The organism is Inhella gelatinilytica (assembly GCF_016093295.1).
Taxonomy (GTDB): Bacteria; Pseudomonadota; Gammaproteobacteria; order Burkholderiales; family Burkholderiaceae_C; genus Inhella; species Inhella gelatinilytica.
The window spans coordinates 1-55,705 of the sequence record NZ_JAEDAL010000011.1; the positions used below are offsets into that span (position 1 = coordinate 1).

53 protein-coding genes and 2 tRNA genes (1 of these 55 cut by a window edge) are annotated in these 55,705 nt (G+C 64.4%); 35 read left to right on the forward strand and 20 right to left on the reverse strand.

Translation table 11 applies throughout. The features are described from left to right. Window positions 1-231 precede the first annotated feature (231 nt). Together I7X43_RS15465 and I7X43_RS15470 are read left to right on the forward strand one after the other, a co-directional pair. Window positions 232-1,014 (forward strand): substrate-binding periplasmic protein, encoded by a 783-nt coding sequence (locus tag I7X43_RS15465; RefSeq protein ID WP_198101857.1) that lies wholly within the window; start codon window positions 232-234, stop codon window positions 1,012-1,014. 56 nt (window positions 1,015-1,070) lie between these two features. After that, a complete protein-coding gene (locus I7X43_RS15470) occupies window positions 1,071-2,576 on the forward strand; it encodes a hypothetical protein (RefSeq protein ID WP_198101858.1) in 1,506 nt (501 codons plus the stop codon). Window positions 2,577-2,582: 6 nt separating this feature from the next. On the opposite strand, the gene I7X43_RS15475 is transcribed toward I7X43_RS15470, so the two are convergent. The 3 genes from I7X43_RS15475 to I7X43_RS15485 form a co-directional block, all read right to left on the reverse strand. Beyond that, the gene (locus I7X43_RS15475; protein WP_198101859.1) at window positions 2,583-3,356 is read right to left on the reverse strand and encodes a substrate-binding periplasmic protein; all 774 of its coding nucleotides are present in this window, start codon (window positions 3,354-3,356) and stop codon (window positions 2,583-2,585) included. Between the two features lie 21 nt (window positions 3,357-3,377). Next, window positions 3,378-3,465: transfer RNA gene (locus tag I7X43_RS15480), tRNA-Ser, on the reverse strand. A gap of 20 nt (window positions 3,466-3,485) precedes the next feature. Then, a complete protein-coding gene (locus tag I7X43_RS15485; protein WP_198101860.1) occupies window positions 3,486-4,307 on the reverse strand; it encodes a symmetrical bis(5'-nucleosyl)-tetraphosphatase in 822 nt (273 codons plus the stop codon). Window positions 4,308-4,425: 118 nt separating this feature from the next. On the opposite strand from I7X43_RS15485, the gene I7X43_RS15490 reads away from it, so the two are divergent. After that, window positions 4,426-4,797 carry a Z-ring associated ZapG family protein gene (locus I7X43_RS15490; RefSeq protein WP_198101861.1) on the forward strand — a complete coding sequence of 124 codons (372 nt, stop codon included), beginning with the start codon at window positions 4,426-4,428 and terminating at the stop codon, window positions 4,795-4,797. Window positions 4,798-4,853: 56 nt separating this feature from the next. On the opposite strand, the gene I7X43_RS15495 is transcribed toward I7X43_RS15490, so the two are convergent. The 3 genes from I7X43_RS15495 to I7X43_RS15505 all read right to left on the reverse strand — a co-directional run bounded on the left by I7X43_RS15495 (window position 4,854) and on the right by I7X43_RS15505 (window position 6,320). Then, window positions 4,854-4,944 (reverse strand) — tRNA-Ser (locus tag I7X43_RS15495). Window positions 4,945-4,979: 35 nt separating this feature from the next. Next, window positions 4,980-5,888, reverse strand: coding sequence for an SPFH domain-containing protein (locus tag I7X43_RS15500; protein ID WP_198101862.1), 909 nt, complete (start codon window positions 5,886-5,888; stop codon window positions 4,980-4,982). Window positions 5,889-5,894: 6 nt separating this feature from the next. Beyond that, window positions 5,895-6,320, reverse strand: a complete 426-nt coding sequence (locus I7X43_RS15505; RefSeq protein WP_198101863.1) for an NfeD family protein — start codon at window positions 6,318-6,320, stop codon at window positions 5,895-5,897. Window positions 6,321-6,445: 125 nt separating this feature from the next. On the opposite strand from I7X43_RS15505, the gene I7X43_RS15510 reads away from it, so the two are divergent. Next, window positions 6,446-8,710 carry an arginine/lysine/ornithine decarboxylase gene (locus I7X43_RS15510; RefSeq protein WP_198101864.1) on the forward strand — a complete coding sequence of 755 codons (2,265 nt, stop codon included), beginning with the start codon at window positions 6,446-6,448 and terminating at the stop codon, window positions 8,708-8,710. A 68-nt stretch (window positions 8,711-8,778) separates the two neighbouring features. On the opposite strand, the gene fabI is transcribed toward I7X43_RS15510, so the two are convergent. Next, on the reverse strand, window positions 8,779-9,561 hold the full coding sequence (gene fabI / locus I7X43_RS15515) for an enoyl-ACP reductase FabI (protein WP_198101865.1): 783 nt from the start codon (window positions 9,559-9,561) through the stop codon (window positions 8,779-8,781). A 200-nt stretch (window positions 9,562-9,761) separates the two neighbouring features. Here fabI and rimP point away from each other — a divergent pair, with 200 nt between their 5' ends. The 21 genes from rimP to dut all read left to right on the forward strand — a co-directional run bounded on the left by rimP (window position 9,762) and on the right by dut (window position 32,213). Next, window positions 9,762-10,343 carry a ribosome maturation factor RimP gene (gene rimP, locus I7X43_RS15520; RefSeq protein ID WP_198101866.1) on the forward strand — a complete coding sequence of 194 codons (582 nt, stop codon included), beginning with the start codon at window positions 9,762-9,764 and terminating at the stop codon, window positions 10,341-10,343. Beyond that, window positions 10,340-11,815, forward strand: coding sequence for a transcription termination factor NusA (nusA, locus tag I7X43_RS15525; protein ID WP_198101867.1), 1,476 nt, complete (start codon window positions 10,340-10,342; stop codon window positions 11,813-11,815). Before rimP ends, nusA begins: the two co-directional genes overlap by 4 nt. A 55-nt stretch (window positions 11,816-11,870) precedes the next feature. After that, window positions 11,871-14,768 carry a translation initiation factor IF-2 gene (gene infB, locus I7X43_RS15530; protein WP_198101868.1) on the forward strand — a complete coding sequence of 966 codons (2,898 nt, stop codon included), beginning with the start codon at window positions 11,871-11,873 and terminating at the stop codon, window positions 14,766-14,768. Between the two features lie 72 nt (window positions 14,769-14,840). Beyond that, window positions 14,841-15,242: a 30S ribosome-binding factor RbfA gene (gene rbfA, locus I7X43_RS15535; protein WP_198101869.1), complete on the forward strand. Its 402-nt coding sequence runs from the start codon at window positions 14,841-14,843 to the stop codon at window positions 15,240-15,242. 4 nt (window positions 15,243-15,246) lie between these two features. Next, a complete protein-coding gene (truB, locus tag I7X43_RS15540) occupies window positions 15,247-16,203 on the forward strand; it encodes a tRNA pseudouridine(55) synthase TruB (RefSeq protein WP_198101870.1) in 957 nt (318 codons plus the stop codon). Between the two features lie 8 nt (window positions 16,204-16,211). Then, window positions 16,212-18,050 carry a translational GTPase TypA gene (gene typA / locus I7X43_RS15545; protein ID WP_198101871.1) on the forward strand — a complete coding sequence of 613 codons (1,839 nt, stop codon included), beginning with the start codon at window positions 16,212-16,214 and terminating at the stop codon, window positions 18,048-18,050. Between the two features lie 7 nt (window positions 18,051-18,057). Then, window positions 18,058-18,927, forward strand: a complete 870-nt coding sequence (locus tag I7X43_RS15550; RefSeq protein WP_198101872.1) for a DMT family transporter — start codon at window positions 18,058-18,060, stop codon at window positions 18,925-18,927. Then, complete coding sequence (locus I7X43_RS15555; protein WP_198101873.1) at window positions 18,924-20,051, forward strand: enoyl-CoA hydratase/isomerase family protein; 1,128 nt, start codon at window positions 18,924-18,926, stop codon at window positions 20,049-20,051. The genes I7X43_RS15550 and I7X43_RS15555 overlap by 4 nt, the downstream gene beginning before the upstream one ends. A gap of 15 nt (window positions 20,052-20,066) precedes the next feature. Continuing rightward, entirely contained in the window at window positions 20,067-21,398 is a 1,332-nt protein-coding gene (locus I7X43_RS15560; protein ID WP_198101874.1) for a UDP-glucose dehydrogenase family protein, read from the forward strand. Between the two features lie 49 nt (window positions 21,399-21,447). Beyond that, a complete protein-coding gene (locus I7X43_RS15565) occupies window positions 21,448-22,422 on the forward strand; it encodes a BMP family lipoprotein (RefSeq protein ID WP_198101875.1) in 975 nt (324 codons plus the stop codon). Window positions 22,423-22,431: 9 nt separating this feature from the next. Then, entirely contained in the window at window positions 22,432-23,961 is a 1,530-nt protein-coding gene (locus tag I7X43_RS15570) for an ABC transporter ATP-binding protein (protein ID WP_198101876.1), read from the forward strand. Beyond that, entirely contained in the window at window positions 23,961-25,076 is a 1,116-nt protein-coding gene (locus tag I7X43_RS15575; RefSeq protein WP_198101877.1) for an ABC transporter permease, read from the forward strand. Before I7X43_RS15570 ends, I7X43_RS15575 begins: the two co-directional genes overlap by 1 nt. Continuing rightward, on the forward strand, window positions 25,069-26,052 hold the full coding sequence (locus tag I7X43_RS15580; protein WP_198101878.1) for an ABC transporter permease: 984 nt from the start codon (window positions 25,069-25,071) through the stop codon (window positions 26,050-26,052). Before I7X43_RS15575 ends, I7X43_RS15580 begins: the two co-directional genes overlap by 8 nt. Beyond that, window positions 26,052-26,462: a cytidine deaminase gene (gene cdd / locus I7X43_RS15585; protein ID WP_198101879.1), complete on the forward strand. Its 411-nt coding sequence runs from the start codon at window positions 26,052-26,054 to the stop codon at window positions 26,460-26,462. Before I7X43_RS15580 ends, cdd begins: the two co-directional genes overlap by 1 nt. An 11-nt stretch (window positions 26,463-26,473) precedes the next feature. After that, window positions 26,474-27,337, forward strand: a complete 864-nt coding sequence (locus I7X43_RS15590) for a purine-nucleoside phosphorylase (RefSeq protein ID WP_198101880.1) — start codon at window positions 26,474-26,476, stop codon at window positions 27,335-27,337. A gap of 4 nt (window positions 27,338-27,341) precedes the next feature. After that, window positions 27,342-28,106, forward strand: coding sequence for a deoxyribose-phosphate aldolase (gene deoC / locus I7X43_RS15595; RefSeq protein ID WP_198101881.1), 765 nt, complete (start codon window positions 27,342-27,344; stop codon window positions 28,104-28,106). Between the two features lies 1 nt (window position 28,107). Next, complete coding sequence (gene deoA / locus I7X43_RS15600) at window positions 28,108-29,418, forward strand: thymidine phosphorylase (protein WP_198101882.1); 1,311 nt, start codon at window positions 28,108-28,110, stop codon at window positions 29,416-29,418. A 32-nt stretch (window positions 29,419-29,450) separates the two neighbouring features. After that, entirely contained in the window at window positions 29,451-30,155 is a 705-nt protein-coding gene (gene trmB / locus I7X43_RS15605) for a tRNA (guanosine(46)-N7)-methyltransferase TrmB (protein ID WP_198101915.1), read from the forward strand. Next, complete coding sequence (locus tag I7X43_RS15610) at window positions 30,155-30,544, forward strand: hypothetical protein (protein ID WP_198101883.1); 390 nt, start codon at window positions 30,155-30,157, stop codon at window positions 30,542-30,544. The genes trmB and I7X43_RS15610 overlap by 1 nt, the downstream gene beginning before the upstream one ends. Further along, complete coding sequence (coaBC, locus tag I7X43_RS15615) at window positions 30,541-31,749, forward strand: bifunctional phosphopantothenoylcysteine decarboxylase/phosphopantothenate--cysteine ligase CoaBC (RefSeq protein WP_198101884.1); 1,209 nt, start codon at window positions 30,541-30,543, stop codon at window positions 31,747-31,749. The genes I7X43_RS15610 and coaBC overlap by 4 nt, the downstream gene beginning before the upstream one ends. A 14-nt stretch (window positions 31,750-31,763) precedes the next feature. Then, window positions 31,764-32,213 (forward strand): dUTP diphosphatase, encoded by a 450-nt coding sequence (gene dut / locus I7X43_RS15620; RefSeq protein WP_198101885.1) that lies wholly within the window; start codon window positions 31,764-31,766, stop codon window positions 32,211-32,213. A 15-nt stretch (window positions 32,214-32,228) separates the two neighbouring features. Here dut and I7X43_RS15625 read toward each other — a convergent pair whose 3' ends face one another. Further along, the gene (locus tag I7X43_RS15625) at window positions 32,229-32,753 is read right to left on the reverse strand and encodes an FKBP-type peptidyl-prolyl cis-trans isomerase (RefSeq protein ID WP_198101886.1); all 525 of its coding nucleotides are present in this window, start codon (window positions 32,751-32,753) and stop codon (window positions 32,229-32,231) included. 92 nt (window positions 32,754-32,845) lie between these two features. Here I7X43_RS15625 and I7X43_RS15630 point away from each other — a divergent pair, with 92 nt between their 5' ends. Beyond that, a complete protein-coding gene (locus tag I7X43_RS15630) occupies window positions 32,846-34,003 on the forward strand; it encodes a JmjC domain-containing protein (protein ID WP_198101887.1) in 1,158 nt (385 codons plus the stop codon). Next, window positions 33,979-34,506, forward strand: coding sequence for a hypothetical protein (locus tag I7X43_RS15635; RefSeq protein WP_198101888.1), 528 nt, complete (start codon window positions 33,979-33,981; stop codon window positions 34,504-34,506). The genes I7X43_RS15630 and I7X43_RS15635 overlap by 25 nt, the downstream gene beginning before the upstream one ends. Before the next feature lie 537 nt (window positions 34,507-35,043). Here I7X43_RS15635 and bamC read toward each other — a convergent pair. The 4 genes from bamC to I7X43_RS15655 form a co-directional block, all read right to left on the reverse strand. Further along, a complete protein-coding gene (bamC, locus tag I7X43_RS15640) occupies window positions 35,044-36,183 on the reverse strand; it encodes an NlpB/DapX family lipoprotein (RefSeq protein ID WP_310737587.1) in 1,140 nt (379 codons plus the stop codon). Window positions 36,184-36,215: 32 nt separating this feature from the next. Then, on the reverse strand, window positions 36,216-37,097 hold the full coding sequence (dapA, locus tag I7X43_RS15645) for a 4-hydroxy-tetrahydrodipicolinate synthase (RefSeq protein ID WP_198101890.1): 882 nt from the start codon (window positions 37,095-37,097) through the stop codon (window positions 36,216-36,218). Beyond that, window positions 37,094-37,657, reverse strand: coding sequence for a class I SAM-dependent methyltransferase (locus tag I7X43_RS15650; protein ID WP_198101891.1), 564 nt, complete (start codon window positions 37,655-37,657; stop codon window positions 37,094-37,096). Before I7X43_RS15650 ends, dapA begins: the two co-directional genes overlap by 4 nt. Window positions 37,658-37,747: 90 nt before the next feature. Next, entirely contained in the window at window positions 37,748-38,959 is a 1,212-nt protein-coding gene (locus I7X43_RS15655; protein WP_198101892.1) for an MFS transporter, read from the reverse strand. 51 nt (window positions 38,960-39,010) lie between these two features. Here I7X43_RS15655 and I7X43_RS15660 point away from each other — a divergent pair, with 51 nt between their 5' ends. Further along, a complete protein-coding gene (locus I7X43_RS15660) occupies window positions 39,011-40,966 on the forward strand; it encodes a DNA topoisomerase IV subunit B (protein WP_198101893.1) in 1,956 nt (651 codons plus the stop codon). Then, the gene (locus I7X43_RS15665) at window positions 40,966-41,499 is read left to right on the forward strand and encodes a GNAT family N-acetyltransferase (RefSeq protein WP_198101894.1); all 534 of its coding nucleotides are present in this window, start codon (window positions 40,966-40,968) and stop codon (window positions 41,497-41,499) included. Before I7X43_RS15660 ends, I7X43_RS15665 begins: the two co-directional genes overlap by 1 nt. Window positions 41,500-41,530: 31 nt before the next feature. On the opposite strand, the gene I7X43_RS15670 is transcribed toward I7X43_RS15665, so the two are convergent. Next, window positions 41,531-42,127, reverse strand: coding sequence for a chalcone isomerase family protein (locus tag I7X43_RS15670; RefSeq protein ID WP_198101895.1), 597 nt, complete (start codon window positions 42,125-42,127; stop codon window positions 41,531-41,533). A 61-nt stretch (window positions 42,128-42,188) separates the two neighbouring features. Then, window positions 42,189-43,742: a methyl-accepting chemotaxis protein gene (locus I7X43_RS15675; RefSeq protein ID WP_198101896.1), complete on the reverse strand. Its 1,554-nt coding sequence runs from the start codon at window positions 43,740-43,742 to the stop codon at window positions 42,189-42,191. A 302-nt stretch (window positions 43,743-44,044) separates the two neighbouring features. On the opposite strand from I7X43_RS15675, the gene parC reads away from it, so the two are divergent. After that, on the forward strand, window positions 44,045-46,390 hold the full coding sequence (gene parC, locus I7X43_RS15680) for a DNA topoisomerase IV subunit A (RefSeq protein WP_198101916.1): 2,346 nt from the start codon (window positions 44,045-44,047) through the stop codon (window positions 46,388-46,390). Continuing rightward, window positions 46,387-46,659 (forward strand): DUF427 domain-containing protein, encoded by a 273-nt coding sequence (locus tag I7X43_RS15685; protein WP_198101897.1) that lies wholly within the window; start codon window positions 46,387-46,389, stop codon window positions 46,657-46,659. The genes parC and I7X43_RS15685 overlap by 4 nt, the downstream gene beginning before the upstream one ends. Before the next feature lie 18 nt (window positions 46,660-46,677). On the opposite strand, the gene I7X43_RS15690 is transcribed toward I7X43_RS15685, so the two are convergent. Further along, window positions 46,678-47,346: a substrate-binding periplasmic protein gene (locus I7X43_RS15690; RefSeq protein ID WP_198101898.1), complete on the reverse strand. Its 669-nt coding sequence runs from the start codon at window positions 47,344-47,346 to the stop codon at window positions 46,678-46,680. Between the two features lie 208 nt (window positions 47,347-47,554). Between I7X43_RS15690 and I7X43_RS15695 the strand changes: the two genes are divergently transcribed. Then, entirely contained in the window at window positions 47,555-49,600 is a 2,046-nt protein-coding gene (locus I7X43_RS15695) for a M13 family metallopeptidase (protein ID WP_246480470.1), read from the forward strand. Between the two features lie 87 nt (window positions 49,601-49,687). Here I7X43_RS15695 and I7X43_RS15700 read toward each other — a convergent pair whose 3' ends face one another. The 3 genes from I7X43_RS15700 to I7X43_RS15710 are packed head-to-tail and all read right to left on the reverse strand — an operon-like array spanning window position 49,688 to window position 52,260. Continuing rightward, entirely contained in the window at window positions 49,688-50,212 is a 525-nt protein-coding gene (locus I7X43_RS15700) for a GrpB family protein (protein ID WP_198101899.1), read from the reverse strand. A gap of 10 nt (window positions 50,213-50,222) precedes the next feature. Then, complete coding sequence (locus I7X43_RS15705; RefSeq protein ID WP_198101900.1) at window positions 50,223-51,206, reverse strand: quinone oxidoreductase family protein; 984 nt, start codon at window positions 51,204-51,206, stop codon at window positions 50,223-50,225. A 16-nt stretch (window positions 51,207-51,222) separates the two neighbouring features. Further along, window positions 51,223-52,260, reverse strand: coding sequence for a quinone-dependent dihydroorotate dehydrogenase (locus tag I7X43_RS15710; RefSeq protein WP_198101901.1), 1,038 nt, complete (start codon window positions 52,258-52,260; stop codon window positions 51,223-51,225). Between the two features lie 76 nt (window positions 52,261-52,336). Here I7X43_RS15710 and I7X43_RS15715 point away from each other — a divergent pair, with 76 nt between their 5' ends. The 3 genes from I7X43_RS15715 to I7X43_RS15725 are packed head-to-tail and all read left to right on the forward strand — an operon-like array spanning window position 52,337 to window position 54,182. Beyond that, the gene (locus I7X43_RS15715; protein WP_198101902.1) at window positions 52,337-53,470 is read left to right on the forward strand and encodes a 3-deoxy-7-phosphoheptulonate synthase; all 1,134 of its coding nucleotides are present in this window, start codon (window positions 52,337-52,339) and stop codon (window positions 53,468-53,470) included. Beyond that, a complete protein-coding gene (locus I7X43_RS15720; protein ID WP_198101903.1) occupies window positions 53,467-53,877 on the forward strand; it encodes an HI0074 family nucleotidyltransferase substrate-binding subunit in 411 nt (136 codons plus the stop codon). The genes I7X43_RS15715 and I7X43_RS15720 overlap by 4 nt, the downstream gene beginning before the upstream one ends. After that, on the forward strand, window positions 53,874-54,182 hold the full coding sequence (locus tag I7X43_RS15725) for a nucleotidyltransferase family protein (RefSeq protein ID WP_198101904.1): 309 nt from the start codon (window positions 53,874-53,876) through the stop codon (window positions 54,180-54,182). Before I7X43_RS15720 ends, I7X43_RS15725 begins: the two co-directional genes overlap by 4 nt. A 20-nt stretch (window positions 54,183-54,202) precedes the next feature. Here the strand turns inward: I7X43_RS15725 and I7X43_RS15730 are convergent, their stop codons facing one another. Further along, window positions 54,203-55,546: a type II toxin-antitoxin system HipA family toxin gene (locus I7X43_RS15730; RefSeq protein ID WP_198101905.1), complete on the reverse strand. Its 1,344-nt coding sequence runs from the start codon at window positions 55,544-55,546 to the stop codon at window positions 54,203-54,205. Between the two features lies 1 nt (window position 55,547). After that, window positions 55,548-55,705 carry the 3' portion of a helix-turn-helix domain-containing protein gene (locus tag I7X43_RS15735; protein ID WP_198101906.1) on the reverse strand. Its footprint extends 91 nt past the window's final position, so only the last 158 of its 249 coding nucleotides appear in the window; its start codon lies off the right edge, out of view; it ends in the stop codon at window positions 55,548-55,550.

Genomic DNA, 55,705 nt, shown 5'->3' on the forward strand with positions numbered 1-55,705 from the left:
TGGCCATCGAGATGGGCGCTGACGCGGTGGACATCGGCAAGACCATCCACCCGCACCCGACGCTGGGCGAGAGCATCGGCATGGCCGCCGAGGTGGCGCATGGCTCTTGTACGGATGTGCCGCCGGCAAGGCGCTAAGTTGCCTGCCGTGCGCTGATGGGCTTGACGGGGCGATGAAGTCCGCCGAACCTTGCGCATGGTGAAGAGGCCGGGAACCTTGGAGGGGTCGACCATGCGTGGTTTCGGGTGGTGGCGGGGGTGGGGTCTGGTGGCTCTGGGCTTGGCCCTGAGCTCCTGGACGCACGCGGCCGACTGCCAACTGCGCATTCGGTGGACGCACGACCCCCCGTTCAGCATGGCCTTGCCGGATGGCCGCCCTGGGGGGCTGCAGGTGGAGCTGGCTGAGGCGACGTTTGGTCGCATGGGCTGCAAGCTGCTGTGGCGCCAGTTGCCGTGGGCCCGCGCACTCAAAGACCTGGAGTCGGGGGAGTTGGACGTGCTGATGGGGGCGTTTCGTCGACCTGAGCGCGAGGCCTACGCCTGGTTCTCCGTGCCCAATCGAACCTCAAGGAATCTGTTGTTTGTGCGCTCTGATGAGGCATCGCGCTGGACCATCCACAGCTGGGAGACCTTGCAGCGCTCGGGCATGCGACTGGGTGTTCAGGTGGATGTGAGCTACGCCCAGGAGTTGGATGCCCTGATGCGGGAGCCTGCGTTCCGGGAGCGGGTGGTGAGGGCACCCAATCGATCGGGGCTTTGGAGGATGTTGCAGCGCGGGCGGATCGACGGGGTGGTGGCCGATGAGTGGACGGCCCAAATCGAGTGGGAACACGTGGGAGGTGGTACGACCATTCAGTCGTTGCCGCTGGTCATTTCCAATCAACCGGTTGGGGATGCCTTTAGCAAACGCACCCAGTCCCTTCAATTTGTCCAGCGCTATGACCAAACGGTTGAAGGTCTTCAGCGCGAAGGTGTCTTTCAGGCCATTTTGCGCAAATACTTGGCGACGCCGTGACTCACGGCGCGTTGGCAGTGGCGATGTGACCGCATTCAGTGCGTAAGCTTGCGCCCGTGAAATCGACCCATGACCTCCAATTGAAGTCCCCCGTGACGGGGATCTTGTTTCCTGCCCGTTTGGATGGGCGTCGCAGCAGCGCGGACGCGGGCCTGCGGGTGATGGCGGCTGTGCTCCGTGCCCAGAATCAAGGCAAATGGGCGCAGCAGTTGGACGTGGAGGACCACTGGCGTCAGCACTACCCGATGTATTGGCGGCAAATGGTGGCCTCCGCCTTGGCGAGCCCCCGGGTCGCGTTGGATGGCGCCACCTCCGGGCTGCAGGCCCTTTGGCTGAGCTTGCTGTGGACCAACGAGCGCGGGCAAGAAATCAGCCTGCGAGCCGCCCTGGAACTGCCGGAAGGGAAGCCCTTTCAAACGCACACGCTGCGAGGTACTGGCGCCCCTTCGGTCCAACCCTGGTCTGTTCCCTACCGGGGCCGGCAGTTGCAGGGGCAAGAGTTGCTGCTGCAACTGATCCGCTGGGTGGAGTCCGGCGTGATGGAGCCCAGTGCGGCCAAGGCGTTGGGGCGTTGCGTGCGCCACCCGGAGTGGTTTGATCTGTCCGATCGCCACATTGCCCTGCTGGGTGCGGGCAGTGAGATGGGGGCACTCAAGTGGCTGATGCGTTGGCGGGCCAATGTGTATGCCGTGGACTTGCCCCGGCCGGAGGTCCACAGCCGCCTTCAAGACGCCTGCACGATGGGCAATGGCACGTTGCACGTTCCCGTGCGGGGGAGCCCCGGACTCGACGGGGCGGGGGCCGATCTGCTTCAGGACGCGCCGCGCATCGCGGAATGGCTGCTGAGTCTGGGGAAAAACCTGGACCTGGCTTGCATGGCTTATGCCGATGGTGAGCGCCACCTTCGACTGAGCGCGGCCATGGACATGGTGACCTCGGCGGTCGTTCAAGCCCAGCCGCAGAGCAGTTTGGCGTATTTGGCGACCCCAACGGATGTGTTTGCCGTGCCGCCCGAGGCCGCGGATGCGTCGGAGTGGGTGTACGCGCGTCGCAGTTGGGGGGGGCGGCTGGCGGGTGCGCTGAGCCGCGGCCTCTGGTTTGCACCCAACAGCCCCCAGCGCTTCGAGGAATCAGGACGCCGACTGGGTTTGGTGGATGCGCTGGTGGTTCAACAAGGGCCCAATTACGCACTGGCCAAGCGCTTGCAGCAATGGCGTGCGCTCTTGGCACGGTCCATGGGCCACCGCGTCAGCTTCAATGTGGCACCGGCCACCCGCACGCGCTCGGTGCTGAGCAATCGATTGCTGGCAGCGGGCTTCGGCGGCGCCGGAGCCTTTGGACTCGAGGTCTTTGAGCCCGAGACCACCCGCGCGCTGATGGCGGGGCTGTGGGTCCATGACTTGCGGACCGACCGAGCCCCTGCGGATCCCGCTGTTGGCCTGGGCCACCCCTTCGAGTTGTTCATGGACCAGGCCATTCACGGTGGCTTGTGGCGCATGGCCTATGCCCCCCGTTCGGTCCTGCCTCTGGCCGTGGCCAGTGGATGGTGGAAAACCCGCTGAAGCCTTTCAGCGGGCCATTTCGGGAGCCACGGCGCGGATGGCGGTATTGATTCGCTCCAGGGTCTGGCTGTCGACCTGTTTTGAGCACATGAGGAAGCGCTGCAGGCCCTCCGGCATGTCGGCAAACTCCAGTCGAACCAATCCCAAGGCGCCCAGCTCCTCATGCGCCAACAGCCACTCCACATCCTCCTGGTCGATCAGCATGTAGTCGGCTCGCCGTGCCGCCACCATTTTGGCCAGTTGCATGGGGGAGATCTGCGCTTGCACTGGCGGCTTGGTGAGTTTGCTGAGGGCTTGATCGAGCGTGGGCCCGTAGGAGACGCCTTCCATGACCCCCAGCACCAAGGAAGTGTCTTCGAACAGTGCGGCAATCCGCTGATGCTGCCGCACGGCCTTGGCGGCCGCTGCATGGGCCAGCACAACATGGGGCCGGTCTTTGTGGATCGGCAGCGTGAAGTTGGCGAACTTCTCTCGTTCTGCCAGTCGGTACCAACCCGGGGAGCAAATGGGGCCGCGGCCAGACTGAATGTCGCTGAGGATGCGCCGAGCCGGGACTTCCTGAAACGATGCCTCGATGCCGGCCAAGCGCAGCACGTCTTGCGTGCGTTTCAACAGAAATCCCGCCGGTCGGCCCGCCTCCGTATGGCTATACGGCGGTTTGTCGCGGTATTCAATTTGAAGGGCTTGTCCCTGGGCTGCGGTGACCCCAATCACCCAGGCCAAACCCGAAGTCAGTTTGGCAGGCCATGTCAGTGGAGCGAAACGATGCTGGAACGGCATGCGGCCGATTATTGCCCTCTGTGGCGGAGGCTGTGAGATTCGAACTCACGGACCGTTACCGGTCGGCAGTTTTCAAGACTGCTGGGTTAAACCACTCCCCCAAGCCTCCGCAGGGGCGCGCATTCTCTCTCAAGTTCCCGGGGTTTGCGCGGCTTCGCAGCGGACTTGCACCACTTCCGGAGTGGCGCCGTCGATCCGGGCGGCAGTGAGGCAGCCCCCCCACACGCAACCGGTGTCGAGCCCCAACAGCTTGGGGCGTTGAATCAGGCCCAACGTTGACCAGTGGCCGAAGGCGATGGATTGACCTTGACTGGCGCGTTGAGGGTGCTCAAACCACGGGATCAGCCCCGGAGGTGCGGCGTCCGCGCTTTCTTTCAAGTCAAAGTCCATGCGTCCCGCGGCATCAACAAACCGCAGTCGGGTACAAGCGTTGATGATGGTTCGCCACCGGTCCGCGCCGGCAAGCGTTGGGTCCCAGCAGCGGGGTTCATTCCCGTACATATGGGGCCAAAAATCGGCCAGCGCCACCGGATCGCTCAACAGGGTCTGCACCTCTGCGGACAGTTGCAGGGCTTGTGCGCAGGTCCATTGCGGCAGCAGGCCCGCGTGCACTAGCACCCAATGGCCGGCTTGGCGGACCAAGGGCGCCCGACGCAACCAGTCCAACAGTTCAGATCGATCGGGTGCAGTCAGGACCGAGTCGAGCCGATCCAGCGGTTTGGCGCGGCGCACCCCGGCAGCGACCGCCAGCAGATGCAGATCGTGATTGCCCAAGACTGGCTCCGCCCCCAACGCGATGGCTCGACGCAGCACCCCCAAGGCGTCAAAGCCGCGTCCCACCAGATCGCCCAGTAGGTAGAGGCGATCCCGTGATGCCGAAAAACCGATGCGATCCAGAAGGCGCTCAAATGCGCCGTCGCAACCCTGCAAATCACCCATTAACCAGTCCATGGGCGACATTGTGGGGTTGCGGGGCGTCAGACCCCCGCACAATTCCCCATGGTCGTGCGCGCCGTTTTCAGCGGCAATCGCGGGGTTGCCTTCAGGGCGGTACAAAAGGAAGAGATCGATGGATGTGTTGTCAGTGATCCTGGCGTTGGTCGTGGGTGTCTTGCTCGGCGCGGGCGGTGCGTATTACCTGCTGCGCGCGAAGCTCCAAGCGATGCAACGCAAGCTCTTGAAGATGGATCAATATCGCAAGCAGTTGGAGCAGTCCCGTGGCCGGCTCAAGAAGCAGAACCAGCAATTGCAGGAGGTACTGATCAATGCGCGGCGTGATGTGATGGCTCGTGCGGCCGCGGCGCCGGACAGCACGATGGAAGACCAGCAGGCTGCCGCTTCAATCTTCCTGGGCATCGAAGAGATGTTCGATGCCGATCCCGCCGTGGATCAGGACGGATTTGCGGCCACGCAAATCAGTCTGACCGGCCATACTCGTTGAGTTGGTGTCGATCTGAAAGTAAAAACGGGCCGTGAGGCCCGTTTTCACTTGCTGTCTGGCGGAGAGAGCGGGATTCGAACCCGCGGTGGGCTATGAACCCACACACGCTTTCCAGGCGTGCGACTTAAACCACTCATCCATCTCTCCGGAACCCGGCATTCTAGCCCGAGTTTTGGCCTCGATCAGGGCTTGCCGCCCTTCATCAAGGCCATAGCGGTGCCGATGAGCCCACCCACTTCGCTCATGTTGCCCGGCACGATCATGGTGTTGTTCTTCTGCGCGAGCTGGGCGTAGGCGTCGACAGCCTTTTCTGCCACCTTGAGTTGCACGGCTTGATCGCCGCCGGGGGCCTGAATGGCGTCGGCGATTTTGCGAATGGCGTCTGCGGTGGCATCGGCCACGGCCGTGATGGCGGCCGCTTCGCCCTGCGCCTTGTTGATGTCCGCTTGCTTTTCGCCCTCAGAGCGCGCGATGGCCGCTTCGCGCTCACCGGTGGCGATGTTGATCTGCTCCTGGCGCCGGCCTTCGGAAGCAGCGATGAGGGCGCGCTTTTCGCGCTCGGCCGTGATCTGGGCTTGCATCGAGCGCAGGATCTCGGCCGGGGGCGTCAGGTCCTTGATCTCGTAGCGCAGCACCTTGACCCCCCAGTTCAGCGCCGCCTCGTCGAGTGCCGAGACCACTGAGGCGTTGATGGCATCGCGCTCTTCAAAGGTCTTGTCCAACTCCATGCGGCCGATGACCGAGCGCAACGTGGTTTGGGCCAACTGGGTGATGGCGACGATGAAGTTGCTGCTGCCATAGCTGGCGCGCATGGCGTCGGTGACCTGGAAGTACAGGATGCCGTCGACCGTCAACTGCGTGTTGTCCTTGGTAATGCAGACCTGGCTGGGGACATCCAGTGGAATTTCTTTCAGCGAATGCTTGTAGGCCACCCGGTCGACGAAGGGCACCAAAACGTGCAGTCCGGGCGGGAGGCTGCGGTCGTATCGACCAAGCCGTTCAATGACCCACGCATGCTGCTGCGGAACGATCTTGAAGGCACGGGCCACAAAGAGGACGGCCACGATGGCCAGAACGAAGGCGATTTCCATGGTGGATCAGGCGGTTTGAAGTTCTAAGACATTGCCCCGCAGTGCAACGATGCGGTGGGGGCCGGGCAGGGGGGCTGTATTGCCCGTGAAGCGGGCCGTCCACAGGGCCCCGCGGTAGTGAATTTGGGTGCAACCTTGGGCATCCCATTGGGCCACCTGGACCGTTTCCCCGACGTCCAGATTCACATCCCGATTGGCTTCAATGACGGGTTCTTGTGCGGAACCGCGCCGGCGAACGTACCAGGCGACCGTGCACAGGCTGCCCACGATGGCACCGACCGCAATTTGCCCCGTGGGGGCGAAGCCGAGGTGGGCGGCCACGGCGCCGGCTGCGGCGCCCAGCGCCAGCATCAGCAAATAAAAGGTGCCGGTGCCCAATTCGGCGGCCACCAAAACCCCGGTCAGCACCCACCAAGCGGTGCTAGCAGTCATCTGTGTCTCCCATAAAGTGGCGGTCAGCCCAGTTTAGAGCGGCACTTTCATGCACAAGCAACACTTCGCGCCCTAAACTTCGCGCCCTTTTTTCCCCTTTTTCTGGCCCGTCCCGGAGCCTTGCCATGCTGCGTTTTCATTTCCCCATCGTCATCATTGACGAGGACTACCGCTCCGAGAACGCCTCGGGTTTGGGCATTAGAGCCTTGGCTGATGCCATCAAGAAAGAGGGCATGGATGTGCTGGGGGTCACGAGTTATGGTGACTTGAGCCAATTCGCTCAACAGCAGAGTCGGGCTTCGGCGTTCATTCTGTCGATTGACGACGAGGAGTTCACGCCGGGCCCTGAGTTGGATCCAGCGGTTTTGAACCTGCGCAAGTTCATCGAAGAAATCCGTTTCCGCAACCCCGATATCCCCATCTACATCTACGGTGAAACGCGCACCAGCCAGCACTTGCCCAACGATGTGCTGCGGGAGTTGCATGGCTTCATCCACATGTTCGAGGACACACCGGAGTTCGTCGCGCGGCACATCATTCGGGAGGCCAAGAGCTACCTGGACGGCCTGGCCCCCCCGTTCTTCAAGGCGTTGATGGATTACGCCCAAGACGGCTCCTACAGCTGGCACTGCCCGGGTCACAGCGGCGGCGTGGCCTTCTTGAAGAGCCCGGTCGGTCAGATGTTCCACCAGTTCTTCGGCGAGAACATGTTGCGCGCCGACGTGTGCAACGCGGTGGAAGAACTCGGCCAGTTGCTGGATCACACCGGCCCCGTGGCAGCCTCGGAAAAGAATGCCGCGCGCATCTTCAACGCCGACCACTGCTTCTTCGTCACCAACGGAACCTCGACCTCGAACAAGATGGTGTGGCACCACACGGTGGCGCCGGGCGACGTGGTGGTGATCGATCGCAACTGCCACAAGAGCAATTTGCACGCCATCATCATGACCGGGGCCATCCCGGTGTTCCTGACGCCCACGCGCAACCATCACGGCATCATTGGCCCGATCCCCGAAAGCGAGTTCTCGCCGGAAACCATTCGCGCCAAGATTGCAGCCAACCCGTTGCTCAAGCATGTGGACCCCACCACAGTGAAGCCGTCGATCTTGACGCTGACGCAAAGCACCTACGACGGGGTCCTCTACAACACCGAGACCATCAAACAAAAGCTGGATGGCTTCGTGCCGACGCTGCACTTCGACGAGGCGTGGCTGCCGCATGCGGCTTTTCATGACTTTTATGGTCAGTTCCACGCCATGGGCAAGAACCGCCCGCGTCCCAAGGAGGCGATGGTGTACGCCACGCAGTCCACGCACAAGCTCTTGGCCGGCATTTCACAGGCCTCACAGGTGCTCGTGCAGGACTCGCAGTCGGTCAAGTTGGACAAGCACTTGTTCAACGAGGCCTACTTGATGCACACCTCGACCTCACCGCAGTACTCCATCATCGCCAGCTGCGATGTGGCCGCGGCCATGATGGAACCCCCGGGTGGCACAGCGCTGGTTGAAGAAAGCATCAAGGAATCGCTGGACTTCCGCCGTGCCATGCGCAAGGTGGACGAGGACTATGGTGACGATTGGTGGTTCAAGGTCTGGGGGCCGGACTTCCTGCGTGAAGAGGGGAGTGAGCCGCTCTCGCAAGATTGGATGCTGCACGCCAATGAGGAATGGCATGGCTTCGGCGCGCTGGCCGAAGGGTTCAACATGCTGGACCCCATCAAGTCCACGGTGATCACCCCGGGCATGGACATGGAGGGGCGCTTTGCGACCACGGGCATCCCGGCTTCTGTTGTCACCAAATTCTTGGTTGAGCACGGCGTGGTGGTCGAAAAGACCGGGCTTTACAGCTTCTTCATCATGTTCACCATCGGCATCACCAAGGGCCGCTGGAACACGCTCCTGACGGCGTTGCAGCAGTTCAAGGACGATTACGACAAGAACGCCCCGCTGTGGCGCATCTTGCCGGAGTTCTGTGCCAAGTACCCCAAGTACGAACGCATGGGCTTGCGCGACCTGTGTCAGTCCATCCACGAAGCGTACGCGCAAGGTGACATTGCGCGTTTGACGACGGAGATGTACCTGTCCAACCTGCAGCCGGCCATGACGCCCACGGATGCTTATGCCCACATTGCGCAGCGCAAGACCGAGCGGGTCGCAATCGATGACCTGGAAGGGCGCATCACCACCAGCCTGTTGACGCCATACCCCCCGGGTATTCCGCTGCTGATTCCGGGCGAGTGCTTCAACAAGAAGATCGTGGATTACTTGAAATTCACCCGCAGCTTCAATGCCAAGTTCCCAGGCTTCGCCACGGACGTGCATGGCCTGGTCCATGAAGTCGATGAAGAGACCGGTCGCATGGTCTATTACGTGGATTGCGTGAAGCAATAAGCCAGCGAGCGCGAGCGATGAAAAAAGGGCGCCGACAAGGCGCCCTTTTTACTTCGCGAGGTGCGTGTTTATTCGGCGTCTGCCAAGGCGACGTGGCTGAAGCCACCGTCCACGTACAGGATCTCGGCGCTCACGCCGGCCGCCAAGTCTGAAAGCAGGAAGGCGGCCGCATTGCCGACGTCGTCGATGGTGATGTTGCGGCGGATGGGCGTGGCTGCAGCGAAAGCCGACAGCAGCTTTCCGAAGTCCTTGATGCCCGATGCCGCCAAGGTCTTGATGGGTCCCGCTGAGATGCCGTTGACCCGAATGCCTTTGTCCCCCATGGCATAGGCTAGGTACCGCACGCTGGCTTCCAGGCTCGCTTTGGCCAAGCCCATAGTGTTGTAGTTGGGCACGTAACGCATCGCCCCCAGATACGACAGCGTCAGCAGCGAAGCGCCTTCGCGCAAGCGCGGCGCGGCGGCTTTGGCCATCGCGGGGAAGCTGAAGGCGCTGATGTCGTGCGCGATTCGGAAGTTCTCGCGGGTGAGGCCATCCAAGAAATTGCCGCCAATGGCCTCGCGCGGTGCAAATCCAATCGAATGCACGAAACCGTCGAACTCCGGCCACACCTCGCCGAGTTGCGCAAACGTGCGATCGATCTGGGCGTCATCGCTGACGTCGCATTCATAAATGAGGTTCGAATCGAATTCAGCGGCGAATTCGGCGATCCGATCCTTGAATCGCTCGCCCACATAGGAAAACGCCAACTCAGCGCCCTCGCGGTGGCAGGCTTTGGCGATGCCGTAGGCGATGGAGCGGTTGGAAATGACGCCGCTGATCAAAAAGCGCTTGCCGGCCAGGAATCCCATGGGTATCTCTCGAACTTTGCAAAGGGGCGGAATTCTGTCACTTCTCTGGCGATTAAACGCGACTTCAGACGGGGTATGGGGTAAGTCCGGCTTTCGGGCTAGAATGCCAGCTTCCCTGTGAATGTGACAGCGTGGGCGGGACTTCCAGCCCATTTTTTTTGGTTTTTCGCTTTTTGAGCGAACAGGAGCAAGGTCGGCGGATGAGTTGGCAGTCGGTGGTGGAGAAAACCGTAACAGGCTTGGACCTGGAGTTGGTGGAGTGTGAACGCTCCGCGGGCGGTTTGCTGCGCGTTTACATCGACAAGCTGCCGCCGCCCCCGGGCCAAGAGCCCGGCTTCATCACGGTGGACGACTGCGAGCGGGTGACCCGCCAGTTGCAGTTTGTGCTGGAGGTGGAGGGCTGCGACTACGCCCGTCTGGAAGTGAGCTCTCCCGGCCTGGATCGGCCCCTGAGAACGCCAGCGCACTACGCTCGCTTCGTGGGAACGGAAGTTGAGATCACGCTGCGAGCGCCTTTCCAAGGTCGAAAAAAATATCGCGGGTTGTTGCAGCAGGGTGAAGCAGAGGGCTGGCGCCTTCTGTTCGGAGAGCCGGGCGAAGAGCAGGTTCTGGACTTCCAGCTGGACGAGGTGCGGGACGCCCGTTTGGTTCCAGTCATCAATTTCAAGGGGCGCGGCCAAGCGCCGGCCCCCAGCAAGAAGCCGGCCAAAAAGCCCGGCGCCGGCAAGAAAACCGCCGCATCCCAAGATCAGAAGAAGCCCGACGGAGATCAGACCCCATGAACCGCGAACTGTTGTTGCTGGTGGACGCCATTTCCCGCGAAAAGAGCGTGGAACGAGAAGTGGTGTTCGGCGCCGTTGAATCGGCTCTGGCGCAAGCCACCAAAAAGTTTGTCGGCGGTGAGGTCGACATCCGCGTGGCCATCGACCGCGAGTCGGGCGAGTACGAATCGTTTCGCCGCTGGTTGGTGGTGCCCGACAGCGCCGGCTTGCAAAACCCGGACGCCGAAGAACTGCTGACCGATGCCCGTGATCGGATCGCAGACATCGAAGAGGGGGATTACATCGAGGAATCGATTGAGTCCGTGCCGATCGGCCGAATTGGTGCGCAAGCTGCCAAGCAGGTCATCCTGCAAAAGATTCGTGATGCCGAGCGAGAGCAGTTGCTCAACGATTTCCTGGCGCGGGGCGAGAAGATTTTCGTCGGCACCATCAAGCGCCTGGACAAGGGCGACATGATTGTGGAGTCGGGACGGGTGGAAGGGCGCCTGAAGCGCAACGAAATGATCCCGAAGGAAAACCTGCGCAGCGGCGACCGTGTGCGCGCGGTTTTGCTGGGTATTGACCCCACCGCCCGTGGCCCGCAAATCATGCTCTCGCGCTCGTCGCCAGAGTTCATGAAGGAACTGTTTGCCCAGGAAGTGCCGGAAATCGAACAAGGCCTCTTGGAGATCAAGAGCTGCGCCCGCGATGCCGGTAGCCGCGCCAAGATCGCTGTGGTTTCGCACGACCGACGGGTGGACCCCATTGGCACCTGTGTCGGGGTGCGGGGTTCGCGCGTCACTGCTGTGACCAATGAGCTCGCTGGCGAGCGCGTGGACATCGTGCTGTGGAGCGAAGACCCGGCGCAGTTCGTCATTGGCGCCTTGGCGCCGGCCAATGTGTCATCGATCGTGGTGGACGAAGAGCGTCACGCCATGGATGTGGTCGTGGACGAAGACAACCTGGCCATTGCCATCGGCAAGGGCGGGCAAAACGTCCGATTGGCCTCCGAGCTGACGGGCTGGCGCATCAACATCATGACGGCTGAAGAGTCTGCGGCTCGCAAGGAGCAGGAAGACCAAGGCGTGCGTCAGCTCTTCATCGACAAGCTCGATGTGGACGAAGAAGTGGCGGACATCCTGATCGCCGAAGGTTTCACCTCTCTGGAAGAAGTGGCCTATGTGCCGCTGGCTGAAATGTTGGAGATTGAAAGCTTCGACGAAGACACGGTGCATGAACTGCGTGCCCGTGCCAAGGATGCGCTGCTGACGATGGAAATTGCCAAGGAAGAGTCGGTAGAGGAGGTGTCGCAAGACCTGCGCGACCTCGAGGGCATTTCGCCCGATCTGCTGGCCAAGCTGGCGGCGGGGGGCGTGCACTCCCGCGATGAACTCGCGGATCTGGCGGTTGACGAGTTGGTCGAGATGACGGGCATGGACGACGAGGCGGCGAAGGCCTTGATCCTCAAAGCCCGCGAACACTGGTTCGCCTGATTCATCGCACGCTGAACCACACCGCTACGACCTCCGACCCCCAAGGATTCCACTGATGGCTGTCACCACCGTCGCCCAATTCGCTGCCGAGCTCAACCGCCCGGCCAGCACGCTGCTGGAGCAGCTCCAGGCCGCCGGCGTGCCCAAAGCATCCGCTGCCGACGCCCTGACTGAAGGCGATAAAGAAAAGTTGCTTGAGCACTTGCGTCAGTCGCATGGCACTGCGGGTGCCGAGCGCAAGAAAATCACCCTGGTTAAGAAGTCCACCACCGAAATCAAACAGGCCGACGCCAGCGGCAAGGCCCGAACGATTACGGTGGAAACGCGCAAGAAACGCGTGTTTGTGAAGCGAGACGATGGCCCGGGTGTTGAGGATGGCGCCGCGCAAGAGGCTGCTGAATTGGCCCGTCGTGAGGAGGAGGCCCGCGCCCAAGCCGAAGCCCTGGCCCGCGAACAGGCGGAGTTGGAGCGCCAAGCCCGCGAGCGCGCCGAGGCCGAGGCCCGAGCCCGCGAGGAGGCAGAGCGCAAAGCTGCCGAAGAACGCGCCGCGGCCGAGGCGGCAGCCAAAGCGGCTGCGGAAGCTGCTGCGGCAGCGGCTGAAGCGGCGAAGGCCGCTCAAGCCAAGCCGGCCGCGGAGGTATCGCCCGTCGCCGTGGCGCCGGCTCCGGCGCCCCAAGCCGCGCCTGCGCCGGCTCCTGCCCCAATCGAGGCGGCCAAACCCGCTGTTCGTGTGGTGAAGGCTGCCGCGGCCAGCGCTGAAACGGCGGCCAAGCAGGCGGAGTTGGAGCGTCGCCGCAAGGCCGCCGAAGCCGAAGCCGCCGCCATCCGCGCCATGATGAATGCACCGAAGAAGGTGCTGGTGGCCAAGAAGCCCGAGGAGCCCAAGCCTGCCGAAGCGCCGGGGATCAAGGGCACGTTGCACAAGAAGCCCGGTGCACCGGCCCCTGCCGGTGCCAATGCCAATGCCGGCGCAGGCACCGCCAAGCCGGGCGACAAGAAGTCCGTCAAGAGCGAAAAGCTCTCTTCGAGCTGGGCTGACGACGCGGCCAAGAAGCGGGGGCTGAAGACGCGTGGTGACACGACGGCGGGTTCGGGCCGCGCCACGCCGGGTTGGAAAGCACCCAAGGGTGGCCGTCGCGGTGATCGGCAGGATGGTGGACAAAGCAACTTCGTTGCGCCCACGGAGCCGGTGATCCAAGAGGTCCATATTCCGGAAACCATTACGGTCGCGGAACTGGCCCACAAGATGTCGGTGAAGGCTGCTGAGGTCATCAAGAAGCTGATGCAGCTGGGCCAGATGGTCACCATCAACCAGGCGCTTGACCAAGAAACGGCCATGATCGTGGTCGAGGAAATGGGCCACAAAGCCTTCGCTGCGAAGTTGGACGACCCGGATGCGTTCTTGGAGGAAGAAGGCCAAGCGGCAGACAAAGCCGTGGAAGCTCTCCCGCGGCCGCCCGTGGTCACCGTCATGGGCCACGTCGATCACGGCAAGACCTCGTTGCTGGACGCCATTCGCCGAGCCCGTGTTGCGGCGGGTGAAGCCGGCGGCATTACCCAGCACATTGGGGCTTACCACGTCGAAACGCCCCGTGGTGTGATTACCTTCTTGGATACCCCCGGTCACGAGGCGTTCACCGCCATGCGGGCCCGCGGTGCCAAAGCCACCGACATCGTCATCCTGGTGGTGGCGGCGGACGACGGTGTGATGCCGCAGACCAAAGAAGCCATTCACCACGCGAAGGCGGCTGGCGTGCCCATCGTGGTGGCGATCAACAAGATCGACAAACCCGGCTCCAACCTGGACCGCGTGCGTCAGGAATTGATTGGCGAGCAGGTGGTGCCGGAAGAGTACGGTGGTGAGTCGCCGTTTGTGCCGGTGTCGGCAAAGACCCAACAAGGCATTGACAGCCTGCTGGAGCAAGTGTTGCTGCAGGCTGAGGTGCTGGAACTGACGGCGCCGGTGGAGGCGCTGGCCAAAGGCTTGGTTATTGAAGCCAAGTTGGACAAGGGCCGCGGCCCGGTGGCCACGGTGCTGGTGCAGAGCGGTACGCTCAAGCGCGGCGATGTGGTTTTGGCGGGTTCGACGTTTGGCCGCGTGCGCGCCATGGTGGACGAAGATGGCAAGCCCTCGACCGAAGCCGGGCCATCGATCCCGGTCGAAATCCAAGGCCTGTCCGACGTGCCGCGCGCGGGCGACGAGTTCATGGTGTTGTCGGACGAGCGCCGCGCCCGTGAAATTGCCACCTTCCGAGCCGGTAAGTACCGCGACGTGAAGCTGGCCAAGCAGCAGGCCGCCAAGCTCGAAAACATGTTCGAGAACATGGGCAAGGGCGATGTTCAGACGCTGCCGTTGATCGTCAAAGCCGATGTGCAGGGTTCGCAAGAGGCCTTGGCGGCTTCGCTGCTCAAACTCAGCACGGACGAGGTTCGCGTTCAGATCGTGCATGCGGCCGTGGGCGGTATCACCGAGACGGACGTCAACTTGGCGATCGCCTCGAAGGCGGTCATCATTGGCTTCAACACCCGCGCCGATGCCAACGCACGCAAGCTGGCCGAAGGCAACGATGTCGACCTGCGCTACTACAACGTCATTTATGACGCGGTGGACGATGTCAAGGCCGCCATGTCGGGCATGTTGGCACCCGAACAGCGTGAAGAGATCCTGGGTACGGCCGAGATTCGCAACGTCATCGTGGCCACCAAGATTGGCACCATCGCGGGTTGTATGGTCACCAATGGCATCGTCAAGCGCGATGCACGCTTCCGCTTGTTGCGTGAAAACGTGGTGATCTACACCGGCGAGCTGGATTCGCTCAAGCGTTTCAAAGACGACGTCAAGGAAGTCAAGGAAGGCTTCGAATGCGGTGTCAAGCTCAAGAACTACACCGACATCAAAGAAGGCGACCAACTCGAATTCTTCGAAATCAAGGAAGTCGCCCGCACCCTGTAAACCGGTAGCAGGATCCGCAACAAGCCCCACCGGTACCTGCCGGTGGGGCTTTGTCCATCCAGGAGTTCTGACATGCGTCACAAGAAATCCACGCCCAATCGCTCGTTTCGCGTTGCTGACCAAATCCAGCGCGACGTGGCGCAGCTCATTCGCGGATTGAAAGATCCCCGTATCGGCATGGTGACGATCTCCGCGGTGGAGGTCACCCCGGATTACGCCCACGCCAAGGTCTTCTTCACCGTGTTGGTGGGCGACCCGGCGGCGACGGCCGAGGCTCTGAACGAGTCGGCAGGTTTTTTGCGCAACAGCCTCTTTAAGTCGTTGCAGATCCACACCGTGCCCACGCTCCATTTCCATTTCGACCACAGCACCGAACGGGCGGCCGAAATGAACCGTCTCATCATCGAAGCCAACCGCCATCGGGCCCAGGACGCAGAGCCCTCCTTGCCGGCGGACGACGGGCGCGAAGACTGAACCCATGGACCCGTGCGCCTTGACCCGCACCAAACGCGTGCGCCGTGCCCTGCACGGCGTGTTGCTGCTGGACAAGCCCCTGGGCTTGTCGAGCAACGACGCGCTGCAAAAGGTCAAGCGGCTGTTGAATGCAGAAAAGGCAGGGCATACGGGTACCTTGGACCCCTTGGCTACCGGTCTATTGCCGCTGTGCTTCGGGGCTGCCACCAAGTTCAGCCAACTCAATCTGGAGGCGGACAAGGCCTATGTCGCCACCCTGCGTCTGGGCCAGACCACGACGACCGGCGACCGCGAGGGTGAGATCGTGAGCGAGCGTGCCATCGCGTTCACGCCCGAGCACCTGCAAGGGGCCTTGCAGCAACTGCGCGGCGAGATTGATCAAGTCCCGCCCATGCACTCGGCGCTGAAGCATGAGGGCAAAGCCTTGTACGAGCTGGCGCGCCAGGGCAAGACAGTCGAGCGCGAGCCGCGCCGCGTCACGATCCACGCGCTGGAGCTGCTGTCGCAAACCGACGAGACACTGCAAATTTCCGTACGTTGCTCCAAAGGCACCTACATCCGGACCTTGGCCGAAGACCTCGGCGAGCTGCTGGGCTGTGGCGCCCATCTGAGTGCGCTGCGCCGCACCCACAGCGGCCCGTTGACGCTCGACCGGGCTATCACCCTGGCCGAGCTGGAGCTGTTGGATGACGCCGCCCGCTTGCGGCACCTGCTGCCGCCGGATCTGCTGCTGGCCGATTGCCCTTTGATCCGGCTCGGTGCCGACGATGCCGGCAAGCTGCTGGCGGGCATCCGCCGCCGCACCACGCTAGCGCCCGCGGCGCGTGTGCGCACCTTTGGCCCTGAGCCGCAAGCCTTCCTCGGCTCCGCCCGCATTGCGGGCGGTGAACTCATCCCTGAGCGTCTGCTCAGCCCCATCGAGCTGCAGACCCTGCTCGCTGGCCCCGCATCACTGACCTGAGAACTGCCATGAGCAACAAGCAAATCCGCAACATCGCCATCATTGCCCACGTCGACCATGGCAAGACCACCCTGGTGGACCAGCTGCTGCGCCAGAGCGGCACCTTTGCCGCCCACGAGCAACTTGAAGAGTGCGTGATGGACAGCAATGCGATCGAAAAAGAGCGCGGCATCACCATCCTGGCCAAGAACTGCGCAGTCAGCTGGGAAGGTACGCACATCAACATCGTGGACACCCCGGGGCACGCGGACTTCGGTGGTGAGGTTGAGCGCGCGCTATCCATGGTCGATGGCGTGGTGCTGCTGATTGATGCCCAGGAAGGTCCGATGCCGCAGACCCGCTTCGTGACCAAGAAGGCCCTGGCTCTGGGCCTGCGTCCGATCGTCGTGGTCAACAAGGTCGACAAGCCCGGCGCCAAACCCGACGCCGTGATCAACGCCGCCTTTGACCTCTTTGACAAGCTCGGCGCCACGGACGAACAGCTCGACTTCCCGGTGGTTTACGCGTCCGGCATCAATGGCTGGTCGTCGCTGGAGGAGGGCACGCCTGGCGAGAAGTGGGGCGAGGACATGGCCCCTCTGTTCCAAACTATCTTGCGCCATGTGCAGCCGCACGAGGGCGAGGAGAGCGCCCCATTGCAGATGCAGATCAGCTCGCTGGACTACAGCAGTTATGTCGGTCGTATCGGCGTGGGCCGCATCAACCAGGGCACCATCAAGCCTGGCATGGACGTGCTGGTGATGGAAGGCCCGGACGGCAAGACCGCCAAGGGCCGCATCAACCAGGTGCTGAAGTTCAAGGGCCTGGACCGTATGATGGTTCAGGAAGCTGGCCCCGGCGACATCGTGCTGATCAACGGCATTGAGGACATCGGCATGGGTGTGACCGTGACCGACCCGCTCAACCCGCAGCCCCTGCCCATGCTCAAGGTCGACGAACCGACCCTGACCATGAACTTTTGCGTGAACACCTCGCCCCTGGCCGGCCGGGAAGGCAAGTACGTCACCAGCCGCCAAATTTGGGATCGCCTGCAAAAAGAGTTGCAAAGCAATGTGGCCTTGCGCGTCAAGGAAACCAGCGAAGACGGGGTGTTTGAAGTTTGTGGCCGCGGCGAACTGCACCTGACCATCCTGCTGGAAAACATGCGCCGTGAAGGCTACGAGCTGGCCGTATCCAAACCGCGGGTAATGTTCAAGGACATCGATGGCGTGAAGTCGGAACCGATGGAGCTCGTGACGGCGGACGTCGAGGAAATCCACCAAGGCGGCGTCATGCAGGCCTTGGGGCTGCGCAAGGGCGATCTGATCAACATGGAGCCGGACGGTCACGGGCGTGTGCGCCTGGAGTACCGCATCCCAGCCCGCGGCTTGATTGGCTTCTCCAACGAGTTCATGAACCTGACGCGCGGCTCGGGCCTGATTTCCTCGATCTTTGACGGCTACGAGGCCCACAAAGGCGAGATCGGCGGTCGCAAGAACGGCGTGCTGATTTCCATGGACGCGGGTGAAATCTTCACCTATGCGCTGGGCAAGCTGGACGACCGCGGTCGCATGTTCGTGAAAGCCAACGACCCGGTCTACGAAGGCATGATCGTTGGCATCCACAACCGCGAAAACGATCTCGTGGTCAATGCCACCCGTACCAAGCAGCTGACCAACTTCCGCGTCAGCGGCAAGGAAGACGCGATCAAGATCACGCCGCCCATCGATCTGACGCTCGAGTACGGTGTGGATTTCATCGATGACGACGAGTTGGTGGAAATCACGCCCAAGAGCGTGCGTCTGCGCAAGCGCTACCTGGTGGAGCACGAACGCAAGCGCATGGCGCGTGAGGCGGCCGGCGCTTGAGACGCGAATGAGTCACCGTCGCGCCCTGCTGCTGATGGTGGTGGTCACGCTGCTGTGGAGCAGTGCGGGCATCGTCAGCCGTCAGCTGGAGAGCGCGCGACCGTTTGAGGTGACCTTCTGGCGCTCGGCGTTCACGGCGCTCACGCTGCTGCTGTGGTGGGGGCTGCGCGAGGGGCGGGCGGGCTTGGCCCCGTTGTTGCACCCCAGCAAGGCACTCTGGGCGTCTGGCTTGTGCTGGTCAGTGATGTTCACCGCGTTCATGGTGGCGGTCTCGATCAGTCCCGTGGCCCAGGTGCTGGTGGTGATGGCCCTGGGGCCCCTGATGACCGCCCTCCTGGCCTGGGGAGTGCTGAAACAACCCCTGCCTTTGCGCACCCTGGTGGCTGTGGGCCTGGCCGGCGCCGGGGTGGCGTGGATGTTCGGTGGCGAGGCCAAGCCAGGGCTAGGCGCGCTGGTGGCCGTGGCGGTGCCAGTGGCGGCGTCGATCAATTGGATCGTGTTGCAGCGAATGGGTCGAAGCGATGCCCCCGTTTCACTGCCCCATGCCGTGGCCCTGGGCGGGCTGATCTCCGCCCTGGCCACCCTGGTCCTGGCCTGGCCTTTCTCTGCCTCGGCGGGCGACCTGCTATGGCTGGCATTTTTGGGGGCCTTTCAACTGGCCTTTCCCTGTACCTTGGTGGTGCACCTGACCAAGGTCCTCAGTGCGACCGAGGTGGCGCTGATGGCCCAACTGGAATTGCTGTTTGGTGTGGCCTGGGTCTGGTGGCTGGCGGGCGAAGCCCCTGGCTCCAACACTTTGGCTGGCGGGGGCTTGGTGCTGCTCGCCCTATTCCTCAATGAATTGCGCCGCCGCTCGGCGCCGGAGAAATCTTCATGACGACGTCCCTCATTCCGCCCCTGTGCAGCGACGGCCATGTGCTGGCCGAGGTGAACGGTGCGCTGGGGATCATCATCCTGAACCGCCCGCAAGCTCTCAACGCCCTGTCGCTCCCCATGATCCGGGACCTGCGCACGCTGCTGGCGGCCTGGCGCGACGATGCGCGCATCGAAGCGGTGGTGGTGCTGGGGCAGGGCCGCGAGGGCAAGCCGCCCGCGTTCTGTGCTGGCGGTGACATCCGTTTCTTCCACACGGCAGCGCACGCCAAAGACAGCGCGCTGGGCGACTTCTTCACCGAGGAATACGCCCTCAACCACGAGATTCACGTCTATCCCAAGCCCTACATCGCTTTGATGGACGGCATCGTCATGGGCGGCGGGATGGGCATCACCCAGGGGGCCAAGCTGCGGGTGGTGAACGAGCGCAGCAAGCTGGCGATGCCCGAGGCGCACATTGGCCTCTTCCCTGACGTGGGCGGCGGCTGGTTTTTGGCGCAATGCCCGGGCCATGTGGGCGAGTGGCTGGCGCTGTCCGGGCAAGTGTTGGGCGCAGGCGATGCCATTGCCTGGGGCTTGGGGGACGTCTACGTGCCTGCGGCGGAGTGGGATGCCCTGGTTGAGGCGCTGCGTCATGGCGAACAGCCCAGTGCGGAGCGCGTGGTGGCCACGGTGATGGACCGCGCGGCGGTGGCGCCTGCAGCGGTTCACGGTGCTCATCGCGCGGAGATTGACCGGCACTTTGGCGTTGGCGACATGAATCAGGTGCTGGCGTCCCTCCAGGCCGATGGCAGCGAGTGGGCCCACAAGACCCTCAAGCAGCTGAGCCACAACTCGCCCTTGGGCATGGCCATCAGTCTGGAGTTGGTGCGTCGGGGGCGCTCGTTGAGCTTGGCGGACGACCTGCGCTTGGAGCGCACGCTCGTGCACTGGTGTTTTGAGCCGGCCTGGCGGGGCGTGCACTGCGAAACGGTGGAGGGCATCCGCGCGCTGGCCGTGGACAAAGACCACCACCCCCGTTGGCAGCCGGCCACGCAGACTGAAGTGACGGCCGCCCAGGTGGCCGCCATGTTCGAAAGCCCCTGGCCGGCCGACCAGCACCCGCTGGCCCACCTGCAAGACGCCTGATCGGAGCGGGCACGCATGAAGGTCACCGTCATCGGTTCGGGCTATGTGGGCCTGGTCACCGGCGCTTGCTTGGCCCAGACGGGCAACCACGTGGTGTGCCTGGATGTGGACGCCGCGAAGGTGGCCCAGCTTCAGGCCGGCCACGTCCCCATCCATGAGCCGGGCCTGGAGGCGATGGTGCGTGCCAATGCGGCGGCTGGGCGCTTGCGCTTCACCCTGGATGCGGCGGACGCCATCGGCCACGGGCGCATCCTATTTATCGGGGTTGGCACGCCCCCGGGCGAAGACGGATCGGCCGACCTGCAGCATGTGCTGGCAGCGGCAAGAACCATCGCGCAGTACCTGATCGGCCCCGCGGTGGTGGTGAACAAGAGCACGGTGCCCGTCGGTACGGCCGATCGGGTCAAAGCCGTGATCGAAGCGGGCTTGGCCGAGCGTCAAATCGATTACCCGGTGGCGGTGGTCAGCAACCCGGAGTTCCTCAAAGAGGGCGCCGCGGTGGACGACTTCCTGCGACCCGACCGCATCGTGCTGGGAAGTGAGGACGAGTCAGCGCTGCAGCTCATGCGCACGCTGTACGCGCCCTTCAACCGCAATCGCGAGCGCATTCAAGTGATGGATGCCCGCAGCGCGGAGCTCACCAAATACGCGGCCAACGCCATGCTGGCCACGCGCATCAGCTTCATGAACGAGTTGGCCGCACTGGCGGAGCAGGTGGGGGCCGACATCGAGCAGGTGCGGCGTGGCATGGGCAGCGACGAACGCATCGGTACGCACTTTCTCTATGCCGGGGCCGGTTACGGCGGCTCTTGCTTCCCCAAAGACGTGCGCGCCCTGCTGCACACGGGGCGAGAACATGGCCTGCAGCTCGGGGTGTTGGAGGCGGTGCAGGCCGCCAATGCGCGGCAAAAACGCGTGCTGGTTCAGAAGCTGGAGCGCCGCCTGGGGCCCTTGGCTGGGCGAACCATCGCGCTGTGGGGGCTGGCGTTCAAACCCAACACCGATGACCTGCGGGAGGCCCCCAGTTTGGTGGTCATCGAGGAGCTGCTGGAGCGCGGGGCCTCCGTGGTGGCTTACGACCCCGTGGCGGCGACCGCTGCCCGCGCACAGCTACACGACAAGGCGGGCATCACCATCGTGGACGATGCTTACGCGGCCCTGGATGGGGCTGACGCGCTGGTGATCATCACCGAGTGGCGTGAGTTCCGCACCCCCGACTTCGAGCAAATTCGAAGCCGCTTGCGCCAGCCGCTGATCATCGACGGCCGCAACCTGTACGAAGCGGACGAAATGGCCGCGCAGGGTCTGGTTTACGAGGGGGTCGGCCGCCCGTCGACGCGCTCTTGACGCAGCCCGCCGCCCTAGAATGCCCCTCCTTTTGTATACAGTTTTTGCCATGAGCCTTTTGCCGCGTTTTGCTGTCGCCGCTGTGGCCCTCTCGATCGGTACCGCCTTTGCGGCCCCGGCGGTCATCTTTGACATGGGGGGCAAGTTCGACAAGAGCTTCAACGAAGCGGCCTACCGCGGCGTGGAGAAGTGGAAGGCCGAGACCGGCCAGGCCTATCAGGAGTTCGAAATCTCGAACGACACGCAGCGCGTACAAGCCCTGCGCCGCATGGCCGAGAAGGGCTACAGCCCGGTGATTTCGATTGGTTTTGCCCAGGCCAGCGCGCTGGAGCAAGTCGCCAAGCAATTCCCCAAGACGCAATTCGCCATCATTGACGGCGTGGTCAATCTGCCCAACGTCTCCTCCATCGTGTTCAAAGAGCATGAAGGCAGCTACCTGGTTGGCGTGTTGGCGGCCTTGAAGAGCAAGAGTGGCAAGCTGGGCTTCGTGGGCGGCATGGACATTCCGCTGATCCGCAAGTTCCAGTGCGGCTACGAGCAGGGGGTCAAAGCCGCCAATCCGAAGGCCGAAGTGCTGGCCAACATGACGGGCACGACCTCGACGGCTTGGAACGACCCGACCCGGGGTGCCGAGCTCACCAAGGCGCAATTCGCCAAGGGCGTGGACGTGGTGTTTGCGGCGGCTGGCGGCACGGGCACGGGCGTCTACCAAGCGGCCAAAGACGCGGGCAAGCTGGCCATCGGGGTGGACAGCAACCAGAACCACCTCCAACCCGGCACCATGCTGACCTCCATGGTCAAGCGCGTGGACGTGGCGGTTTACAACGTACTCAAGGGCTTCAAGCCCGGTTTGCAGTCCTTGGGGTTGAAGGAAGACGGCGTGATGGCCGCCTTTGACGAGCACAACGCCAAGTTGGTGGACGCAGCCATGAAAGCCAAGCTGGAAGCGGTCAAGGCCGACATCGTCAGCGGCAAGGTCAAGGTGGTGGACGCCATGGCCGAACCGGCAGCCTGCAAAAAGTAAGCCCGCTGCATGACCGCCGTCGCCCTGCGGGGGATCTCCAAGCGCTTTGGCGCGGTCCAGGCCAATGACGGTGTGGATCTGACAGTGGCCGCCGGTTCCGTTCACGCCCTGATCGGCGAAAACGGGGCGGGCAAGTCCACGCTGATGGCCATCCTCTACGGCTACTACCAGGCGGACGAAGGCGAAATTGCTCTGCACGGCCAAGCGGTGCAGGTGCGCAATTCGCACGAGGCCATTGCCCAAGGCGTGGGCATGGTCCACCAGCACTTCATGCTGGTGGACACCTTGAGTGCCTTGGACAACGTGCTGCTGGGCGCCGAGCCGCACGGGTATTTGCCCAAGGCCCAAGCGCAGGTGCGCGCCGGACTGCAGCAACTGATGCAGGACACCGGGCTGCAGGTGCGTTTGGAGGCCCGGGTCGACGAGCTCCCGGTCGGGGAGCTGCAACGGCTGGAAATCCTCAAGGCGCTGTACCGCGGGGCCAAGATCCTGATCTTGGACGAGCCTACAGCGGTGCTGACGCCGCAGGAAACCCAGCAGCTCTTCGAGGTGCTGCGCGGCTTACGCGCCCGGGGCACCACCATCATCCTGATCACCCACAAGCTCAAGGAAGTGATGGCCTTGGCCGATGCCGTGACGGTGATGCGCGCCGGGCGGGTGGTGCACACCTGCGCCATTGCCGACACCAATGAGGCCCAGTTGGCGGAGGCCATGGTGGGGCGCAAGGTTGTGCTGGGCCGCCAAGGCGGCTCCGCGGTCACAGCGGATGCAGCTCCGCGCTTGTCTGCCCGGGCGCTGAGCCTGCGAAATGCCCAGGGTGTGCCGGTGCTACGCGAGGTTTCACTGGACCTGCGGCCGGGCGAAATCGTGGGCGTGGCGGGCGTGTCGGGCAACGGGCAGAGCGAATTGCTCGAGGTGCTGTCGGGCCTGCACGTCCCTGAGGGCGGTCGGCTGCAACTGGGCGACCGGGCGTACGAGCCCGGCAGTTGGCTGAACCCCAAGACGGCACGCGAATTGGGCCTGGCCCATGTGCCCGAGGACCGCCACGCTTGCGGGCTCGTGCTCGGCTTCCCAGCCTGGGAATCGGCCGTGCTGGGCTACCAGGATGCGCCCAAGTACAAGAGCGGGCGGTGGGGGCTGAATCGGCGGGCCTTGAAGGCCGCGACGGCCACCATGATGGAGCGCTTTGACGTGCGCCCCCGCAACGCGGACCTGGGATCCAGCAAGTTCAGTGGCGGCAATCAGCAAAAGTTGATCCTGGCGCGCGAGATCGGCGAAGCCCCCCAGGTGCTGCTCGTGGGGCAGCCCACCCGGGGCGTGGACATCGGGGCCATCGAGTTCATCCACAACCAATTGCGGGCGCTGCGCGATGCGGGCTGTGCAGTCCTGGTGGTTTCCAGCGAGCTGGACGAAATCCTGCTTCTCTCCGACCGGGTGCTGGTCATGAACGGGGGCCGCATCACCGGTGAGCTGGCGATCGACGACTGTGATGAACGCAAGCTGGGCCTCTTGATGGCCGCACAGCCCGAGGCTGCTTGATGAGTAATTCCATTGTTCTTCCGCGCTGGATCGAGCTCGGTGTTCTGCCCCTTTGGAATCTGGCCGTGGCCCTGGCCGTCGCGGCGGGGGTGGTGGCCTTGATTGGGCACAGCCCGGCGCAGGCTTTTGAGGTGCTGATCAAGGGCGCATTGGGTGACGCGCGAGGGCTGGGCTACACCCTGTACTACGCCACCACGTTCACCTTTACCGGGTTGGCCGTCGCGGTTGCCATACACGGCGGGCTCTTCAACATTGGCGGGGAAGGGCAGGCCACGTTTGCCGGCTTGGGCTTGGCGCTGGCCGCGCTGTATTTGGCGCCGGGTTTGCCGGCCTGGGCGCTGCTGCCGCTGGTGATCGGGGCGGCCGCGCTGTTCGGGGCGGGTTGGGGGCTGGTGCCGGGCTATTTGCAGGCCTGGCGCGGCAGCCACATCGTCATCACCACCATCATGTTCAACTTCTTGGCGGCGGCGCTGAACGCTTACCTGCTGGTCAACAGCCTGCGTGTGGGTGGCGGCTCCATGGTGATTGAGTCCGAGCCGTTTCCCGAGGCCGCCAAGCTCCCCGCCTTGCATGACTGGGCGGCGCGCTGGGGCGTGGACTGGCCCACTTCTCCGCTCAACGCCGCCACGCTGCTGGCCCTGGCCGCCTGTTTCTTCGTCGCTTGGTTCTTGTGGCGCACCCGGGCCGGCTACGCGCTGCGCGCCGTGGGGTCCGCGCCGCGTGCGGCTCAGTATGCGGGGATGAACCCCAGGGCGCAGGTTCTGGTGGCGATGGGGCTGTCTGGGGCGCTGGCAGGCATGGTAGCCGTCAATGAGCTGTCGGGCGTGCAGGGCAAGCTGACGCTGGACTTTGTGGCGGGCGCGGGCTTCACGGGCATCGCGGTGAGCCTGATGGGGCGCAACCACCCCGTGGGCATTGTTTTGGCGGCGCTTCTGTTTGGTGTGCTCTATCAAGGCGGGGTCGAGGTTGCGTTTGAGCTGCCCGGCTTCTCGCGGGAGATGGTGGTGACCGTGCAAGGGCTGATCGTGCTGTTTGCCGGTGCCATGGCCATGGTCAGCGCACCGCTGTTTGCGCGGCTCTATGCGTTCGTGAGCCAGGAGGCCCGCCATGGATGAGATGGTGCTGATCGGCTCCGTGCTGGGCTCCACGCTGCGCCTGACCGCGCCGCTGCTGCTCGTGGCCCTTGCGGGCCTGATCAGCGAACGCAGCGGGGTCATTGACCTGGGCTTGGAAGGCAAGATGCTGGCCGCAGCCTTTGCCGCCGCGGCCGCAACGGCCGCCACCCAGTCGGTGCTGCTGGGTTTGATTGCCGCGGTGGGGGTGGCGTCGGCCATGGCCCTGATTCACGGCTTTGCCTGCATCACCCATCGCGGGGATCAGGTGGTGTCCGGCGTCGCGCTGAACATGGTGGCGGCCGGGTTGACGGTGGTGCTGGGCATCGCGTGGTTCCAGACGGGCGGGCAGACGCCGACCTTGGCGCCCGAATTGCGCATCACCGCGCTGGCTCCCGGCTTGTCCGAGCCAGCCGCCGCCGCGCAAGCGCATGGCGGTTTTTTGGGGGCTGTGCTGGGCCATGCGCTGTTCAGTCACAACGCCCTGGTCTACACGGCGTTCGCCGCGGTGGTGGGGGTTTGGTTCCTGCTGGAGCGCACACGCCTGGGGCTGCGGCTGCGTGCCGTGGGGGAGAACCCCGCCATGGTGGACGCCGCGGGCGTCTCTGTGCCGCTGCTGCGCTATGGGGCGCTGCTCATGGGGGCAGTGCTGGTGGGCTTGGCGGGTGCTTACCTCTCGTTGGCCCAGAACGCCAACTTCAGCCCCAACATGACCGCGGGCCGCGGTTACATCGCGCTGGCGGCCATGATCTTCGGCCGCTGGCGGCCACTGCCCACCTTGTTCGCCTGCCTGCTCTTTGGCTTGCTGGATGCGCTGGCGATCCAGCTCCAAGGCGTGAGCCTGCCTGGCATCGGCGAGATCCCCGTCCAGGCCATCCAAGCCTTGCCCTACCTGCTGACGGTGGTGTTGCTCGCGGGCTTCATCGGCCAGGCGATTGCGCCGAAGGCCTTGGGTCGGCCGTACGTCAAGGAACGGTGATGGCGGACGAATCCCTGAAGGCCGAGATGCTGGCGGTCGCCCGTGCTGCCCGTGCGGCGTCCTATGCGCCGTATTCGAACTACCGGGTGGGCGCCGCATTGCTGGGTGAGGATGGCCGCATTTTTGGCGGCTGCAACGTCGAGAACGCCGCCTATCCCCAAGGCGTTTGTGCCGAGGCGGGGGCGCTGTCGGCCATGGTGCTGGCCGGCGTGCGCAAGGCCAAAGGGGTGCTAGTGGTCGGGGATGGCCAGCACCTGATCACCCCTTGTGGCGGGTGCCGCCAGAAGCTGCGCGAGTTTGCGCAGCCGGAAGATTTTTGGGTCCTGGCCGTGAACGAGAGCGGTCAGCAGCAACAGTGGACGCTGGAGCAGTTGTTCCCCCACTCGTTCAGTCCCGACCATCTCGCTTGAAAGATTCGAACATGAGCAGTCCTTATTTGCAGGGTGAAGCCCTGGCCAACGCCGTTCAGGCCGCCAGCGTGAAGCTGGAAGCGACGTTTGGCGCCGCCCCGTCCATCGCCGTGGTGCTGGGTTCGGGCTGGTCGGCGGCGAGCGAGCAGCTGCGCGATGTCCAACGCTTGTCGTACGCGGACCTGCCGGGCTGGCCCCTGCCCAAGGTCGAGGGTCACGTCAACGAAGTGGTGGTGGGCACGACCGCGGGGGGCGCGCGCGTGGCCATGTTGCGGGGCCGGGCCCACACGTATGAGAGCGGGGACTGCACCGGCATGGCCGCGCCCATCCGCAGCCTCAAGGCGTGGGGCGTGCAGGTGCTGCTGTCCACCAACGCCTCGGGTTCGCTGCGCCAGCAGCAGGGGCCGGGCAGCTTGATGCTCATCAGCGATCACATCAACGCCGTGCAGCGCAGCCCCTTGGTGGGCCTCTCGGGCAGCGATCGTTTCGTGGACATGAGCTGCGCCTACGACCTCGAGCTGCGCCAGGCGGCCCGCGCGCTGGCGCAGCAAATCGACACGCGCTTGCACGAAGGGGTCTATTGCTGGGCGCTGGGCCCGCAGTTCGAGACGCCGGCTGAAATTCGCATGTTTGCGGCCTTTGGTGCCGATGCGGTGGGCATGTCCACCGTGCCGGACACCATCCTCGCGCGCCACGCGGGCCTGCGCGTGATGGGTCTGGCCTTGATCACCAACATGGCGGCTGGCCTGTCGGCTGAGGCGCTCACGCACGAGCTGACCTTGCGGGAGGCCAAAGAGAGCGGGGAGCGCGCGGCCGGTTTCTTGAGCGCCTTGCTGGATCGTTTGTGCGCGCTGGATTCGCTGAAAAAGGCCTGACCTCATGAGCTCGCAAGACACGGCACGCACCCTGCTGCGTTGCCTGGACCTGACCAGCCTGAACGATGGCGACACGGCGGACACCATCACCGCGCTGTGCGCCAAGGCGCAGACGCGCCACGGCCCGGTGGCGGCGGTGTGCGTGTGGCCGCAGTTTGTGGCGCAGGCGCGGGCCGCATTGCCGGCCAGCATCCGCGTGGCGGCAGTGGCCAACTTCCCGGATGGCGCGCTGGATGTGGCCCGAGCCGTGGCGGATATCGAGGCCATCGCTCAGGCGGGGGCCCAGGAAATTGATGTGGTGCTGCCCTACAAGGCCTTGCTCGCCGGGCAAAGCCTGGAAGTGGGCGAATTCCTGGCCGAGGTGCGCCATGCCAGCCGCCCCTTGACGCTCAAGGTCATCATCGAATCGGGGGAACTCAAGGACGAGGCGGTCATTCGACGGGCGACCCAGCTCAGCCTGAACGCGGGCGCCGACTTCATCAAGACCAGCACGGGCAAGACCCCAGTCTCGGCCACGCTGGAGGCGGCGCGGGCCATGCTGGACGAAATCGCCCACAGCGGCTTGGCCGCGGCGGGTTTCAAGGCCTCGGGGGGCATTCGCACGGTCGCCCAAGGTGAGCCCTATGTGGCGGCCACCCGCGCGGCCTTGGGCGAGTCGGCGCTGGACCCGAGTCGCCTGCGCTTTGGCGCGTCGGGCTTGCTGGACGACATCCTGGCGGTGCTGGACGGGCAGGGCGCGGCTGCCGTGACCGCCAGCGGAGGCTATTGAGATGCTGGCGCAAGAAATCATCCGCACCAAGCGCGGGGGCGGGGCGCTGTCCAAAGCGCAAATCGACTCCTTTGTTGACGGCATCACCACGGAGCGCTGGAGCGAGGGCCAGGTGGCGGCCCTGGCCATGGCCATCTTTTTGAAGGGAATGGGGCGCGACGAAGCCGTGGCGTTGACCCAGGCGATGCGGGATTCAGGCCGTGTGATGCACTGGCCCAACATGCCCGGCCCGGTGGTAGACAAGCACAGTACGGGCGGGGTGGGCGACAAGATCAGCCTGATGCTGGCGCCCCTCGTCGCCGCCTGTGGCGGCTACGTGCCCATGATCGCGGGGCGCGGCCTCGGCCACACGGGGGGCACGGTCGACAAGCTGGAGGCGGTGCCGGGCTACAACACGCGGCCCGACTTCGCCGAGTTCGACCGCATCGTGCGAGACCTCGGTTGTGCGGTGATTGGCCAAACGGCCGATTTGGCGCCGGCGGACCGCCGGTTCTATGGCATCCGCGACGTGACGGCGACGGTGGAATCCGTGCCCCTGATCACTGCCTCCATTCTGAGCAAGAAGCTGGCCGCCGGGCTGGACGTGCTGGTGATGGACGTGAAGGTGGGCAATGGGGCCTTTGCGGACACGCCGGCCATGGCGCGCGAATTGGCCGACAGCATCGTTGCGGTGGGCAACGGCGCCGGCATGAAGACGCGCGCTCTCATCACCGACATGAACCAGGTGCTGGGCCACACCGCGGGCAATGCCTTGGAGGTGTTGGAAGCGGTTGACTACCTGCGCGGTCGAAACGTGGAGCCGCGTCAGCACGAGGTCACTTTGGCCTTGTGTGCCCAGATGCTGATGCTCGGGGGGCTGGCGGCTGACGAAGCGCAGGCGCGGGCCAAGCTGCAAGCGGCGCTGGACAGCGGTGCGGCAGCGGAGCGTTTTGGCCAGATGGTGGTCGCACTGGGCGGCCCGGCTGACCTCGTGGAACGCCCCGAGCGCCACTTGCCGGTTGCGCCCGTTCAGCGGGCGGTGCCCGCGCCCCGGGCCGGCGTGCTGGTGGGGCAGGACACGCGGGCGATCGGCATGGCTGTGATCGAGCTGGGTGGCGGCCGGCGCGTGGCGGCCGACCCCATCGACCCGCGCGTGGGTTTTTCCGCAGTGTGCCCGCTGGGCCGGACTGTCCAGGCTGGCGAGGCACTTGCGGTGGTGCACGCGGCCGATGAAGCGGCGGCAGAGCGGGCCGTCCAGGCTTACCAAGCAGCTTGCTGTATTGGCGACGTGGGACCGGAAGCGACGCCCTTGGTAGCGGAGGTGGTGGGGTGAGCGACGTTCAAGAATCCGCGGCCGAAGGCGCAATGGATGCAACGGGCGCAACGAGCGCAGAGCGGCCCGAGCGCCGCATCAAGAGTTTCGTCAAGCGCGGCGGGCGCATGGGCACGGGGCAAATCCGAGCCCTGCAGGAGCTGGCGCCGCGCTACGTGCTGCCGTACCGGGCCGATGCGGTGCCGTCATGGTCCGCAGTCTTTGGCCGCGAGGCACCCCGCGTGCTGGAGATCGGCTTTGGCATGGGGGATGCGACGGCCAAGATCGCTGCGGCCTTGCCGCACATCGACTTCATTGGCTGCGAGGTGCATGAAGCCGGAGTGGGAGCGCTGCTGCAGCGCATTGATGAAGCGCAGTTGACCAACCTGCGCATCGTGCAACACGATGCGGTCGAGGTGCTGGCGCACATGATTCCCAAGGCCAGCTTGCACGGCGTGCACTTGTTTTTCCCGGACCCGTGGCACAAGAAGCGCCATCACAAACGGCGCTTGGTGCAAGGGCCCTTCATCGCTGATTTGGTGCAGTACCTCGCTCCCGGCGGCTACTTTCATGCCGCCACGGACTGGGAGCCCTATGCCCAGCAGATGCTGGAGGTCCTGTCGGCCGAGCCCTTGCTGGAGAACACTGCAGAGGGCTTTGCAGAGAAACCGGCCTATCGGCCGCTGACCAAGTTCGAGGCACGGGGCCTGCGCTTGGGCCATGGCGTCTGGGACCTGGTGTTCCGGCGGCGGGCTTGATGGGCTGGCACCTGCTGCTTTGGGGCGTGCTGGCCGTGCTGGCCAGCCTGTGGTCGTTGCTCTACCTGCTCCTGCGTAGCCTGGTCCACTGGACCGGCTGGAAGCAAGGCGTGGAGGGCGTCAAGCAGCTGCCCAGCCTGGACCTGCCGCCGTGGTTGATGGAAATTCTGGGTATTGGCTGGATTGAGCGCTTTCAGGCCGTGTTGGCCGATTGGGCGCCGGAGTTCCAGGCTTGGGTTCAATCTTGGCCCGATGTTTCGGCGTGGCTGAGCGCGGCGCTGGTCTGGGGCTGGGGGTTGGGCCTGGGCTTGCTGGCCTTGGCGGGGCTGCTGGGCAGCGTGCTGATCCGCGCTGGCCAGCGTCTGCAGGCGCGAACGGAGGGGCGATGAACGTCATCAAAGGCCGCCGCGTGCTGCTGGCCCTGTCGGGCGGCATCGCCGGATACAAGATTGCAGAACTGACACGCCTGTTGGTGCAGGCTGGCGCCGAGGTGCAGGTGATGATGAGCGAGGCGGCCACGCAGTTCATCACGCCGGTGACGCTGCAGGCGCTTTCGGGCCGAGCCGTGTTGCGGGATGCCTGGGATGCCAGCGCACCCAACAACATGCCGCACATCAACGCGGGGCGCTGGGCCGAGGTGATGCTGCTGGCCCCCGCCAGCGCCGACATGATGGCCAAGCTGGCCCAAGGGCGGGCGGATGAGATCGTCAGCCTGACGGCGCTGGCCCGTCCGCGCGAGCGCTGTGCCCTCTTGATTGCGCCCGCCATGAACCGCGAGATGTGGTCTCACCCGGCCACGCAGCGCAACATGGCCCAGTTGGCGGCCGATGGTGCGCAGCTGCTGGGCGTCGGTCATGGCGAGCAGGCCTGTGGGGAAGTGGGCGATGGCCGCATGTTGGAAGCCGCCGAGCTGCTGGAGGCCTTGGTGGACCACTTCACCCCCAAACGACTGGCGGGGAAACGGGTGTTGTTGACCGCGGGCCCGACTTACGAAGCCCTGGATCCCGTGCGCGGTATCACCAACCGCTCCAGCGGCAAGATGGGCTTCGCCCTGGCGCAGGCGGCCCATCGCGCAGGGGCGGAGGTCACGCTGATTGCTGGCCCGGTCCACCTGCCGACGCCGGCCGGTGTGCGACGCGTGGACGTTCAATCAGCCTGCCAGATGCTGGAGGTGACCTTGGCGGCCTTGCCCGGGCAGGATGTGTTCATCGCCACCGCGGCGGTGGCCGACTGGCGCCCCGCGAGCGAGGCCGAGCACAAGATCAAGAAAGATGGCAGCGGTCAGACCCCGCAACTGGCCTTCACCGAGAACCCGGACATTCTGGCCACCGTGGCCGCCCGGCCCGATGCGCCGTACTGCGTGGGCTTTGCGGCCGAGAGTGAAAAGCTGCTCGAGCACGCGCAGGCCAAGCGCCTGCGCAAGGCCGTGCCCCTGATCGTGGCGAACCTGGGCCCCGCGACGTTTGGAAAAGACGACAACGCGCTGCTGCTTGTCGACGAGCAGGGCGCGCGCGAGTTGCCGCGGGCGGCCAAGAGCGATTTGGCCGTTCAACTGATTGACGAGATTGCGCAGCGCCTGGCTGCGCGCCCCTAACCCCGTTTTGTCTCATGCACCAAGTTCAACTCAAGGTGCTGGATGCCCGTTTGGCCGACCAGCTCCCCACCTACGCCACGCCGGGCAGTGCTGGTCTGGATTTGCGCGCTGCGCTTTCGGCGCCGCTGACCCTGCAGCCAGGACAGACCGAGTTAATCCCCACGGGGATCGCCATCCACCTCGGCGACCCGGGGCTGGCGGCCCTGATCCTGCCGCGCTCCGGCCTGGGCCACAAACACGGCATCGTGCTGGGCAATTTGGTGGGCCTGATCGACTCGGACTACCAAGGGCCGCTGATGGTGAGTTGCTGGAATCGCGGATCGCAGGCGTTCACCATCCAGCCTTTGGATCGGCTGGCTCAACTGATCGTCGTGCCCGTGGTCCAGGTGGGGTTCGAACGGGTGGAAGAATTCCACGCCACGGAACGCGGTACCGGGGGCTTCGGCTCGACGGGCAAGTCCTGAAGCCCTCCTAAAGGCTCAGTGCAGGGGCTCGTCCGCCGGGGCGCCTTCCAGCACCTGCACGAAGCTGCCGCCGACGGACTTGGCTTCGAGTTCCTCTTCGGTCGCCTCGCGCACGCCGCACACTTTGAGGTGCAGGCGCAGGCCGATGCCTGCCAGCGGGTGGTTGCCATCCAGCACCACGTGTTCAGGGTACACCTCGGTGACCGTGTAGATGGCCTCCATCGGCATGTCCTCCGACTGAGCCCCTGGCGGCAGGCCTTCAAACCGCATGCCCACGTCCACCTCGGCGGGGAAGAGACTGCGGGCTTCAAAGCACACCAAGTCGGCGTCGTACTCGCCGAAAGCATCGGTGGGTTCTAAAGCCACGCCGATTTCCGCGCCGGTCAATTGGCCCAGCAGGGCCTGTTCCACCTTGGGGAGCAGATCTTCGCCTCCGACCAGGAACTCGGTCGGGGTGTCGAGGGTGTCAATGAGCTCGCTTTGAGCGTCTTCCAGTCGCCAAGTCAAGCTGACGACACAAGGGGTTTGAACTTCTTCCATGAATTTGCGCAGGGTCAATAGCCCGGCGCGTCTCTTTCGTTGCAGCAGTTGCGATGTTCTCACGACCCGCCAGCTCCACTCACAATGGGCACATGAAGCAAGCCCCACAAGCCCCTGATTTCGCTGCCCCCTGGCCTTTGCTTGGGGGGATGAGCCCCGAACAGTTCATGCGCCGACACTGGCAGCGCAAGCCTGCGCTGATGCGAGCGGCTGCCTTGCCGTGGGTGGGCCGGATGCCGCGTGGTGAGCTGTTTGGCTTGGCGGAGCGGGAGGATGTCGAGTCTCGACTCGTGACCGGCAACGACCGCGCAGCCTGGACGCTGCGCCACGGGCCGTTCCCCCGTCGCAGCTTGCCTGCGCTCAGTCAACCGGGTTGGACGGTGTTGGTGCAAGGCATGGAAGCCATTCATCCGGCCGCCCGTGAGTTGCTCGACGCCTTTCGCTTCCTGCCCGAAGCACGGCTGGACGATGTGATGGTGTCCTGGGCTTCGGACGGCGGCGGCGTGGGCCCGCACACTGACGCTTATGACGTCTTCTTGGTCCAGGTCAGCGGACGCCGGCGTTGGCGGGTGTCGAACCAAAAACAGCGCGACTTGATCGAGGGCCTACCGGTCAAGATCCTGCAGTGTTTCGAGCCCACGCTGGAGTGGGAGCTGGAACCGGGCGACATCCTCTACCTTCCCCCCAACTGGGCCCACGACGGCGTGGCTCTGGGGGCGGACTGCATCACGGCGTCCGTGGGTCTGCGCGCGCCCCGGCGCGTCGAATTGGCCGATGCGCTCCTGCCGCGCCTCATCGACCCCGAAGACGATGCGCCCGCCGCTTGGGAGTCGGTGTACCGGGACGCTGACATTGGCCCGACCCTGCACCCCGCCGCTATTTCGCCCGAGTTCCAGGCCTTTGCGCAGGACGCCTTGCGTCGCGTGGTCGACGATCCGCAGGGTATGGCGCGTGCGCTGGGCGAGTATTTGAGCGAGCCCAAACCCAAACAGCTCTTTGATGGCGGTCGTGCGCTTCCCGGCGATGTGGCGCTGGCCCCGGGAAGCCGGATGCTCTATGACCGCTGGCATGTTTTCCTCAATGGTGAGTCTTACCGAGCGGCCGGACGCGATGCGCGGCTGATGCAGCGGCTGGCCGATGCGCGCCAACTGTCGGCTGCGCAGCGTCAACAACTCAGCCCGGATGCACAACAATTGCTCAACGAATGGATGGAGTGGGGGTGGGTATGTCCGAGTCCCGGGTCACGCTAGAGGGTGAAGGCGGCCGCCTGGAAGGCTGGCCCGACATCACGGAGGGCCTTCGCCAATTGTTGACTGAGGCTTTCGAGCACAAGGCGCGTCGGGTGGTGGTGCTTGATCCGGACTTTGTCCAGTGGCCTTGGTCGGATCCCGACCTGCTGCACCACCTGGCGCAGTGGGGGCGATTGGGCGGGCGACGCCTGGAAATGCTGGCCCCAAGCTACGGTGCTTGTGCGCGGCGGCATCCGCGTTTTCTTCAATGGCGACAACACTTTGATCACCTTCTGACAATCGGGTCTTTCGAGCCGCGAGAAGTCGGTCCGGAGTGGCCCGCCTGCTTGATGGCCGCGACTGAAGGGCCGGTGCTGAGGCTCTTGGAGTTCGAAGACGGGCGCGCCACTTGGGCTCGGTCCGGGCCCCATGCGGCCGTGGAACGACGCTCCGTGTTTGATTTTTTTGATGCCATTTCGCAGAGATCCACGCCCGCGTGGCCGTATACGCAACTCGGTCTCTGAATGCGGGTGTTTTCCCTGCCTATAATGCGCGGCTAGGCATAAAAAACGCTCGAGGTTTTTCATGCCGCAGGCGGGGCTGGGAACAGTCCCACTGGGTGTCTTAAGGCTCGTGCTTTGCGGCATCCGAAATCACCGGTGTTTTTCCCTTTTCGTCTTCTAGAGGACCCCAATGAAAAAGTCGATCCTGATGGCTTCCCTGCTGGCCGCTGTTGCTCTGGCTGCTTGCAGCAAGAAGGAAGAAGCTCCCGCTGCCGCTCCGGCTCCGGTGGCTGCTCCGGCTCCCGCTGCTTCTGAAGCTGCTTCGGCTCCCGCCGCTGACGCTTCGGCTCCTGCTGCTGCCGCTTCGGCCGCCGCCAGCAACTAAGCTGCAGATCGCCCGACTGGCCCTTGGGCCGGTCGTGCCGAAAGCCGCCTTCGGGCGGCTTTTGTTTTTTCTGGGACCGAGCCGCTGCGCGGTAGGGCGCAAAGAGCAAGAAAAAACGCGCCCCGAGGGCGCGTTCTTGCCAGGGCCTGGCCCTAACCCAATGCGGTGGTTTGTCAGCGAAGGTCCGGCCAGAGCAGTGCCAGGATGCGCTTGGCTTGTTCGTTCGTGGCCAACTTGCCTTGGCTGTCTTGCACCGACACCGTTGTGCGGTTGCCTTCGCTCTTGACTGAGACGCGATAGCGTTCCGTCGACGGGCCTTTGTCAGACGAGAAGAGCTTTTGCAGGAAGTTCGGTTCCTCCTTACCTGCCTGTCGGGGATCGGCATAGCGCAAGAAGAAGAGCCCCGCGCGGCGATCCCGGTCTTCCATGGTGAAGCCATGGCGGTCCAGCGACAGGCCCACGCGCCGCCAAGCGGCTTCAAAGCCCTCGTTCATCACGATTTCGTTGGGGACTTCGGACAGCGCTGGCTGGCGCACTTCCGGTGCAGTCGGCTTGGCGGCTGGGGTGCCCAAAGCGGCAGGGGCGGCGGTTGACGCCACAGCACTCGCTTCCTTACCGCCCAAACGCAGCAAAAGCCGCGCCAGCATTTCGGCCTCGAGCTCCGCGTCCGCAGCCCGTGGCGTCCAGACGGTTTGGTCTTTCTGCGCCCCGGTGTACACCTCTTGCATGCCCCGGTGTGACACCGTGATTTCGGTCTTGCCGTCCACACGCTCCAATCGGGTGCGGAATTTGTCGCGTTCACCCGTCGAATACAGCCCATCGAAGACGGTACCAATGGTGCGGCGGATCAGGTCTTGGGGCAACTTGGCGCGGTTCTCCCGCCAGTCGGTTTCCAGAATGCCAACTTCGGCTTGCTCCTTGGGTAAGTCAAAGCCCAGATCGCCCCAGAAAGCCCGGACAACGGGCCAGAGTGCCTCGGGACTTTGACTGGTGCGAATCAGCCGGGTGGGGCCGACGCGAACGATCTCGGCCCCGGCCAGCTGGTTCAGCGCGACCTGCGGGGCGCCCACGGTTTGCTGAGGGGCCTGGGCCGGCTGCGCGGCGAGGGCGACGGCGCTGACCACGCCTTGGCTTTTGGCGGTTGCGGACTGGGGCAACTGAGACAGGTCAGGGGGAACCTCCAGGCCGGTGGTCTGCTTGGATTGGCTGCGGTAGTCCACCTTGTCGGAGCCGAAGGTGGTGTTGAGCGCGCTGCAGCCGCCCAGGGCGGCCAGTACAGCAAGGGTCAGGGCGTGAGGAGCAATTCGGGTCACGGCGGGGCGATCCAGATTGGAGAAAGCCGTGATTAGAGCAGGTGTGCAGACCGCATGGCGGCTTCGACCGCATCTTGGCCGCCCGGACTGAGCGAGAGCAGCGGCAATCGAACATGCGCCGGGCAGCGCCCCAGCCGGCTCAGTGCCCATTTGGCGGGGGCCGGGCTGGGTTCGCAGAACAGCGTCCGGTGGAGATCGAGCAGTTGGTTGTTGAGGGCCTTGGCTTGCGCCCAATCCCCGCCCAAGGCGGCAGTGCACATCTGGCTCATCAAGCGGGGCGCGACGTTGGCCGTCACGCTCACAATGCCCCGCCCCCCCAAAAACATCGAGGCCAATCCACTGCCGTCATCACCGCTGTAAAACGAAAAGCCCGTCGGGGCCGACTTCAGGATCTGTGCGGTCCGCTCGACGTTGCCGCTGGCTTCTTTCGTGCCAAACACGTGGGGCAGGGCTGCACAGCGAACCGAGGTTTCGGCTGACATGTCGGCAATCGTGCGCCCCGGCACGTTGTAGAGCATCAACGGCAAATCGGTGGCGTCGGCCAGCGCTTTGAAGTGCTGAAAAATGCCTTCCTGACTGGGCTTGTTGTAGTAAGGCACGACGGAGAGCTGGGCATCGGCACCGACGGCTTTGGCGTGACGGGCGAGGTTGATGGCCTCTCGCGTGCAGTTGGATCCCGTACCGGCCAACACCGGAACACGCCCGGCCACATGCTCGACGGTCACCCGAACGATCTCGCAATGCTCTTCGGTGCTGACGGTGGGGGACTCGCCAGTGGTGCCCACCACACCGATGCAGTGTGTGCCCTCCGACAGGTGCCAATCGATCAGTGCCCGCAGGGTGTCGTAGTCCACGCGGCCGTCGTCGTGCATGGGCGTGACCAGGGCCACGATGCTGCCTTGAATGGGTTTCATGGTGTTGTGCTTGGAATGTGAAGGTGTTCGATGGGGCAGGGCTTGTCGCCAACAGCGACCCGTCGGGCCGCAACGCGCTGCATTCTGGCTCCGTTGACCACGCCGTCTTCGTAGGCCAGAACATGCAGCTTGCCCTGGCACAAAGTCAAGAGTTCGCCGGGGGCCAGCAGGAAGTCGGGGTTGCGCGGGCGCCCCAGTTGTTCCTGACCTTGCGCGAAAGTTTCGTAAATCAAGTACCCGTCCGGTGCGACCGCCTGAAGCAATGACGGGAACAATGGGCGCCAAAGGTAGTTTGTTACCACCACCCAATCAAAGGTACGGTCCGCCAAGGGCCAGGGGGCGCTTTCAAGGTCTGCTGTCAAGGTCTCGAGGCCGGGCGGCAGGCTAGCCAAGGCGTCTGAATTCCGATCCACGGCCGTGACGTGCAAGCCCAGGTCGTTCATCCAGCGCGAGTGCCGCCCCCCTCCGCAGGCCAGGTCCAACGCGGTTTGCCCAGGCTGGGCGCAGGCACCCCAGCGTTGTAGCCAAGGTGAGGCTTCAGAAGCAGGCACGAATGACATCGGTGAGGCGGTGAATCAAACTGGGATCATCCCAGGCCCGGAAAACGAGACCGAGGGCCGCCAAGGCGAGCGCGATCAGTCCAGCGCGTTTCATGCGAGGTGGGGGCGAACCAGCGGCTGTTCGCGTACGGGAAGATTGGCCAGCGCCGCTGCCACACCCAGCGCGACCGCGCTCCACCACACCCAGTCGTAAGAGCCCGTTTGGTCAAACACGTAGCCACCCAACCAGACGCCCAAAAAGCTGCCAATCTGGTGGCTGAAGAACACCAGTCCGGCCAGCATGGACAAGTGAGAAACGCCAAAAATCTGCGCCACCGTTGCATTGGTCGGGGGGATGGTCGACAGCCACAACAGGCCCATGACCGAAGCAAACACATAGGTGCTCGGCGCACTGATGGGGGTGCCCAGGTAGGCGACGATCGCGACGGAACGGGCTGAATAGATGAAGGCCAGGATGTAGCGCCTGGGCCACTTTTGTCCCAATTGCCCTGCGGCGTAGGTGCCCACCACATTGAACAAGCCAATCAGCGCCAGGGCATAGGTGCCCACCTGGGCCGGCAGCCCTTGGTCCTTGAGAAATGCGGGCAAGTGCACGCCAATGAACACCACCTGGAACCCACACACGAAATAACCCGCGGTGAGCCACAAGTAACTGGGGGTTCGCAGGGCTTCGAGCAGGGCGGCTCCGCTCCCGCTCCCGCTTCGACCCGCGGTTTGCGGACGATGGCTGGGTTCTCGCAGACCCCAAGCCAGCGGCACGATGGCCAGCACCGTCCCCGCGAGGAGCCACAAGCTCGGCTGCCATCCAAAGCGCTCGATCAGCTGGTGCTCCACTGGCAGCATCAAGAATTGCCCGAAGCTACCGGCGCTGGCCACCACCCCCATGGCCCAACTGCGTCGAGTGGGGTCCAGTTGCCGGCCAATCACCCCATAAATGACGGCGTAGGTTGTCCCCGACTGTGCGGCACCGATAACCAGCCCTGTTGCCGCCACAAAGGCCCAGGGCGCGCTGGCGGCGGCCATGCCCATCAACCCGATGGCATAGAGCAGGGCCCCGGCGACCAGGGGTCTGAACGCACCCACGCGATCGGCCCACATCCCTGTGAGCGGGCCGATCGCGCCCCATACCAAGTTTTGAACGGCCAGGGCGAGCGCAAAGTCCTCACGGGTCCAGCCGCGCTCGGTGATGATCGGTTGCAACCACAATCCAAACCCGTGGCGGATCCCCATGGACAGGGTCACGATGGCCGCGCCGCAGGCCAATATTTGGACCGCGCTGGGCCGGATATGGGGTGGTTGCATGGCTGGGATTTTGCGGGCTTCCTAGAATCCGCGCCCTTCACTCAGGAAGTTATGGCCTCCACACCTCATTACGGCGAAGCCTCCATCCGCGTGCTCAAGGGCCTGGAGCCCGTCAAGCAGCGGCCGGGGATGTACACCCGCACGGACAACCCTTTGCACATCGTGCAAGAGGTGCTCGATAACGCAGCCGATGAAGCCCTGGCCGGCTACGGCAAGCGCATTGCCCTCACGTTGCACAGCGACGGCTCCGTTTCGATTGAAGACGACGGACGGGGCATCCCATTCGGTCTGCACCCCGAGGAGGGGGTCCCAGTCGTCGAAATCGTATTCACCCGGCTGCACGCGGGGGGCAAGTTCGACAAAGGCGCGGGCGGCGCGTACAGCTTTTCAGGGGGGCTGCACGGCGTGGGTGTCTCGGTGACCAACGCGCTTTCGAAACGCCTCGAAGTCACGGTGCAGCGCGAAGGCCAGACCGCCAGCATTGTTTTTTCGCACGGCGATGTCATCCAACCGGTGACCTTGGCCCCCGGCGCACCTCGCAAGCAAGGGACGCGTGTGCGGGTGTGGCCTGAGGCCAAGTATTTTGATAGCGCCGACCTGCCGCGCGGTGAGCTGATTCATCTGCTGCGCAGCAAGGCTGTGCTCATGCCGGGCGTAACGGTCACCCTGACTGACGAAAAAAAGGGGGAAACACAGACCTGGCTGTACAAAGGGGGGTTGCGCGAGTACTTGCAGGGAGCCCTGAGCGGAGAGCCCTTGGTGGACCTCTTTGAGGGCGCTCACTACGCCAAGGCCAGCGATACCGAAAACTTTGCCGAGGGCGAGGGCGCTGCTTGGTGTGTGGCCTTCACCGAAGAGGCCGCCAGTCAGCGTGAGAGCTATGTCAACTTGATCCCTACCGTGGCTGGAGGGACGCATGAAGCCGGGCTCAAAGACGGGCTCTTTCAAGCGGTCAAGACCTTTATTGAACTGCATTCGCTGCTGCCCAAAGGGGTCAAGCTGATGCCCGAGGATCTGTTTGGTCGGGCCAGTTTTGTGTTGTCGGCGAAAGTTCTTGATCCCCAGTTTCAAGGGCAAACCAAGGAGCGCTTGAACAGTCGCGACGCGCTGCGTCTGGTTGCAGGCTACGTGCGGCCCGCCTTTGAGTTGTGGTTGAGCCAGCACGTGGAGCAGGGCAAGAAGCTGGCTGAGCTGGTGATCAAGCAGGCGCAGAGTCGCCAGCGCGCCGCGCAGAAGGTCGAAAAGAAGAAGGGCAGCGGCGTGGCCGTCCTGCCCGGCAAGCTGACCGATTGCGAGAGCCGCGACTTGAATGTGAATGAGCTCTTTCTGGTCGAAGGGGACAGTGCCGGGGGCAGCGCCAAGATGGGGCGCGACAAAGAGACCCAGGCCATCCTGCCACTTCGGGGCAAGGTGCTGAACACCTGGGAGGTGGAGCGCGATCTGCTCTTCAAAAACACCGAAGTGCATGACATCGCAGTGGCCGTTGGCGTGGACCCGCATGGCCCAAGCGACACGCCCGACCTCAGCGGCCTGCGGTACGGCAAGGTCTGCATCCTGTCGGACGCGGATGTCGACGGCGCCCACATCCAGGTGCTGCTCCTGACCTTGTTTCAAAAGCACTTTCCCAGGCTCGTGGAGGCCGGTCACGTCTATGTCGCCCGGCCGCCCTTGTTCCGTGTGGATGCGCCGGCCCGCGGCAAGAAGCCCCCGGTCAAGCTCTATGCGTTGGATGAGGGGGAGCAGCACGCCATCTTGGACAAGCTGCGCAAAGAAGGGGCGCGAGAGGGCTCCTGGACCATCAGCCGCTTTAAGGGCCTCGGTGAAATGAACGCCGAGCAGTTGTGGGATACGACGCTAAACCCCGATACCCGCCGCTTGTTGCGGGTCAGCGTCCCGGATGCTGAGGCAGTGGCGGGTGTGCTGACCCAGCTCATGGGCCGCAACGAAGCCGCCGCCCGCCGCGAATTGATGGAGCGACATGGAGATGCCATCGAGGTGGATATCTGATGGCGGCGCCATCGGTTCGGCTGCGGCCCACCATGCTCAGTGATTTGGAGTGGGTGGTCGGCGTTGAACAAGATGGGGCCAACCGCCCATTCATCACGCCGTGGGAGCGGCCGCAGCACGAGGGAGCCATCCGCTTCCCGGACAGCCGCCATTTCATTGTTGAGAGCTCCGATCAGGTGCGCTTGGGCTTTGTGATCTTGCAGGGGTGTCGCAACCCGAATGGCTCTTTGGAACTCAAACGACTGGTGCTCGCCCCGGGAACTCAGGGGCAGGGCCTGGGACGCACCTGTTTGCGGGCGTTAAAGGCGTTGGCCTTCCAACAGTTCAAGGCGCATCGCTTCTGGTTGGATGTGAAGGCCATGAACGAACGGGCGCACCAGCTGTATTTGAGCGAAGGCTTTGTCGAGGAAGGACGTTTGCGCGAGTCCGTCCGGGTGGCCGGCGCGGAGGGCTTTGACAGCCTGATCGTGATGTCCATGCTGGACCGCGAGTTCCAGGCGCGCTTGGCGATGGGGCAAGAAAAAGGGGCCTGATCCTGGCCCCTGCGTATCGCGCACGGTGTGCTTATTTGGGGAGCGCCCCCAGCAAGCCGGGTTTGAGGTCTTTGTCGACCGGCTTGTCCCCCAGCCAGATTTTCAGCACGGCGTTGTAGAAGCCCAGATCGGGCAACACATCGCCAAAGGGTTTGCCGTTGATGGCCATCACCATCCCGGTGCCGGGCACCCAGTCCGCGGTCAGGACGCCGCCTTTGTTCATCGTCCCCACGTTCACAAAGGCCTCACCGAAGGCGGTCAACTGGTTCACGTACTTGGATCGTTCCGCCGCCGTGGTGTTGGCCGTAATCCCGGCCATAAAGGCCTGCCCGAAATCATCGCCGTTGACTTCGCGCAACATGGTCAGGGTGAACCGGCGGGGCCCCTGCGAGTCGTACACGCCCTCAGACGTGGTTTGTTTTTCGGTCAAGTACAGCGCCATCACATAGACCTTGACGATGACGCGGGTCCGAATGCCGGCCCCATTGAGCTTGAGTTCCTTCCCCGCGACCTTGGCCGTGGGTTCGACGTTGACTCCCGCGATCTGCAGCGGGTTGGCCCAACTTGGGGCGCAGACGAGTGCGACAGCCGTGGCCAGCGCGGTTCGACGAGCGATGCGAAATTCCATGAGGTCCTCCTTGTCGGACGGGGGAAAGATGAACGAGCAGAGTGCGCGTTGAGCCTGCTGCTCAGCGTGTGTCTTCGAGTTGGAAAGTCTTGACCACATCCTCCAATGAACGGGCTTGGTTCTTCATGGAGTCTGCCGCCGCCGCCGCCTCTTCCACCAAGGCGGCGTTTTGCTGGGTGTTCTTGTCGATTTCATGAATGGTTTGGGTCACGCGCTCGATGCCCTCGGTCTGGCTCTCACTGGCGGTTGATATTTCGCCAATGACCGTGGTCATGCGCTGCACGCTCGCCACGACGTCGCTCATGGTCGAGCCGGCTTGTTGTACCAGTTGACTGCCCTGGGCAACCTTTTCGACCGAGTCGCTGATCAGGCTCTTGATTTCCTTGGCCGCGCCCGCCGAGCGCTGCGCGAGGCTGCGCACCTCGGCCGCCACCACAGCAAAGCCGCGCCCCTGCTCGCCGGCGCGGGCCGCTTCGACCGCCGCGTTCAAGGCCAAGATATTGGTTTGGAAAGCGATGCCATCGATGACGCCGATGATGTCCACGATCTTCTTGGAAGAGGCATCGATGGAGCCCATCGTGGTCACCACCCGGGACACCACTTCCCCACTGGCATGGGCCACTTGAGAGGCTTGGTGCGCAAACTCATTGGCCTGGGTGGCATTGCGTGCATTGCGTCGAACGGCTTCGGTCAGATCGTTCATGGAGTGCTTGGTTTGCTCCAGCGCCGCGGCTTGCATTTCCGTTCGCGTCGACAAGTCCAGGTTCCCACTGGCGATTTCTTCGGAGGCCGAGGCAATGGACTCCGTGCCATCGCGCACGCGGCCCACAATTTGCTTCAAGCTGTCGTTCATCTCGGACAGCGTCTCCAGCAACTGGCCGGTTTCGTCGGTTCCCCGCACGTGAATCGTGCTGGTCAGGTTGCCGGAGGCCACTTTACGGGCCACGGCCACAGCGCCGGCCAAGGGGCGGACGATCCCTCGGGTCACGAACACGCTGATGACGATGCTGGCCAAGCTCGCGAACAGAGCCAGAACGGCGATGACGGTAATGCTGCGGCTGGCCAATTCTTGGCCGCCTTGACTGGCGCTCTCCATTTGCTTGTTTTGCGACTCGACAAACTTGTCCATCGCACTCAGGTACTTGATCTGCAGGGCGCGGACTGAGAACAGGAATTTGAGGGTGGCCTGGTCTTTGTCCCCCTCGGCCATCAGTTTGACGAAACCCGCCTGTGCGGGAATGAACTTGGCGCGGACCTCGGCCATGGCTTTCAGCGCGGCCTTGCCCTCGTCGTCTGTGACCAGTTTTTCTAGGCTGGCAACCGAGGCCTCGTGCGCCTTCAAGAGGCTGTCCACCGCGGTCAGCTCTTTCTTGATTTGGTCATCGCCGGTCATGATGATGGTGCTCATCATGCTGCGGGAGGCGTCGCCCAGTTCCGCCTTGGCTTTGTTGGCCAGGTAGGTCTTCTTGAAGCCTTCGTCAATGGCGGCGCGCATGTCCGCGCTCAGCGCCCGCGTGCTGGAAATGGCCAATCCGGCCATGACCAGGAGCAGGACGATGACGACCCCGAAGCCCAGCGCCAAGCGTTGACCAATGCGCAGTGAACCGAAACCCATGTCTTCAGACCTCGCAGAACGGGCCAAGCGCAGGTACGGACCCAGCGCTCGACGGTGAATCGACCAAAGCCAAACGCGGGGCCACACCGGCAGGGGACGGAGTCGGCCACGATTTGCTTGCAGCCCAGTATTCCACAGCGATTCCGGGGCACAAGGGCGGGGTTGACCCGGGCTGTGGCGCGTCTGCAAACAATGTGTACTTTTCACTCGAACGACTTGCGGCCCGCGCGCTAGTTTCCCCGCGGTGGATGGCGACAATGCGCCCCCCAACGAGGTAAGACATGCCCGAGCAATTGAGTTTGATGGATGACGTGCCGCCGGTGCCCCCGGAGGCTCCCAAGCCCCCGCCCCCGCATGGGGATGATTCGGACGGTCTGGATCTGGGCCTGTACGCGCAGCAGGCATACCTGGAGTACGCCCTATCCGTTGTGAAAGGCCGCGCCCTGCCCGCGGTCGGGGATGGGCAGAAGCCCGTGCAGCGACGGATCCTGTACGCCATGGTTCGCATGGGACTGGCGTGGAGTGGGGCCAATGGGGCCAAGCCGGTGAAGTCGGCGCGGGTGGTCGGGGACGTGCTGGGTCGGTTTCACCCGCACGGGGATCAGGCCGCCTACGACGCACTGGTGCGCATGGCGCAGGGCTTCGCTCAGCGCTACCCACTGGTGGATGGGCAAGGGAACTTCGGCTCCCGCGATGGCGACGGCGCCGCGGCCATGCGCTACACCGAAGCTCGGCTGACGCCGCTCGCTCGTCTGCTTCTCGAAGAAATCGACGAAGGGACGGTCGATTTCACGCCCAATTACGACGGCAGCACCGAAGAACCCAAGGATTTGCCGGCGCGCTTGCCCTTCGTGCTGCTCAATGGGGCCAGCGGTATTGCCGTGGGCATGGCCACCGAAGTGCCCAGTCACAACCTGCGCGAAGTGGCTGAGGCGGCTGTCAAGTTGCTGAAAGACCCCAAGCTGAGCGACGAGGAGTTTTTTGCAACCTTGCCTGGCCCCGACTTTCCCGGTGGGGCGCAAATCATTTCCAGCCCGGACGACATTCGTGCGGCCTACAACACGGGGCGTGGGTCACTGAAGCTGCGAGCCCGTTGGAAAGTGGAAGACCTCGCGCGCGGCCAGTGGCAGTTGGTGGTGACCGAGTTGCCCCATGGGGTGTCCAGTCAACGGGTGTTGGAGGAAATCGAAGAGATCTCCAACCCCAAGGTCAAGGCGGGCAAGAAGGCCCTCAGCCCTGAACAGTTGCAGCTGAAGAACACCTTGCTGGCTGTGCTGGATGGCGTGCGGGATGAAAGCAGCAAAGACGCCCCCGTTCGTTTGGTGTTTGAGCCCAAAAGCCGAACGGTTGCTGTTGAAGAATTGACTCAAATTTTGCTGGCGCACACCAGCCTGGAGACCAGTTCGACGATCAACCTCACCATGGTGGGGTTGGACGGCAAGCCGGTGCAAAAGACGCTGCGGGACTTGCTGATCGAGTGGCTGACCTTTCGGCAGACCACGATTGAGCGGCGCAGTCGGTACCGGCTGCAAAAAGCGGAGGACCGGATTCACATCCTCGAGGGCCGCCAGCTGGTGCTGCTGAACATCGATGAAGTGATTGCACTCATCCGCAACAGCGACGAACCCAAATCGGCCTTGATGACCCGCTTCCGTCTGACCGACCGGCAAGCCGAAGACATCTTGGAGATCCGACTGCGTCAGCTGGCGCGCCTGGAAGCCATCAAGATTGAGCAGGAGCTGAAAAACCTGCGCGAAGAAGCCGACAAACTACGGGACATCCTGGCCAACCCCAGCACGCTCAAGCGATTGATGGTCAGGGAGATTGAAGCGGATGCCAAGCAATTCGGCGATGAACGCCGTACCTTGATTCAAGCCGAGAAACGCGCGGTGGCGGAGCTCAAGGTGGTGGACGAACCGGTCACCGTGGTGATCAGCCAGAAGGGCTGGGCCCGCGCACTCAAGGGGCATGAAGTCGACACCAACGGGCTGAGCTTCAAAGCGGGAGATTCGCTCTATGGCGTGTTCCGCTGCCGCAGCGTGGACACCTTGATTGCCTTGGGCAGTAACGGGCGAAGTTACTCCGCCGCTGTTTCCGCACTGCCCGGCGGCCGGGGCGATGGAGCCCCTGTGACGAGCCTGATTGATCTGGAGTCGGGTACGCAGCTCCTTCACTATGTCGCCGGGGCGGTGACACAAGCCCTGGTCCTGGCGGGTTCTGGTGGGTTCGGCTTGATGGCCACCATCGGCGATCTGACGGCTTCCAAGCGCGTGGGCAAAAGTTTCCTGACGCTGGAGACGGGTGAAGCCCCGCTCAAACCGGCGTGGGTGCGGCCGGATCAGCACCAATTGGCCTGTCTCAGTGATGACGGCCATCTACTGACCTATGCGGTCTCGGAGCTCAAGCACCAGCCCAAGGGGGGGCGCGGGCTCACTTTGATGGAGTTGGCGCCCAAGGCGCAATTGCAGGCCGTGTGCTGTTTTGCTAGTGGGCTGCACTTGGCCGGTCTGGCCCGTGGAAACAAGCCCAAAGAGGACCTGTTGCGCCTTTCTGGGCTGGCGGCGCATGCTGGAAAGCGGGCCCGCAAGGGCAAGGCCGTCGAAGGTTTCAAACAGGTGATGTCGATTGCCGCAGGAGTCAAAGAGTGAAAGCGATCTTTAACGGCGTTGTCGTCGCCGAAAGTTCCGACACCGTGGTGATGGACGGCAACCATTACTTTCCCAAAGCCAGTGTGCGGACGGACCTGCTGACCTTCAGCAACCATCGCTCCCGATCCTCCTACGGGGAAGAACAGTGGCAAAGCCTGTTCGTGAACGGGGACCTGTTGCCAGACGCACTGTGGTCGTACCCGGATCCGAGCCTGGACAGCCTGCGGGATCGAGTGGCTTTCGTGCGCGCCGTGAAGATTGAAGATTGAAGGCTCGGTCGCCCGAGCTTAGGGGCCGACCGGCGCTTCCACCCCGTATTTGCGGAATAAACGGCGGGGCAGGCCTTCGGCCTCAAGTTGCGCGGCGGCCCGCTGCAGTCGGTTCCGCTCGTCCTCGCTGAGCCCCGAGTCCGTGGCGGCCGCCAGCCAAATTTCCCCGCCCCCCAATCGCGCTCCGGCCTGATAGTCGGCGGGGTCGTAGCCCGCGACCCGGGCGCTGTAGAGGTTGATGAGCAAGCTGCCGCAAATGGCGTCCACCATGCCCTCCTGCAACATGCGATGCAGGTCGGTGTTGTTGGCGACCAAGACCACCTGAGTGAAGCCCAGATCCTGCAACTGCTGCTGTTGAGGGGCCCCCCGTAACACGCCGACGCGCAGGGTTTTGGCGTGCTCAATGGACTGCACCCGAGGCTGACGCTTAAGGCCTTGGAACCCAAAGGGGTGCCAACTCAATCGGGCCACCCAGGTGTACGAGGCTTCCCGCTCAGGGGTGCGGGTCAGCGGCAAGATCAGCGTCCGGGGCTGCTGCTGGGCGTCTTGCTGAGCGCGGGCCCACGGGACGAACTCCACTTCGAGTTGTAGGCCGGCACGCTTAGCCATCGCACGAGTCAGGTCCACCAAGGCCCCTTGGCCTGGCGCGGCGCCCGCCATGGCGAACGGAGCGAGGTCGGCCGTCACCAATTTGATGGGGAGCGACGGCCCGGCTTGCGCCCAACTGGGAATCGCGGCCAGGGCCAAAAGCCTGCGCCGGGTCCCGTGCCTCGATAAAAATGGTGCCATAGCGACATTCTCCTCGGGTTGGGGGGTGTCTGTCAGCAGGGGTGGGGCGAACGCGGACAATCGCGCCTTTCCTAAACGGATACGGGCCCCCGGGCCGCGCCTCCCTATGAATACGCCCCATTGGATGCTGGCCTCCGCGGTCGTTGCTGGTTTGTCAGCCCCGGCCCTTGCCGCAGAAGAAACACCGCTCAAGAGCTTGCCGTATACGCCCAGTCTGGATGTCTCGGCCATGGATCGCACCGTCGACCCCTGTGAAGACCTTTACCAATACGCCTGCGGCGGTTGGATGAAGAACAACCCCATTCCGGCCGATGAGGCGCGCTGGGGGGTGTATTCCAAAGCGGCCAATGAGAACCAGCGCTACCTGTGGGGTTTGTTGAGCGAGTTGTCAGCCGCCCCGCAGCCGGCTCAATTGGGTCGCTACTTTGGCGCTTGCATGGATGAAGCTGCATTGGAGTCCGCCGGACTGCAGGGGCTGAAAGCCCCGCTGGAGGCCATCGCAGCCCTGAACGACCGACGCCAGCTGCCGGCCTTGCTGGCGCAACTGCACCGGTCTGGCGCCATGGGCCGGGCCTTTTTCAGCTTTGCGTCGGGCCAGGATTTCAACGATGCCACCCAAGTGATTGCTTTTGTGGGGGCGGGCGGATTGGGGCTGCCGGAGCGTGACGCCTATTTCCGCAGCGACAAAGGCTCGGTGGATGTGCGCAAGGCCTATGTCGCCCACATCCAGCGCAGCCTGGTGATGATGGGCCTGAGTGCGGCAGAGGCCGCCCGCGCCGCACAGCAGGTGCTGAAGGCCGAAACCGCGCTGGCCCGAGTGACCTTCAAGCCCGAAGAGCGCCGCGACCCTTACAAGACCGCCAACCGCATGACGCTGGCGCAGCTTCAGGCGCTCACCCCGGGCTTTGACTGGGCGGCGTACCGCAGCGCGCTGGGCGCACCGGCCGAACTGCCCGTGGTCAACGTGACCGAGCCGCGCTTCCTCAAGGCCTGGGGACAGATGGCGCAAACGCTACCGCTGGCGGAGCTGCAGACCCTCTTGCGCTGGCAGCTAATCAGCAGCACGGCGCCCTACCTGAACAAGGCCTGGCAGGAAGAGCACCACGCTTTCTACGGGAAGACTCTGCAGGGTGTGCCGCAGCTCAAGCCGCGTTGGAAAACCTGCGTCCAATTGGCCGATGCGCAGCTGGGCGAAGCCCTGGGCCAAGAGTTCGTGGCGCGCAATTTCAGCCCGGAACTGAAAGCTGCCGTCATCAAGATGACCGACCAGATCAAGGGCGTGATGGCGCGCCGCGTTGATCAGCTGGACTGGATGGGCCCAGAAACCAAGGCCAAAGCCAAGGAAAAGCTGGCCTCCATGGTCAACAAGGTCGGTTATCCCGACCGCTGGCGGGACTACAGCGCCTACGAGGTCCGTGGGGGGGACTTTCTGGGCAATGTGCAGCGCGGCGCGGCGTTTGAGGTCGCCCGTGACTTGGCGAAGATCGGCAAACCGCTGGATCGCGGCGAGTGGGGCATGACGCCGCAAACGGTGAATGCTTACTACAACGCCCAAATGAACGACATCAACTTCCCGGCCGCCGTGCTGCAGCCCCCTCTCTATGACGCCAAGATGGACGATGCGCCCAACTACGGCAACACCGGCGGCACCATTGGGCACGAGCTGATCCACGGCTTTGACGACGAGGGCCGCCAGTTCGACGCCCAAGGCCGCCTCAAGGATTGGTGGACGCGCAAGGACGCCAAGGCCTTCGAGCAGCGTGCCTCCTGCGTGGCCCAGCAGTACGCCCAGTACACCGTCGTGGACAAGCTAAAGATCAACAGCAAGCTCACGCTGGGCGAGGACTTGGCGGACCTCGGTGGCTTGGTCTTGGCGTTGGAAGCGTGGAAGCAGCAGGTTGCCGCCATGAAGCTGGCCCCGCAGGACGGTCTGACACCCGACCAGCGCTTCTTCGTCGGTTTTGCCCAGTGGGACTGCAGCCACGCCCGCGACGAGTACGCCCGCATGCACGCCCGCACCGACCCGCACTCGCCGGGCCGCTATCGCATCAACGGCGTGGCCGTGAACATGCCCGAGTACGCCCAGGCTTTTGCCTGCAAGCCGGGGCAAAAGATGGTGAAGAAGCCGGCGGACGTCTGCAAAGTCTGGTGACGTTGAGGACTTCGGGCTCAGAACCCTGATGTGCAGAAGGCCCCGCTTGGCGGGGCCTTTTTTCATGCCGCTCGGGGCGCCAAGGCCTTAAGCAAGTGCATTCACCCAAGCCAAGGCTTGGGCCTCAATCGTGCGGACGAAGCTGTCCTTGCCGGCGATGTAGGCCGGCATGTCGCTCGGATGCAGGCTCGCCAAGCGCAGCTTCAGTCGCCCGTAGTCCAGCGCAATGCCAGGATGCGCCCGCAGGTAGTCCCGAAAGGCGAGGTGGCGCCGGATGTGCGGCGAGCCCTCGGCAAAAACGTGCAAGTGGTGGGTGCGCTCGCCCTGCGCGTTGTCGCGGCGAAAGTAGCGGCGGCCCGAGATTCCGTACTCCCCCATCGCCTCGTAACCCAGCGAAGCCAGGGCCGCGTTGCACGCATCAGCGTCCGCAAGGTCTGCAACGACCCCCAACAAATCCAAGATGGGTTTGGCGGCGAGACCTGGCACAGCCGTGCTGCCGATCGCATGCAGGGCGACCAGTCGCGGGCCGAGGAGGGTGTGCAATTCCTCGGCAGCCCGGGCGTGCGCGTCCGCCCATGTAGGGTCATGCGCCACAACCTGAACCGTACGCATACCAGCGTTCTCAGGGCAGCAACACGGTGGAGCCGGTGGTGACTCGCGCCTCCAGCGCCCGGTGGGCTTCGGCCACCTCGGTCAGCGGCCAGCGGTGGTGCACCTCGATCTTCACGGCGCCGGAGCTCACCACGTCGAACAATTCATTGGCCATGGCCTGCGTGGCCTCGCGGGACCGCAAGTGGGTGAAGAGCGTCGCCCGGGTCAGATACAGCGACCCCTTGGCGGCCAGCACGCCGGGCGCGAAGGGAGGTACCGGGCCGCTGGCGTTGCCAAAGCAGGCCATCAGGCCAAACGGGGCCAGACAGTCCAACGAGCCTTCAAAGGTGTCCTTGCCGACGGAGTCATAGACCACTTTGACGCCGCGCCCGCCGGTGAGGGCTTTGACGCGCTCGACGAAGTTTTCCGTTCGGTAGTTGATGGCCACCTCGGCGCCGTGGGCCACAGCCAGTTCGCACTTTTCGGCGCTGCCGGCCGTGGCAATCAAACGCAAGCCCAGATGCCGGGCCCACTGGCAGGCGATCAAGCCCACGCCGCCGGCCGCGGCATGAAAGAGCACCCAATCGCCGGTTTGCAGCCCTTCCACGGGCAAGGTCTTGCGCAGCAGGTACTGGGCGGTCAACCCTTTGAGCATCATGCCGGCGGCGGTCTCAAAGCCAATCGCATCGGGCAGGCGGCAGACGTTTTGGGCCGGCATGACGCGGGCTTGGCTGTAACTACCGGGTGGATTGCTGGCGTACGCGGCGCGATCGCCCACCTGCAGGTGGCTCACGCCCTCGCCCACCGCCTCGATGGTGCCGGCCCCCTCCATGCCCAGGGCGTGGGGCAGGGCCAGCGGGTACAGGCCGCTACGGTGGTAGCAGTCGATGAAGTTCAGCCCAATGGCCGCGTGCCGGATGCGCACCTCACCGGGGCCGGGTTCGCCCACAGGGCGATCGACCACCTCCAACACCTCGGGGCCGCCGGGTTGGCGGATCTGGACGGTTAGGGCCATGGGATTCCTCTCTCGATCAGCTGCGCAGGGCCAAACCCGCTTCGCGCACCAAGGCCGAACCGCGGTAAATCAGCCCGGTGTAGACCTGCACCAGATCCGCCCCGGCCGCACGCTTGGTCGCGGCATCGTGGCCGCTCATCACGCCCCCGACGCCGATGATGGGGTAGCCCGCGCCCAGCGCGGCGCGCAGCTGGCGAATGACGCGGTTGCTGGCCTCCAGCACCGGAGCCCCCGAGAGCCCGCCCGCCTCTTGGGCGTGGGCGTGGCCGGCGACCGCCTCGCGCGACAGCGTGGTGTTGGTGGCGATCACGCCGTCCACGCCGCAGTCTTGCAGCGTGCGTGCAATCACCTGCACCTGGGCCTCGTCCAAGTCCGGGGCGATCTTCACAAACAGCGGCACCCGGCGGGACAGCCGCGTCGCCAACTGTTCGCGGCGCTGCATCAGCGCATCCAGCAGGGCTTTCAGCGCCTCGTCGCTCTGCAGGCTGCGCAGGTTGGCCGTGTTGGGGCTGCTGATGTTGACCGTCACGTAGTCGGCGTGCGGGTACACGCCCTCCAGGCCCTTCAGGTAATCGCTGGCGGCGTCCTCAATCGGCGTGCTGGCGTTCTTGCCGATGTTCAGGCCCAGGATGCCGCCTTGCGCCCGGAAGCGCACGCTTTTTTGCACATTGGCCAAGAAGGCCTCCAGGCCCTCGTTGTTGAAGCCCAGGCGGTTGATCAGCGCCTGGTGTTCAGGCAGTCGGAACATGCGCGGCTTCGGGTTGCCCGGCTGCGCCTTGGGCGTCACCGTGCCGACTTCGATGAACCCAAACCCCATGGCCCCCAGGCCATCGATGGCGCGACCGTTCTTGTCCAGCCCCGCCGCCAGGCCGATGCGGTTGGGGAAGCGCAGGCCCGCCACGGTGACCGGGTCGTCCACTCGGGCCTGGGCCCAGGTGCACTCCAGCGGCGTGCGCTGAAAACGCTCCATCTGGCCCATCGTGATCTCGTGGGCGTGCTCGGGGTCGAGCGAGAAGAGGGCGGCGCGTGCCAGGGCGTAAGGGATCAGGGCCATGCTGGAGATCAAACAGAAGTCAAGGGCGGCGCTGCCCGGGTGGGCAACAATCGGCGGAATTGTCCCTTGCTGCCTTATGAAATTTCTTGACAACCCGCGCGGCGACCGCGAAGTGGGCTCCGTGGATGCCACGCTGGACCTGACCCGCACCGACGACACGCGCATCCGTGCCGTCCGCCCCTTGATCAGCCCCGCCCTGCTGCAGGACGAGCTGCCCGTCACCGAAGGTGACCTGGTGCTGGTGGAGCGCACCCGCGCTGCCATTGGCCGGGTGCTGCGCGGCGAGGACGACCGCCTGGTGGCCGTGGTGGGCCCGTGCTCCATCCACGACCACGACGAGGCCCTGGACTACGCCCACCGGCTCAAGGCTGCGGCTGATGCCCTCTCCAGCGACCTGATCGTGGTGATGCGGGTGTACTTCGAAAAGCCGCGCACCACCGTGGGCTGGAAGGGCTACATCAACGACCCGCTGCTGGACGGCAGCTTCCGCATGAACGAAGGCCTGCGCCTGGCGCGCCGCCTCTTGCTCGATGTGACACGCCTGGGCCTGCCCGCGGGCACCGAGTTCCTGGACCTGCTCTCGCCGCAGTACATCGCCGACCTCATCGCCTGGGGCGCCATCGGCGCCCGCACCACCGAGAGCCAAAGCCACCGCCAGCTAGCCAGCGGCCTTTCCTGCCCGGTGGGTTTCAAGAACGGCACCGACGGCAGCATCAAGATCGCCGCCGACGCTGTGCTCGCCGCCCGCAGCGGCCACGCCTTCATGGGCATGACCAAGATGGGCGCGGCCGCCATCTTTGAAACCCGCGGCAACGACGACTGCCACCTCATCCTGCGCGGCGGCAAGACCCCAAATTACGACGCCACCCACATCGAGGCCGCTTGCAAAACCCTGCGCGCCAGTGGCGTGCACGAAGCCGTGATGGTGGACTGCAGCCACGGCAACAGCAGCAAACAGTACGAGCGCCAGATCGAGGTGGCACGCGACGTGGCCCAGCAAATCGCCCAAGGCGAGCGCCGCATCGCCGGCGTGATGATCGAAAGTCACCTGGAGGGCGGTCGCCAAGATCACCAAGAAGGCCAACCCAAGAGCGAGCTGCGCCCCGGCGTCTCCATCACCGACGCCTGCCTGGGCTGGGCCCAGACCGAACCGGTGCTGCATGAGCTGGCGGCGGCGGTGCGGGCGCGGCGGGCCGGAGCGGGCGCATGAGCCTGGACCTCAGCCCCTTCGCACGGGCCGTGCAGCGGCTGCGCGAAGGCTGGGCGCGCTACCAACTCGACACCACAGACACCCAGATCCGCGATGGACTGGTGCAGCGCTTTGAGTTCACCTTCGAGCTGGCCCACAAGATGCTCAAGCGCCATCTCGAAGCCAGCGCAGCTGACCCCGCGGAGTTTGACGCGGCGGATTTCCAGTACTTGATTCGCTCGGCCAATGAACAGGGCCTGCTGCGCAGCGCCTGGCCGCAATGGCGGCTGTACCGGGAGATGCTCTCGCGCACCAGCCACGCTTACGACGAAAGCGTCGCCCTGCAGGTGGTTGCCGGCATTCCCGACTTCTTGGCGGAAGCCGAGCACCTGCTCGCGGCGCTGCAGGTGCGTCACCCCGCGCCATGAACGACGGTGCCTTGGCCCTCCGCCCGGAGGAGTTGACCACCGTCCGGGCCATCCTGGCCCAGCATGCGCCTGATTGCACCGCTTGGGTTTTCGGGTCCCGGGCGACCGGCAAGGCCAAACCGTTTTCCGATCTGGACTTGGCGCTCGAAGGCCCCGCGCCCCTGAGCCTGGAGCGCCTAGCCGTGTTGGCCGAGGCGTTTTCTCAGTCCGACTTGCCGTGGAAGGTCGACTTGGTGGATTGGGCGGAGGTGAGCCCGGAGTTCAGGCGAATCATCGAGCGGGACCGGGTGCGGCTTGTTCCTTGACCTTGCCGGCCCAGCCTCGGTCACTCCGCCGGCATTCGCTCCAGCGCTTGCGCGGCCTCTTTCAAACCACCCAGCACCGAATCGGCCACCCATTGTGAAAACTCTGGTGGCAGCTCCTGTTGCACTTGGGCGATGACGGCGGGGGTGCGCTCGATGAGTGTCTGCATCAGGGGTTCGGCGCTCTCGCCATAGCCCACACGCTTGGCGGTGCTGTTGAAGTGGCGGCGCTGGATGCGCTCGGCCTCATAGTGCCGGCTCTTGCCCATCAATGCCATGGCGAGCTTGAGCTCGCGCGGTGACCATTGGTTCGGGCCATCGCCCATCACCGGGTAGGCGGACATGACGTCGTACAGCGGTGTGAGCTGATAGCGCCCACCCGGCAGCAGGTGGATGCTGAAGTTTTTGGCATGGCCATCGGGTGCCCGCAGCATCCAGAAGAGCACCTGGCTGGCCATCAGCGTGCGCAAATCTCGTTCGGCCTCCACCGACTGTTGGATCAGGTTGAACAGCGTGGGCAGGCCCGGGCCGCCCTCGGTCTCGTACTTCAGCAAGGGCGAGGTGCCGGTGGCCTGGCAGAAGTCCTCTTGCACCAGGCGCAGCAGCCGCGAGCCATCGGCCGCAGCCACGCGATCAAAGCGCTCGACCACCAGGACCCGCTGACGGCCGAAGGTGGCGATCTCGGCCTGCGGCACGGGCAAGCCGTAGGCCGCCAGCAGCTTCAGACACAACCATTCGTTGTCCACCGACGTGCTGAAGTCCGCTTGCCGCCCGCCCACAAGCCCCAGCGGCAGTTTGAAGATGTGGGTGGTGGGGGTGGCGCCGCGCGGCTTCATCCAGCGTCCCTGCCAGCGCAGGAAGGCGTCTTTCTCTTGCGCGCCGGCCAGCGAGATGCGGAAGTCGTCATCCGGGTCGCGGGCAGCGCCAAAGCGGCCGGGGGAGACGACCTCCAGCAGGTGGCGCTCAATGGCGGCTTCGTCCACCTCGATGCCGTCGATGCGGTCATGTCCCTCGGGGGATTGGCCTTCGGGCAAGAACTGCAGTGCGCCCACGCAGTCGCGGCCAATGGCAGCCAGCAAATCAAAGGGCTCGACCGAGCCGGTGCGAAAGCGCTCGGCCACGCGCTTGCGCAGCGTGGGGCTGTCGGGCAGCAGGTTGTCGAAATAATGCTGGACGGCTGGGCCCTTCAGGGGCTCATCGCCCAAGCCAAAGGGCAGCGAGAGCGACAACGGGCGCCCCAGGGGCGAGGCGCGCCAGGCGGCGTCGTACTGCAGCGCCATTTCGCCCCGGGCGGACAGGCTCCAGCGGCCCACGTACAGACCATTGGCCCAGAGGGCCAGCGACTGGGTTTGTGTGCGGCGCGCCATCTCACCACTCCGGTGGCGGGGCCACGCGTTCACGCAGGCTCAGCTCCAGCCCGACCACGGCGCACCAGGTCAGCAGTTGCTTGGCGCTCAATTCATCCGCATGGCTCTCTAGGTGCGACACACGGTTTTGGCTGAGCCCCAGCCGCGCGCCCAGCTCAG

Coding starts and splice junctions, on each gene's coding strand:
- I7X43_RS15650 (WP_198101891.1), bottom strand. CDS start 37,657: ATGTCATTCGTGCCTGCTTCTGAAGCCTCACCTTGGCTACAACGCTGG.
- I7X43_RS15550 (WP_198101872.1), top strand. CDS start 18,058: ATGAGTCACCGTCGCGCCCTGCTGCTGATGGTGGTGGTCACGCTGCTG.
- deoA (WP_198101882.1), top strand. CDS start 28,108: ATGCTGGCGCAAGAAATCATCCGCACCAAGCGCGGGGGCGGGGCGCTG.
- I7X43_RS15580 (WP_198101878.1), top strand. CDS start 25,069: ATGGATGAGATGGTGCTGATCGGCTCCGTGCTGGGCTCCACGCTGCGC.
- infB (WP_198101868.1), top strand. CDS start 11,871: ATGGCTGTCACCACCGTCGCCCAATTCGCTGCCGAGCTCAACCGCCCG.
- typA (WP_198101871.1), top strand. CDS start 16,212: ATGAGCAACAAGCAAATCCGCAACATCGCCATCATTGCCCACGTCGAC.
- I7X43_RS15720 (WP_198101903.1), top strand. CDS start 53,467: ATGAGCCTGGACCTCAGCCCCTTCGCACGGGCCGTGCAGCGGCTGCGC.
- I7X43_RS15675 (WP_198101896.1), bottom strand. CDS start 43,742: ATGGGTTTCGGTTCACTGCGCATTGGTCAACGCTTGGCGCTGGGCTTC.
- I7X43_RS15490 (WP_198101861.1), top strand. CDS start 4,426: ATGGATGTGTTGTCAGTGATCCTGGCGTTGGTCGTGGGTGTCTTGCTC.
- I7X43_RS15485 (WP_198101860.1), bottom strand. CDS start 4,307: ATGGACTGGTTAATGGGTGATTTGCAGGGTTGCGACGGCGCATTTGAG.
- I7X43_RS15665 (WP_198101894.1), top strand. CDS start 40,966: ATGGCGGCGCCATCGGTTCGGCTGCGGCCCACCATGCTCAGTGATTTG.
- I7X43_RS15475 (WP_198101859.1), bottom strand. CDS start 3,356: ATGCCGTTCCAGCATCGTTTCGCTCCACTGACATGGCCTGCCAAACTG.
- I7X43_RS15500 (WP_198101862.1), bottom strand. CDS start 5,888: ATGGAAATCGCCTTCGTTCTGGCCATCGTGGCCGTCCTCTTTGTGGCC.
- I7X43_RS15670 (WP_198101895.1), bottom strand. CDS start 42,127: ATGGAATTTCGCATCGCTCGTCGAACCGCGCTGGCCACGGCTGTCGCA.
- I7X43_RS15715 (WP_198101902.1), top strand. CDS start 52,337: ATGAAATTTCTTGACAACCCGCGCGGCGACCGCGAAGTGGGCTCCGTG.
- fabI (WP_198101865.1), bottom strand. CDS start 9,561: ATGGGATTCCTGGCCGGCAAGCGCTTTTTGATCAGCGGCGTCATTTCC.
- truB (WP_198101870.1), top strand. CDS start 15,247: ATGGACCCGTGCGCCTTGACCCGCACCAAACGCGTGCGCCGTGCCCTG.
- I7X43_RS15465 (WP_198101857.1), top strand. CDS start 232: ATGCGTGGTTTCGGGTGGTGGCGGGGGTGGGGTCTGGTGGCTCTGGGC.
- I7X43_RS15610 (WP_198101883.1), top strand. CDS start 30,155: ATGGGCTGGCACCTGCTGCTTTGGGGCGTGCTGGCCGTGCTGGCCAGC.
- I7X43_RS15705 (WP_198101900.1), bottom strand. CDS start 51,206: ATGGCCCTAACCGTCCAGATCCGCCAACCCGGCGGCCCCGAGGTGTTG.
- I7X43_RS15590 (WP_198101880.1), top strand. CDS start 26,474: ATGAGCAGTCCTTATTTGCAGGGTGAAGCCCTGGCCAACGCCGTTCAG.
- deoC (WP_198101881.1), top strand. CDS start 27,342: ATGAGCTCGCAAGACACGGCACGCACCCTGCTGCGTTGCCTGGACCTG.
- dapA (WP_198101890.1), bottom strand. CDS start 37,097: ATGAAACCCATTCAAGGCAGCATCGTGGCCCTGGTCACGCCCATGCAC.
- trmB (WP_198101915.1), top strand. CDS start 29,451: ATGGATGCAACGGGCGCAACGAGCGCAGAGCGGCCCGAGCGCCGCATC.
- rbfA (WP_198101869.1), top strand. CDS start 14,841: ATGCGTCACAAGAAATCCACGCCCAATCGCTCGTTTCGCGTTGCTGAC.
- nusA (WP_198101867.1), top strand. CDS start 10,340: ATGAACCGCGAACTGTTGTTGCTGGTGGACGCCATTTCCCGCGAAAAG.
- I7X43_RS15560 (WP_198101874.1), top strand. CDS start 20,067: ATGAAGGTCACCGTCATCGGTTCGGGCTATGTGGGCCTGGTCACCGGC.
- I7X43_RS15510 (WP_198101864.1), top strand. CDS start 6,446: ATGCTGCGTTTTCATTTCCCCATCGTCATCATTGACGAGGACTACCGC.
- I7X43_RS15570 (WP_198101876.1), top strand. CDS start 22,432: ATGACCGCCGTCGCCCTGCGGGGGATCTCCAAGCGCTTTGGCGCGGTC.
- cdd (WP_198101879.1), top strand. CDS start 26,052: ATGGCGGACGAATCCCTGAAGGCCGAGATGCTGGCGGTCGCCCGTGCT.
- I7X43_RS15655 (WP_198101892.1), bottom strand. CDS start 38,959: ATGCAACCACCCCATATCCGGCCCAGCGCGGTCCAAATATTGGCCTGC.
- I7X43_RS15660 (WP_198101893.1), top strand. CDS start 39,011: ATGGCCTCCACACCTCATTACGGCGAAGCCTCCATCCGCGTGCTCAAG.
- I7X43_RS15635 (WP_198101888.1), top strand. CDS start 33,979: ATGTCCGAGTCCCGGGTCACGCTAGAGGGTGAAGGCGGCCGCCTGGAA.
- I7X43_RS15695 (WP_246480470.1), top strand. CDS start 47,555: ATGAATACGCCCCATTGGATGCTGGCCTCCGCGGTCGTTGCTGGTTTG.
- I7X43_RS15725 (WP_198101904.1), top strand. CDS start 53,874: ATGAACGACGGTGCCTTGGCCCTCCGCCCGGAGGAGTTGACCACCGTC.
- I7X43_RS15625 (WP_198101886.1), bottom strand. CDS start 32,753: ATGGAAGAAGTTCAAACCCCTTGTGTCGTCAGCTTGACTTGGCGACTG.
- I7X43_RS15505 (WP_198101863.1), bottom strand. CDS start 6,320: ATGACTGCTAGCACCGCTTGGTGGGTGCTGACCGGGGTTTTGGTGGCC.
- I7X43_RS15575 (WP_198101877.1), top strand. CDS start 23,961: ATGAGTAATTCCATTGTTCTTCCGCGCTGGATCGAGCTCGGTGTTCTG.
- parC (WP_198101916.1), top strand. CDS start 44,045: ATGGATGACGTGCCGCCGGTGCCCCCGGAGGCTCCCAAGCCCCCGCCC.
- I7X43_RS15730 (WP_198101905.1), bottom strand. CDS start 55,546: ATGGCGCGCCGCACACAAACCCAGTCGCTGGCCCTCTGGGCCAATGGT.
- I7X43_RS15710 (WP_198101901.1), bottom strand. CDS start 52,260: ATGGCCCTGATCCCTTACGCCCTGGCACGCGCCGCCCTCTTCTCGCTC.
- I7X43_RS15565 (WP_198101875.1), top strand. CDS start 21,448: ATGAGCCTTTTGCCGCGTTTTGCTGTCGCCGCTGTGGCCCTCTCGATC.
- I7X43_RS15700 (WP_198101899.1), bottom strand. CDS start 50,212: ATGCGTACGGTTCAGGTTGTGGCGCATGACCCTACATGGGCGGACGCG.
- I7X43_RS15630 (WP_198101887.1), top strand. CDS start 32,846: ATGAAGCAAGCCCCACAAGCCCCTGATTTCGCTGCCCCCTGGCCTTTG.
- dut (WP_198101885.1), top strand. CDS start 31,764: ATGCACCAAGTTCAACTCAAGGTGCTGGATGCCCGTTTGGCCGACCAG.
- I7X43_RS15555 (WP_198101873.1), top strand. CDS start 18,924: ATGACGACGTCCCTCATTCCGCCCCTGTGCAGCGACGGCCATGTGCTG.
- coaBC (WP_198101884.1), top strand. CDS start 30,541: ATGAACGTCATCAAAGGCCGCCGCGTGCTGCTGGCCCTGTCGGGCGGC.
- rimP (WP_198101866.1), top strand. CDS start 9,762: ATGAGTTGGCAGTCGGTGGTGGAGAAAACCGTAACAGGCTTGGACCTG.